The organism is Nocardia lijiangensis NBRC 108240 (genome assembly GCF_001613045.1).
Lineage (GTDB): Bacteria > Actinomycetota > Actinomycetes > Mycobacteriales > Mycobacteriaceae > Nocardia > Nocardia lijiangensis.
In genome coordinates this window covers 1-41,910 of the sequence record NZ_BDBP01000093.1, presented here as the reverse complement: position 1 = coordinate 41,910, position 41,910 = coordinate 1, and the positions used below count along the sequence as shown (strand labels likewise).

Sequence of the window (41,910 nt, the reverse complement as noted above, 5' to 3'; positions counted from 1 at the left end):
GGTCGGGTCGCCGAGCGCCTCCCTCGCATTGGCGGCGCGGGCCAACTCGCGACCGGACGCATCGAAGACCACCGCGCCGACGGGCACATCGCGCGGGTCGGCGGCCGCGGCCGCGTCGAGCGCGGCGCGCATCATCGCGACGTCGGATACGAGCGGATTCTCGGGCAGCACACTCATGCCCGCGCCTCGCTGGCGCTCGGCTCCGGCATGTGCGAGGCACGCTGGCACATGATTCGCTCGCAACGCTCGCTCATGCGCGTACCGCGATCACCGCGGCAGCTTGTCCAGTACCGCCGAGAGTTCGTTGGCGAAGCCAAGGCGCTGGGCGATCATGCCGAGCTGCTCGTCCGGGTACAGGTCGGTCTCGGCGAGAATCACGCTCAGTACCGGCTCGGGCAGGCCCAAGTCGGCGAGCACGGCGAGATCGCCCTCTTCCCACGGCTCGACGTCGTCCAGTTCGTCGGGATCGATATCGGGGATTTCGATATTCAAGGCCTCGAGCACATCGGCGGCGATGTCGTAGTCGATCGCGGCCGTGGCATCCGAGACCAGCATCTTGGTGCCGCTCGGCGCGGGCCGGAGCACGATGAAGAACTCGTCATCGATGTCCAGCAGCCCGAAGACCGCCCCTGAGCTGCGCAATGCCTTCAGCTCGCTTTCCGCGACGGACAGATCGGTGAGCGCCGCCTGGCTCAACGGACTACACCGCCATTTGCCTTCTTCGCGGACAACCGCCACTGCGAACCCTTCCACGTCGTCGTAATCTTCCGACGCCGCCCTGTTCGTGCCCGAGCGCTGTGCTGCCATGGCCGCAACGGTAGTCGGCTCGAGCTCAAATGTTGAAGTCGTATGCGAATCTGTTCCGGTGACTCGCGACCAGAAAGCACCGGTGTGTGTCCTCGGGACGGGCCTGATCGGCGGTTCCCTGCTGCGCGCCGCCGCGGCGGCGGGCTATGTGGCTTTCGGCTACAACAGATCGCAGTCCGGGGTAGCGGCCGCGCGGACCGCCGGTTTCGACGTCGACGACGACCTGCCCGGCGTGCTCGCACGCGCCGCGGCCGAGGACGCGCTGATCGTGATCGCGGTGCCGATGCCCGCGGTCGACCACATCCTGTCCTCGGTGGCCACCTTCGCGCCCGACTGCATGCTGACCGACGTGGTGAGCGTGAAGGCGCCGGTCGCCGCGGCGGTGCACAAGCACGGATTGGGCGCGCGCTACGTCGGCGGGCATCCGATGGCCGGTACCTCCGAATCCGGTTGGGCGGCCACCGATCCCGATTTGTTCCGCGGCGCGGTGTGGGCGGTCGGCGTCGATCCCGGCACGCACGCGGATCCGTGGCGGCGGGTGGCCGGGCTGGCGCTGGACTGCGGGTCGGTGGTGGTGCCGGTGGTCGCCGAGGAACACGACCGGGCGGTCGCGCGGATCTCGCATCTGCCGCATGTGCTCGCCGAGGCGCTGGCCGTCGCGGGCTCGGGCGGCGGCCCGCTCGCGCTGGGCCTGGCCGCGGGGTCCTTTCGCGACGGCACCCGGGTGGCCGCGACCGCGCCGGAGCTGGTCCGCGCGATCTGCGAACCGAACGCCGACGCCCTCCTCGCGGTGCTGGAGGAAGCGCTGACGGTGCTCGGCGCGGCCCGCGACACCCTGGCCGAGAACGGTTCGCTCGCCGACCTGACCCGCGCGGGCCACGACGCAAGGAACGCCTACGAGACCGCGCAACGCTGGGAGATCACCGACATCCGCCCGGGCGATCACGCCTGGCTGGAGCGACTGCACGAAGCCGGCCAGCGCGGCGGCGTGATCACAACCGTATGACCACCCCCACCGCGACCGGACATATTCCGGCCGAAGGTGACATTCAGTCCGTCTGACGGCGTGGGAGTCACCTTCAGTCGGAGACCACGGTGTTCAGATGCGTTCGGCGAGCCCCGGGTAGTCCAGCAGGAAACCTTCGTCGTCGACGGTGACCGTCGCGCTGGAGACCGGCGACAGCACGCTGATGCCGTCGGCGGCGCTGCTGTAGATCAGGCTGGCCTCCTGAACCAGCAGGTCGGGCAGGCGCACGTACACCACAGGCACTTGCACGTCCTCCACCGCGTGCTGGAGTCCGTAGCGCCGGATCGGCAGGGTGTTGAAGAACGGGCTGAGCACCACGTCCACGTCGAGCGCACCCGCGAAGGTGGAGCGGACGTGGCTGCCGCCCGCGTCGACCAGCCAGTAGTTCTCCTCGTCCCTGGCGATCGAGGCGTGCCGCTCGCCCGCCGCGGTGGTCGTGCGCAGCGACAGTCGTTTCGTGGCGCCGTTCTCGTCGGTGACCAGGTCGTAGGACGCGCTGAAGGCGGGGTGGTCCTCGCACGCGCCGCCGATCATGCGACCGGCGGCGCGGATGCGGTTGCCGTTCAGCGTCACGCGTACCGACTCCATCCGTGTCGCGTTGTGCGCGCGCCACGTCAGAATCGCCGGCCACCGAGGTGCCGCCGGTTTGCTGTCGGGGGCGGGGGCTGGATTGGTCACGTATCTACCGTAAGCGAAAAACCCCGGCACGCTGATTTTTTGCGGCGCTCGCGGGTCCCCGCGTGGTCACGCTGCGCTACCTCCTCCGGGCCCGTCGCGAACACCGCGGGCATCACACGAGTGACTCGCGCCATGCGGCGTGCAGTCCGGCGAACCGGCCGCTGCCCTCGATCAGCTCGGCGGGAGCACCGTCCTCGACGATCCGGCCCTGTTCGAGCACCAGCACGCGGTCCGCGATCGCCACGGTGGACAGCCGGTGCGCGATGATCACGGCCGTGCGGTCACGCAAGACCGTCTCCAGCGCCCGCTGAACCAGCCGTTCGCTGGGGATGTCGAGGCTGGAGGTGGCCTCGTCGAGCACGATGACCGCCGGATCCGCGAGGAACACCCTGGCGAACGCGACCAACTGCCGCTGCCCCGCCGAGAGCCTGCCGCCGCGCTTGCGCACGTCGGTGCCGAAACCCTCCGGCAGTTGCATGACGAAGTCGTACAGCCCGACCGCGCGAGCCGCCGCGTGCACCTCGGCATCGGTGGCGTCCGGCCTGCCGAGGCGGATGTTGTCGGCGACCGACCCGGAGAACAGGTAGGACTCCTGGGTGACCATGACGACGTTGCGCCGCAGGTCCGCGTCGGAGATCCGGCGCAGGTCGATCCCGTCCAGCGTGACCGTGCCCCCGGACGGGTCGTAGAACCTGGTCAGCAGTTTGGCCAGGGTCGACTTGCCCGCGCCGGTCGCGCCGACGAGGGCGATCACCTGCCCGGCCGGAAGCTCCAGCGAGAACTCGGGAAGCACCGGCCCGCGCCCCGCCGCGGTCGCCGCGTCGAGCGCCTCGGGACCGGGCGCGGAGTCGTAGCCGAACCACACCTCGTCCATGCGCACCGCACCGGCGGCCTTGCCCACCGGCACCGGATCCTTCGGTTCCGGCACCGAGGGCTCCTCCTCCAGCACGCCGGAGATCTTCTCCAGCGCCGCCGCGGCGGACTGGTAGGAGTTGAACACCTGGGCGAGTTCGTCGAGCGGGCCGTAGAACTCGTTGAGGTAGAGCAGGTAGGCCGCGAGCACGCCGACGGCGAGGTTGCCCTCGATGACCTGCCACGCGCCGACCACGATGACGATCACCGTGGTGAGGTTGCCGAGCAGCCGGGTGAGCCCGGCGTAATCGCCCATGCCGCGCATGGCGGCGGTGGTCGCCGTCCGGTACTCCGCGTCCTCGATCGCGAGCACCGCCTCGTTGCGCTGCTCGCGGCGGAACGCCTGCACCGCACGCATGCCGCCCATGGACTCGACGAACTGCACGACCACCTTGGCGATCGCGCCGCGGGTGCGCCGGTAGCCCGCCCGCTGCCTGCGCTGCGCCCATCTGGTCACCAGCGCCAGCGGCACGAAACCGACGAGCACGATCGCCGCGAGCGTCTGGTCCAGGTAGACGAGCAGCACCGCGATGGTGACCACCGAGAGGATCGCGCTGAGCGCCTGATTCAGCGCGCTCTCCAGCAGCTCCTGGAGGGTTTCGATGTCGCCGGTGAGCCGGGCCACCGCCTTGCCCGAAGTGTACTTCTCGTGGAAGCTCACGCTGAGCCGCTGCATGTGCCCGAACAGCCGCACGCGCAGGTCGAACAGCACACTCTGGCTGAGCCTGCCCGAGACCCGCAGGAAGCTGAAGGTGGTGACCACGCTGATGCCGACCGCACCGAGGTAGCCCGCAACGGTCAGCGCCAGCGGCGTCCAATTGCCTTTGGCGCCTTCGGAAATACCGGTGTCGAGCCCGTAGGCGACGAACAGCGGCGCCGACACGGTGGCGGCGTTGTCCACCACGATCAGCACCAGCGCCAGCACCGCGAGCCTGCGGTACGGGCGCGCCAGATCGAGCAGCAATCGCCTGGATCGTCCGGCCAGCACCAGGTTTCCGGTCTGGGTGACCTCTTTGTCCTCGCTGGCGATGCCGCGCCAATCGGCGACCTCGTCGCGCGCCGCCGAATCCGGCTCGCTCGCCGCGTCTTTCGGCACGGTCTCGGTCGCGTTCACGATTCCCCTCCCATCAGTTCGCGGTAGCGGGCGCTGGTGCGCAGCAGCTGGTCGTGGCTGCCCTCGGCGACGATGCGACCTTCGGCGAGCAACGCCACCCGATCGGCCAGCGCCGCGGTGGAGGGCCGGTGTGCGACGAGCAGCGTTGTCGCGCCTGCCAGCACGGTGCGCAACCGTTCCTGCACCCGTTCCTCGGTTTCCACGTCCAGCGCCGACAGCGGATCGTCGAGCACCATGATCCGGGTACGGTCACCGGCGCTCGCGCGGCCGAGTACCGCGCGGGCCAGGGCCAGTCGTTGCCGCTGGCCGCCGGACAGACTCAGGCCCTGCTCGCCGATCCTGGTGTCGAGACCCCACGGCAGCTTGTCCACGAAATCCGTGGCCTGGGCGATGTCCAGCGCGCGGCGCACGTCCTCGTCGGTGGCCTCCGGGTCGCCGAGGGCGACGTTCTCGCGCACGCTGGCCGAGAACAGCACCGGCTCCTCGAACGCGACCGTCACCAGCGAGCGCAGGTCCGACACCCGCATCGAGGCGATGTCGATGCCGTCGATGGTGATCACACCGCCGGTCACGTCGTAGAGCCGCGGAATCAGGTTGAGCAGGGCGGTCTTTCCGCTGCCCGTCGCGCCGACCAGGGCCACCGTCTCGCCGGGCCGGACCTTCAGCGAGACGTCGTGCAGCACTTCGCGTTCCGCGTCCGGCGTCGGGTCTTTGCTTTCGTCCTCGCCGCGCGGGAACGCGAAACGCACGCCGTCCAAGGTCAACTCGCCCACGATGTGCTCGGGCAGCCGCACCGGATCGGCGGGATCGGTGATATCCACCGGGGTGTCGATGATCTCCCAGTAGCGGTCGGCCGCGGTGCGCGCGTCGTTCAGCTCGGCGAGCAGGAAGCCGGTCCAGATGATCGGCCACTGCAGGAAGGTCGCCAGCGTGATGGACGCGACCAGGGTGCCGAGCGTCATCGTGCCGTGCGCCACCGCGTAGCCGCCGTAGCCGAGTGCGAAGGCGATGGCCAGCTGCGGCAGGCCCATCATCGCCGACCAGAGTTTGGCGTCGAGTCGCACCTTCAGCAGTTCGGTCTGCTGCAGCTCGCGCGACTGGGCGGTGAATCGCGAACCGAAGAACAGGCCGCGGCCGAACGCCTTGAGAACGCGCACGCCCTGCACGGATTCCTCCGCGGTGGTGGCCAGGTCACCGGACTGATCCTGGGAGCGCCGCGAGGCCACCGCGTAGCGCCGCTCGAAGCCGGTCGCGATGAACACCAGCGGGATCGAGATCAGGCCGAAGATCAGGCCGACGCGCCAGCTCAGCGCGCACAGCACGAGCAGGCCGATCGGGATCACCACGATGTGGATCACCAGAAACGGTCCGGCGAACGCGACGAAGCGCCGCATGGTGGCCAGGTCGTCGACGGCGCGCGAGAGCAGCTGGCCCGACTCCCACGCGTCGTGACGCCCGATCGCCAGCGTCTGCAGCTTGCGGAAGATCTTGGCGCGCAACGTGATCTCGAAGGCGGTGGCGGGCTTGGAGACCAGCCAGCGCCTGCCCCAGATGCCGAACGCCTCCAGCATGCCGAGCAGCAGCACCAGCAGGACGGGCGCCACGATGCCGCCGAAATCGCGGTGCGCGATGGGGCCGTCGATGATGCGCGCGATCAGCAGCGGGATGACCACGGCGGTCAGGGTCGCCAGCACCGCCAAGGTGGTCGCCCCGATCAGGGCGGCCCGGTGCGGGCGTAGGTACGGCTCGAAGCGCCGCAGCGAATGCAGGCGGCCCGGCGGCGGCGCGGCGGGCCGCTCGGGTATGTCCGCGTCCGATTCGGCCGACGGCAGCTCCAACGTGGCTGACAATGCTCCCCCTCGTGGTTCGTGGATCGCGGTGTCCAGAGTCCGGCGCCCGGCGATGTTCGCGACGGGATCCGACATCCCAGGGTCGCACCGACACTCGCTTCGGCCAACCGATTTTTCGCCACACTGCATTCCCGCGGCGGGTCTAAGCTGCGGTAATGCTGATCGTCGCCGGATATCTACGGGTCACCGACCGCGACGACTACCTGGCGCGGTGCCGGGAGGTCGTCGAGCAGGCGCGAGCGGCCGAGGGCTGCCACGATTTCTGCCTCGGCGCGGATCTGGTGGAACCCGACCGCGTCAACGTGTACGAGCGGTGGTCGACCCGCGCCGACGCGGAACGCTTCCGCGGGGAAGGTCCCTCGGGCGGTCTGGAGACCCGCATCGTCGGCGCGGACGTGCGCGAGTTCGAGTACACGGTCGAGACCCCGCTGTAGGACTCGGTCCGCAGCGGACGCCCGGCGGATCAGCCGATGCTCGCGCCCTCCGGTTCGCATTCCAGCGCGTCCGGGAAGGACTGCTGCCGATACCCACCGCGCAGCGTGCCTTCCAGATACGCGGTACGGCAGGCGCGCCGGGCGATCTTGCCGCTGGAGGTGCGTGGAATCGAGCCAGCGGGCACCAGCAGCAGGTCGCGGACCGGCACGCCGTGGCGCTGTGCGATGGCGCCGCGCACCGCGTCGGTGATCGGCGCGGAATCCGCTTTGGCCGCACCGGTGCCGCGCTCGGCCACGATGACCAACTGTTCGGAGGTATCCTCGGCATCGAATCGCGTTCCCGCGCTGCCCTGTTCGAAGATCTCGGCCGGTAACTGGTTGGCGGGCACCGAGAACGCGGCGACGAAACCGGGGCGCAGCGCCGTGCTGGCTTCCTGCGCCGAATATTCCAGGTCCTGCGGGTAGTGGTTGCGGCCGTCCACGATCACCAGGTCCTTCACCCGGCCGGTGATGTAGAGCTCGCCGTCGATGTAGGCGCCGAAATCGCCGGTGCGCATCCATTTCGCGTCCGCGGCGGCGCCCTCCGCGTGGCTGCCTTCCGACAGCCGGTCCAGCCGGTTGTGGAAGGTCGCCGCGGATTCCTCCGGCCTGCCCCAGTAGCCGATGCCCATGTTGTCGCCATGCAGCCAGATCTCGCCGACCTCGCCGTCCGGCCGCTCGACGCCGCTCTCGGGATCGACGATCGCGGCCCACTGCGACTTCGCCACGTAACCGCAGGAAACCTGCGCGATGGCATTGTCGGTGCCCGGCTCGACCCGGACCATCCGGCCCGCGTTGAGCTCGCCGCGATCCACGTACACCACCTTGGCCTCGTCCTCGGCCTTGGTCGCCGAGACGAACACGGTCGCCTCTGCCATGCCGTAGCAGGGCTTGATGGCGGACTTGGGCAGGCCGTAGGGGGCGAACGCGTCGTTGAACTTCTTCATCGAAGCCACCGAGACCGGCTCGCTGCCATTGATCAGACCGATGACGTTCGACAGGTCCAGCTTCTCGCCCGCCCGCGGCAGACCGCGCGCCGCGGCGTGCTCGAACGCGAAATTCGGTGCGGCGGCGAAGGTTCCGGCACCGTCGGAGACCGCGGCCAGTTCCTTGATCCAGCGGTACGGGCGGCGCACGAACGCGCTCGGCGACATGATCGTGATGAATCCGCCGCCGACGGTCGGCAGGATCACCGTCAGCAGGCCCATGTCGTGGAACAGCGGCAGCCAGGTGACGCCGCGCGAATTCTCGGTGACTCCGATGGCATCGATCATCTGCAGCAGATTGGTGCCGACCGCGCGGTGGGTGATCTCCACGCCCGCGGGCGTCCTGGTGGAACCGGAGGTGTACTGCAGATAGGCGATGCTGTCGATGTCGATGTCCGGGCGTACCCAGCTCGACCCGACGCCGTCCGGGACCGCGTCCACGGCGACGAGGCGCGGCCGCTGCGCCGCGGGCAGATGCCGGAAGAGGTTCCGCACGCCCGCCGCTGCCGTCGAGACCGTGAGGATCACCGACGGGGTGCAATCGGCGAGCACCGCGTGCAGCCGGTCGGTGTGCCCCTGCTCCTCGGGATCGAACAGCGGCACCGCGATGGTGCCCGCGTAGACCGCGGCGAAGATCGAGATCACGTAGTCCAAGCCCTGCGGGGCGAGAATCGCGACCCGCTCGCGCGGCTGCGCGACCTGCTGCAGCCGGGCCGCCACCGCGCGCAGCCGCACGCTGAACTGGCTCCAGGTCAGGTCCTGGTATTCGCCCTCGCGCTCACGCGAGTAGTCGATGAAGCGGTACGCGAGACCGTCCGGGCTCGCCGCAGTGTGCTGGTCGACGAAGTCGATCAGGGTCTTGTCACCCGGGATGGTGATGTTGCCCTGCTCGTCCAGGTAGTCGTCGAAGGTCTCGCGGATCATCGCCATCCTTTTCCAACGCACGCACGAAAACCGTGCAGTGACACCGAACACAGATCGACACCGCAGCGCCGGGAGGGCTAGCAGGTAGACAGCCCGGAGTTATACCTCACAGGCATCACCCGCCACCTTCCCGGCGACTCAATACTTTCCGAACGCGATCGCCACGTTGTGCCCGCCGAAACCGAAGGAGTTGTTGACCGCGTAGTCGATGCGGCCCGCCCGCGCCCCGCCCTTGACGACGTCCAGGTCGATGTCGGGATCCTGGTTCTCCAGGTTCAGCGTCGGCGGCACGATGTCGTCACGCACGCTCAGCACGGTGATCACCGACTCCAGCGCGCCGACGGCGCCGATCGAATGGCCGAGCGCCGATTTCGGGGCGTAGACCGACGCGTGCGAACCGACCGCCTTGCCGATCGCCAGCGCCTCGGCGGTGTCGCCGATCGGGGTCGCGGTGGCGTGCGCATTGATATGCGTGACATCGCTTTTCGTCAGCCCGGCCAGCTCCAGGGCCCGGGTCATGGCGCGCGCGGCGCCGGTGCCCTCCGGGTCGGGGGCGACCAGGTGGAAGCCGTCGGAGGTGATCCCCGCGCCGAGCAGGCGGGCGTGGATGGTCGCGCCGCGTGCCTTGGCGTGCTCCTCGGTCTCGAGCACCATCATCGCGCCCGCCTCACCGAAGACGAATCCGTCGCGGTCCACGTCGAACGGCCGGGAGGCCCCCTTCGGGTCGTCGTTGCGGGTGCTCATCGCGCGCATCATCGTGAACGCGGCGATCGGCAACGCCTGGATGGAGCCCTCGACGCCGCCGGTCACGACCATGTCGGCGTCGCCCATCACGATCATCCGCCAAGCGTTGGCGATCGCCTCCGAACCGGACGAGCACGCGGAGACCGGGGTGCAGACACCGGCGCGCGCACCGACCTCCACGCCGACGCACGCCGCCGGCCCGTTCGGCATGATCCACTGCACCGCCAGCGGCGAAACCTTGCGATAGCCGCCGTTGTGCATCTTGTCGCGCTGGTCGATCACGGCCTCCGCGCCGCCGAGCCCGGTGCCGAGCGAGACGGCGAGCCGGTCCCGGTCCACCTCGGGGCTGCCCGCGTTACGCCAGGCCTCGCGGGCGAGCACGGTGGCCATCTGCTCGACGTAGGCCAGCCTGCGGACCTCGTCGGAACTCAGACAGGAACGCGGGGTGACCTTCAGGTGCCCGCCGATGCGCACCGGCAACTCGAACTGCTCGATGAATGGATCGTCCAGGGCATCGATGCCGCTCTCGCCGTTCAGTAAGCCCTTCCAGGTGGAGTCGACATCACCCGCGATCGAGGTGGTCGCCGCGAGGCTGGTCACCACGACATCGGGGAAGTTGCCACGCTTGGTGGACGAAAGCTGCATCGAAACTCACTTTCCTGGCGATCGCATGGGGTGTTCCGGGAACTGCGCGCCGACGCCGAGGCGTCGAAAGGCCAAGCGGGAGAAGCAGCCGTGGTCGTTATCCGGCCGATTCGCATTATCGAGGAGCCCGAGCTAATCCGCAGCAAGACACGCAAATCCGTAGCGTGGCCCGGACGGCGGTCACGGGGAGCCCGGTGCGCTGACGGTGGTCCTCCCGGTGGTCCGCGCCGTAGGGCTCGAGTAACGTGCTTGTGCGGGGCACGGTGCGCGGACGCGTTTGGCGCCCGTCGTGGAATCGCGAGAAGGGACGACTGTGACGGGCGGGCGGATGGTCGGGCTGTTCGCCGGGATCGGCGGACTCGAGCTCGGCCTCGCCGAGCACGGCTGGCGTTCCGAGCTGCTCTGCGAGATCGATGCGGGCGCACAAGCGGTGCTCGCGGCCCATTTCACCGACGTTCCGCTGCAGTCCGATATCACCAGGCTGCGCGGCATCCCGGCGGGCACCGAACTCGTCGCGGCGGGGTTTCCCTGCCAGGACCTCTCCCAAGCCGGGCGCACCGCGGGCATCACCGGACAGCGCTCGGGACTGGTCGACGAGGTGTTCCGCCTGGTGCGCCGCAAGCGCGGGCCGCGCTGGCTGCTGATCGAAAACGTCCCTTTCATGCTGCAATTGGGCCGCGGCGCGGCCATGCGGCACATCACCGAGGCGTTGGACGAACTCGGCTACACCTGGGCATACCGCGTCGTCGACGCGCGCGCGTTCGGCCTGCCGCAGCGCCGCCAGCGCGTGCTGATGCTGGCCTCGCGCACCGAGGATCCGCGCCGCGTGCTGTTCGGCGACGACGCGGGCCCGCTCGAGCTCGGCGATGCCGGGGCCGACCCCTGCGGGTTCTACTGGACCGAGGGCGTGCGCGGACTCGGGTGGGCGGTGAACGCGGTGCCGACCCTGAAAGGCGGGTCCGCGCTTGGCATCGCCAGCCCGCCCGCCGTGCGCCTGCCGTCGGGCGAGGTCGTGACGCCGGGCCTGGTCGACGGGGAACGGCTACAGGGCTTCGCCCCGGACTGGACCGCACCCGCCACCACGGTGCGCGGCATCCGGCACGGCCACCGCTGGAAGCTGATCGGCAACGCGGTGAGCGTGCGGATGGCGGCCTGGGTCGGCGCCCGACTGGCCGCGCCGCTGGATCCGATACCGCACGATCGCATCCTGCTGACCGGTCAGCCGTGGCCGATGGCGGCGTGGGGCCGCGCCGGGACCGCCTATCGGGTTCCGGTGTCCACCTGGCCGGTGCACGAACCCTACGAGGATCTGAAGAACTTCCTCACCGACTCGCGGCTGCTCTCCGCGCGCGCCACCGCCGGGTTCCTGCGGCGAGCGGGGATGGGCACGCTGCGCTTCCCCGACGGGTTCCTCACCGACATGGAGAACCATCTGGACCGCATGGGCGGCTGGGCGGCGTGAGCCGATGACCGAGCGCCCACGCACCGATGCCGCGACCAGCGCGCGGCTGGCCAAGCAGCGGCGCAGCGGGACCGCGCCGGAACTGGCCCTGCGCCGCGAACTGCACCGGCGCGGCCTGCGCTACTTCGTGGATCGCGCTCCGCTTCGCGGCCAGCGCCGCCGCGCCGACGTGGTCTTTCCGCGGCGCAAGGTCGCGGTGTACGTCGACGGGTGCTTCTGGCACAGCTGCCCCGACCACGCCACCTCCCCGAAGAACAACGCCGAATGGTGGGCCGCCAAGCTCGCGGGAAACGTGGCGCGCGACCGCGCCACCGACGCGACGCTGGACGCCGCAGGGTGGCAGGTGGTGCGGATCTGGGAACACGAGGACCCGGCCGCCGCGGCCGATCGGGTGCAAGCCGCGCTGGGCCGGGATCCCGGCTGACTTCGGGCGAGCCGCTAACGGTGGCGCACGCGCACCAGGGTGCGTGGTGCGTGCGCGGCGAGATAACCCGACACCGCCATGGCCGCCATCACCGCCAAACCGGCGGCGGCTGTCGCATATCCGCTCATGGAAACCTCCTCACTCGCTTCCACTCCAGACTTGCCGGACATGCTGACAGTAGCCTGTGCACCACGTGTCGATGCCGTACGAACCGCTGGCAACACGCTTGTTCCGCCTCGAACCACGGACAATGGGCAGGGTGACCGACGACGGGAGCAAGATCGCCGAACGACGCGCGCCGATCGCGTCCTGGTTGATCGCCGCGGCGATAGCGATCGCCGGGCTCTGCTACTCGTCGTGGGTGCTGGAGTTCGTGCTGCCCATCGATTCCGACCCGGTGAACTCGTTTCTCAGCGAGCTCGACGCGGAAGGCAAGCCCTACCGTGAGGTGTTCGGGACGGGCGACAAGATCACCGGGGCGCTGCTCATCCCAGCCGCGCTCGGCGGGCTGCTGATCTTCCCGCGGCGCAGGCTCACCACCGTCGGCTGGGTGGCGCTGGCCTGCTTCGGCGCCGCGACCATCGCCGACGCGCTGCTCCCGCTGCGCGATTGCACCCCGGGCGAGCCGGGCTGCGGCGGTCCGAGCAAGTTGTTCCCGCAGCTGCATCAGCCGCACGCGCTGACGAGCACACTCGCGGTCACCTCGATCGCGGTCGCGGTCTTCGCGTTCAGCCTGGCGGCGTTCCGCTACCACCGCTGGCGGATTCTGCGCGAGTTCGGTGTGGTCGTGCTGGTGGCCGGGTCGGCCGCGACGGTGTGGATGCTGGTGGCCGACAACCTGCCCGGCGACTACGCGCTCGGCATCGCCCAGCGCATCCAGGTCGGGTCCATGTCGTTGTGGCTGCTCACGCTGGCCGTGGCGGTCGTGGTGGAGGGCAGGGAATGGACCGAACCGGTCGCACCCGATGCATGACGGTGGCGGGTAGCACCGCGCGCACCCTCCCGCTCGAACCGGCCGATCGCGGGTCGAATCCCGGTGCCGGCGTGATCTTTTCGTTCTGGGCAGTTGATCATTGGCCGCGGTGGACACCGGCGGCGCATGCTGTCGCCATGACCGAGCGCGTGAACATCTCCTCCGAATCCGAGTTCGAAGACGTCGTCGGCTACTCGCGCGCCGTGCGCGTCGGCAACCTCGTCGCGGTCAGCGGGACCACCGCGGCGGCGGCAGGCGGCACGGCCGTCGGCGGCGACGATATCGGCGAGCAGGCCAGGGAGGCACTGCGCCGCATCGCCGCCGCGCTCGACGAAGCGGGCGCGCGCATGGCCGATGTCGTCCGCACCCGGATCTTCGTCACCGACATCGGCCGGTGGCCCGAGGTCGCCGCCGCGCACGCCGAAGTGTTCGGGGATATCCGTCCGGCCGCATCGATGTACGAAGTGCGGGCGCTCATCACGCCCGCACTGCTGGTGGAGATCGAGGCCGACGCGGTCGTCGCCGATGAGCGCCTCGATCGGCTCGTCGCCGGGTAGGCGTACCTCCGCCTGCGCTCCGGCCGTGCGCGGGGCTATGGACGGACTACGTCCGGCAGCGCCACCCTTGCGTACCTCCGCGCCGTGCGCGCTGTCGACGGCCTGCGCCCGGCTACATCCATTAGGGTCGAGACCGTGACCAGCGACGCGCAGGATCCCACTCCGCACGAACTGCTCGACCAGGTCGCCGACGCGACCGCCCGGTTGCTCGAGACCGTGAGCGGTCTGCGCGACGGCGACGTCATCGAACCCTCGCTGCTGCCCGCGTGGAGCCGCGGGCACGTGCTCGCCCACCTCGCCCGCAACGCCGACAGCCTGGTCAACCTGCTGATCTGGGCCCGGACCGGCGTCGAGACCCCGCAGTACGCGAGCTCCTTCGTGCGCGAGTTCGACATCGACGCGGGCGCGCCGCGGCCGGTCGCCGAACAACTCCGCGACAACGAGGCCGCCGCCAACCGCTGGTCCGCGCTCGCGAGCACCGCGCCGCGGGAAACCTGGACCGCCACCGTCCGCACCCGCGCGGGCCGCACCATCCCCGCCGCCGAGGTCCCCTGGATGCGCCTGCTCGAAGTCGAAATCCACCACGTCGACCTCGCGGCCTCCTACACCCCCGGCGACTGGCCCGCCTCGTTCGTCACCCGCGCCCTCCCCCGCGTCGCCGCCGACCTCGCCAAATCCCTCGCCCCCGACACCCCGCCCTTCGACATCCGAGCCACCGACCTCGACTTCACCGCCCCCCTCACCCCCGGCACCCCCACCCACACCGTCACGGGCCCCGCCCCCTCCCTCCTCGCCTGGCTCATCGGCCGCTCCCCGGGCGACGACCTCACCTCCCCCCTCCCCACCCTCCCCGCCTGGCGTTGAACAGTCGCCCGGAGCTGCAAAAGCTAAAGTAACGGGTCACATACTTTAGTTTCTCCGCTTAACCTATAATAAGCGGAAGCATAGTTGCGTTTTCTTCCCAAGGGGGTCCCAGTGGAGTGGCCGCGACACCGTAGAGAACCGCGAGAATGGATCCCGCGACAGCGTCAGGGTTCCCGCGCCGATCGGACGCTGGACGGAATCGAGGTCTCGATTCCACCGCGAATATCGGATCTCGACTACGTCCTCGCTGGGCCGGTCGCGCGGGCCCACGAAGACGCCGTGATCGCCGTCGCGCGACTGGAGGCAGGGTGCGGGCAGCATCTCGCCCCGCTCGCCGACTTCCTGCTGCGCAGCGAGTCCGTGGCTTCCTCCAAGATCGAGCACATAGATGCCGGCTGGCGGGCGTTCGGCAAGGCGTTCGCCGGCGGGAAGGCCGGCAACGAAGCGCAATCACAATTGGCGGCGGTGCGAACATTGGCGGCGCTGGTCGCCGTAGCCACAGAGGGCCCCGTGACGCTCGAATCCGTGCTGAACTCACACCGCCTGCTGATGGCCCCCGACTACTACACCGCCCGCGACTCCGGCGCGCTGCGTGAAGTTCAGAACTGGATCGGCGGCAGCGACTACACGCCGATCGAAGCCCTCTATGTCCCGCCCCCTCCGGATCTTGTCCCGGAGTTGATGGATGATCTGCTCACATTCGCGGCACGCACCGATCTGCCGATCCTCGCCCAAGCAGCTATCGCGCACGCCCAGTTCGAGTCCATCCACCCATTCACCGACGGCAACGGCCGCATCGGGCGCGCGCTGATCAGCGCCATACTGCGCCGCCGTGGACTCACCCAACGAGTCACCGTCCCGCTCGCATCGGCGATGCTTGCCGACACCGGCCGCTACTTTGCCCAACTCGACCACTACCGAGAAGGGCACGCCGACAAGTTCGTCGAGTATGTCGCCGTCGCGACCACACAAGCCAGCGACGCCGCTCAGGACTCGGCCCGGAACCTCGCCGAGTTGCCCGAACACTGGCACGCCCTCGCCAAACCCCGGGCCAATTCCACGGAAGCGACTGTGATCGCGGCACTGCTCGACAACCCGATCTTCAACGCGGAGACAGCGCAAAAGATCACCGGCACAACGGAAGCCAGCGTGTACCGGGCACTTGCCAAACTCACCGACTGCGGCATTCTCGAGGTCCTCTCGGAGAGCAAACGCAACCGCATCTGGGCCGCGACAGACGTCCTCGCGGAACTCGACGCCCTCTCCGCCGCGATCGGCCGCCGCACCACCGCACGCCTGTGACGAAGGTCGCCCGCAAAGGCGAAAGGCCCCTCCCACAATGGGAGGGGCCTTTCGAAATGTGCGCCCGGAGAGACTCGAACTCCCAACCTTCTGATCCGTAGTCAGATGCTCTATCCGTTGAGCTACGGGCGCAGTACCTGTTCAGTTGTTACCCGGCGAACCGGGTGTGGCGGAGGCGAGAGGATTTGAACCTCCGGTCCCCGTGAAGGGACAACTCATTAGCAGTGAGTCCCATTCGGCCGCTCTGGCACGCCTCCTGGAGCCTTCTCTTCGAGGGCACCGGTCCTTTCGAACCGCCGAGCATGAAGGTTACATGACCCAACGTCCGGATAACAAAACGCCTGGTTATCAGCGTAAGTTGCTGTCGAACCAGTCGAAGATCCGGGTTTGCGAGTCGATGGTGGAGTTGTCGTCCTCCTCCTCGGTGCTCGGGGTGTCGGCGCGGTGGTGCAGACCGGGGTAGGTGACCACGAGGCTGGCGACGGAGGCGCGGGCGACGGCGTCGCGCAGGCGGTCGACGTCGTCGGGCGGGGTGGCCGGATCGTCGGAGCCGAAGAGGCCGAGCCACGGGGCCTGGAGGTCGGGCGCGACCCGCACGAGGGCCTCGGCGTCGTCGGCGAGCGGTTCGGTGATGCCGGCGGCGGCGATGCTGACCGCGGCGCCGATGGGCCGGTTGGTGGCGACGAGGAAGGCGGCGGTGCCCGCGTGGTCGAAGCCGAGCACGCCGACGCAGTCGGGGAAGACGCCCCGCCGGGTCAGCCAGTCGAAGCAGGCGTCGAAATCGTCGAACAGCTCGTCGCCGAAGACCTCGTGCTCGGGGTCGCCGTTCGCCCGATGGAACAGGTTGGGCGCGACGACCGTCCATCCCTCGGTGGCCAGCGCGTTCATGAACTCCAGCAGCACGCCGGTGAACTCCCGAGATTCGTGCAGCACCACGATTCCGCCGCGGGCATTTCCGTCCGGTTCGATCACGGTGATGGGCACCCGGCTGCCTTCGGTGGGGCGCTGCTCGAGGTCTTCGACACCGCGTAGCGGGGCGATATCGTCATAAATGCCCGACATGAAACCAGCGTAGGGCGAGCCGCTGTACTTCGCGAGAAATTGCACCTGAGCGGCCATTACCCGCAACATTTCCGGTATGGAAGCCGCGATTCCGGCACCGCCGGACGACGCTCGTCGCCGGACCGCGGCGGAGGCGTCGGTACGCCTGGGTGCCGCTCGGGGCGGGCCCTTTAGGGTAGAGGGGTGACTGCGCGCATCCGGCCCGACCTCTCCGCCATCCCGGCCTATACGCCAGGGCGCAGCCATCCGGGGGCGGTCAAGCTGGCCAGCAACGAGACCACCCTGCCGCCGCTGCCCGCCGCCGCGAAGGCGATCGCCGAGGCGGCCGAGCTCGCGCACCGGTACCCGGACAACCAGGCGGGCGAGCTGCGCATCGCGCTGGCCGAGTTCCTCGGGGTCACGCCCGCACACGTCGCGGTGGGCTGCGGCAGTGTCGCGCTGTGCCAGGAGCTGGTCCAGATCACCTGCGCCGCACCGACCGACGAGGTGCTGTTCGCGTGGCGCTCGTTCGAGGCGTACCCGATCGTCACCCAGGTGGGGAACGCGACGGCCGTGCAGGTCCCGTTGACGCCGGAGCTGACGCACGACCTGGACGCGATGGCGGCCGCGGTGACCGAGAACACCCGGCTGATCTTCGTCTGCAACCCGAACAACCCGACCGGCACCGCACACGGCCGCGAGGCGCTGATCCGCTTCCTGGACGCGGTCCCCTCGCACGTGCTCGTCGTGCTGGACGAGGCGTACTACGAGTACCTGCGGCTCACACCGCAGGACCGCCCGGACGGCGTCGAATTGGGCCGTAATCGGCCGAATGTGGTTGTGCTCCGCACTTTCTCGAAGGCCTACGGCCTGGCGGGGCTGCGCGTCGGCTACGCGGTCGGCGATCCGGAGGTGATCGCGGCGCTGATGAAGGTGCACATCCCGTTCAGCGTCAACCGGGTGGCCCAGGCCGCGGCGATCGCTTCGCTGGATGCGCGCCACGAGCTGCTGGAGCGCACCGACGCGGTGATCCTGGAACGCGCTCGGATGAGCGCGGCGCTGGTCGCGGCCGGTTACGCGGTGCCGCCGAGCGAGACCAATTTCGTCTGGCTGCCGCTGGGCGCCCGCAGTGCGGAGTTCGGCGAGGCGAGCGCGGAAGCCGGTGTGCTGGTGCGGCCGTACGGGACCGACGGCGTGCGGGTCACCGTCGGCGACCCGCACGAGAACGACCTGTTCCTCGGCTTCGCCACCGACCCCGGCGTGCTGGCGCGCTTCGCCTGAGATCCGGCGCGGCCGCCGGAAGCCGGTCCGGCCCTACGCGGCTGCCGGGACCGGCGGGTGAGACCGCCTGCGGTCAGCGCAGCGCGGGGTATACCGTCGGCCACGACGCGGCGAGTTCGTCGCCCCAGTACGGCCACGAATGCGTCCCCGTGGCACGGAAATTCACGGTGACCGGCATGCCGAGCGAGGTGAAGCGGTCGACCAGCCTGCGGGTGCACGCGTTGGTCGCGGCCTCCAGCGGTCCGCCGAATCCGATGGTGCTGACCAGGTCCGGCTTGCCCGGCACGTCGTACTTGCCGGGCAGACCGCTGCCGGCGGACAGATAGATCGCCTTGCCGCGCAGCGCGGCCGCGTTCAGCATCACGTCGTGGGCGAGCCAGTCGGGATGACTCTCGTCGCCGAACATGTTGTCCGGCTCGCCCTGATAGGTGGCCACCACGGCGCGGGCGTGCGCCTGACCCATATCGGAGCCCGTGGAGAAGCAGCCGCTGTGCGCGGCCACCGCGCGGTAGAGGTCAGGCCTGCGGAACGCGAGCATCATGGCGGCCTCCGCGCCCATCGAGACGCCCATGATCGCGTTGCGCCCGTTGCCGTGGAATTCCGCGTCGATGAGCGGCGGGAGTTCCTTGGTCAGGAAGGTCTCCCACAGGTTGGTGCCGAGCACCGGATCGGGGCGCTGCCAGTCGGTGTAGAAGCTGGCCGGACCGCCGACGGTGAACACCACGTTCACGTCTTTGTCTTCGTAGAAACGGTCGGCATGGCCGAGCTCGATCCAGTTGTTGCTGTCGGCTTCGGCGCTGCGCCCGTCGAGCATGTAGACGGTGGGCCTGCTGCGGCTCTGGTCGCGAGGCAGCAGCACCTGCACTTGCACGGTGCGGCTCATCGCGGGTGATTTCACGAACACGCGCAGCCTGCGGTCGGTGATCGGTTCGATGCGCTCGATCGAGGGCGCGTCGGCCGGCGCGGTGGTCGGCTCGGCGGGGGCGGGTCCGTCGGAGGACCCGGTGTTCGGTTTGTCGGGCGCGGCCATCGAGAGGGGTGCGCCGACCCCTGCCGCACTGGTGAGTAATGCGGCGCTCATGGCGACGACTGCGAGCCGTCGCCGCGCCCAACGCCGAGACAGCATGCCCGCCATGGTGCCAGACGGCAAGCACGAGTGCCACTTTCGATGTTTCGGCTCCCGCGCGGCGAAGTGCGAATCTTCCGAATTCGGGCACACCGCCAGCACACTCGCCATACGCTGCGTCTCGGACGTTTCTCGGGACGTCGATGGGGACCGCCATGACCGCAGACAGCCACGACCCTGCCAGAGGGCGGCATTCGGCGCGCCCGCGTCCGTACCGGCCGACCGGTTCGATGGCAACGCGAGGGCTAATTCACCGAATCCTGCTAACACCTGCCCGCGCACCACCGAACAGATCGGTGCGCCGGCCGTGCCGCGCGCACGGATTCTCTGCTCGATCGATGTCTGTTTGCCGTGGTACCTGATGCCCGACCGGAGAAAGACCGTGAACCACGTGTTGCCTGTTCCACCGATCGAAACCACCGCCGACACCGAGCCTTTCGACTCGGGGCTGGCCCGTCGCCTGCGCGAGTGCGACGACTTCTTCCGACAACCCGAACTCGCCCACCTCGACGCCCAGCGCCGCCGCTCGGCGCTGCAGCAGCTGCGCCGGACCGGCACCTACCTGCAGACCGCCGAGGAGATCCTGATCGGCGCCCGGCTGGCTTGGCGCAACCATTCCCGGTGCGTCGGCCGAAAGCATTGGCGCTCACTGAAACTGCTCGACGCCCGGCGCGTGCGCTCGGCGCGCGACCTGGCCGAGGTGTGCTGGCAGCACCTGCACATGGCGACCAACGGCGGCGCCGTGCAGTCCATGATCACCGTCGGGCCGCCGCGCCAGGCCGACGGGCGCGAATCCCGCGTCGTCAGCCCGCAGTTGCTGCGCTACGCGGGTTACCGCAACGGCGACGGGACGGTCACCGGCGACGCGGCCCATGTCGCGATCACCGAGTTCGCCAGGAAACTCGGCTGGCGCGGCGCGGGCACGCCGTTCGATCTCCTCCCGGTACTGATCAGCACGCCCGACGAGCCGATCAGGTGGTTCGAGGTGCCGCGGGAGCTGGCGCGCGAGGTGGAGATCGAGCACCCCGATTTCGACTGGTTCGCCGGGCTCGGCCTGAAATGGCATGCGGTGCCCGCGGTTTCCAATTTGAACTTGGAGATCGGCGGCGTCACCTATCCATTCGCGCCGTTCAACGGCTGGTACGTGGGCACCGAGATCGGCGCGCGCAACCTCAGCGACACGAACCGCTACAACATGCTCCCGCTGATCGCCGACATGATGGGCCTGGACACCTCGCACCCCCGCACCCTCTGGCGCGACCAGGCGTCGATCGAGCTGAATCGCGCGGTGCTGCACAGCTATCGCAAGGCGGGCGTGCACATCGTCGACCACCACACCGTGGCGAAGCAGTTCTGCGAGCACGCCGAGAAGGAGAAGGCCGCGGGCCGCGCCTGCCCTACCGACTGGAGCTGGATCAACCCACCGATCTCCTCGGGCCTGACCCCCACCTTCCACCGCTACTTCGACCCGCCGGACGACGGTCTCCGCCCCGGCTTCGTCCGCCGCGACACCACCTGAGCCCGCGCACTTCCCCTACCCTCCAGACACTTCCATTCGCCAGCCGTGCAGGCCCGCGCTGTCTCGCGGGTCACACACGAGCTTTCCGGCGAGCAGATGCTGTTACGGTAAACGGAGCATGTACCTCCGGTTAAACGATTCGGCGAATCTGTTCAATGGCGAAGGAGGCCACGGGCGATGGTGGCTGTCGGATTCCCCGGTCCGCATCTGGAGCTCGGCACCGCGGGCGCCGAAATGCTCGAACGGCTACGGTCGGCGGTCCACGGCCGCGGCGGTGAGGCGATTCGGCAGCTGGCCCTGATCACCGTGCTGTATCTCGGCTATCGCGTCGGCCGGATGATCACCGCCGACGACACCGCGCGCGCCTTCGGCAACGCGCACGCACTCCTCGACGTCGAAGACCGGCTGGGCATCCTCGCGGAGACCACGGTGCAGGCGCCGTTCCTGCGGTGGGATCTTCTCGCCATACCCGCCAACTTCTATTACGCGACAGCCCATTTCACCGTCGCCGTCGCGGTGATCGTGTGGCTCTGGGTCTTCCGCCCCCGGCACTACCGCATGACACGCAACCTCATGGTCGGCCTGACCGGCACCGGGTTGCTGCTGCACGTGCTGCTGCCACTCGCGCCGCCGCGCATGCTGCCGGAACGCGGTTTCGTCGATCTGGCCGCGCTCCACGGCCAGTCCGTCTACGGCCCTCGGGATTCCGAAGGCATGTCGAACCAATTCGCCGCCATGCCCTCACTACACGTCGGCTGGGCACTGCTACTGGGCGTCGCGGTAGTGGCCGCAACACGCACCCGCTGGCGCTGGCTCGCCCTCGCCCACCCCACCCTCACCACGGTCATCGTGATCGGCACCGGCAACCACTACTGGCTCGACGCCATCATCGCCGTCCTCCTGCTCGCCGCAACGGCGGTGGTGCACCGGATGATCGTCCCCGCCGCGGCAACGTTGTGGGACGCGAGTGAAACTGCCGCACAGCCCCGATCGCCTTCCCGGGTCCCGCTGCCCTGAGCGCCCCGTACCCGACGGTCCTTCGTCCGAGCGGAGCCAACGGGAAGGCTGCCGCACAACCCCGATCACCCGGCCAGGTCTCGCTGCCCTGAATGCCCCGTACCCGACGGTCCTTCGTCCGAGCGGACCCAACGAGAAGGTAAGCGAAGCTGCCGCACAGCCCGCCCGCCCAGGTCTCGATGGCTCGAATTCCACGTATCCGAGGGGCTTTCATCCGAGCAGACATAACGGGAAGGCATTCGAACGAAGGCGTCCGAGGCATGACCAACCCGACCACAGGCGGGGGTCCGGGGGCGAAGCCCGCCGGGCGGGGTGTGGGGGTTGCACCCCCACAAAACATTGCGAAGCGAACCCGGCCCATGCTCTCCATGAGCATGGGCCACCCATGAGCGGAGCGGAGACGGAGGGATTTGAACCCCCGGTCGCTCTCGCGACGCTCGCTTTCAAGGCGAGTGCATTCGGCCGCTCTGCCACGTCTCCAGGCCCATGATCCTAACGGACGGCTCAATCGGCTCGCTCGCCGATTATCTTGTCGACGCGGGCGAACACTTCGCCGATCACGGTGAGGTGTTCGGGGACGAGCAGGTCGATGAAGTCGCTGCGGACGGCTTCGACGTGGCCGGGAGCGGCGGCTTCGAGGCGGCGCATGCCCTCGTCGGTGAGCTCGGCGACGACACCGCGGCCGTCCTCTTCGCAGGTATTGCGACGCACCATGTCCTGCGCTTCCATGCGCCGGATCTGATGGGTCAGCCTGCTGCGGGAGGAGAGCACGCCGTCGGCGAGTTCACTCATGCGCAGTGCGCGACCCGGCGCCTCGGACAGCAGCACCAGGATTCGGTACTCGGCGAGGCTGAGGTCGCTGTCGCGCTGCAACTGCTTGTTCAGCGACGTCATCAGCCGCTGGTGGCCGTCCATGTAGGCGCGCCACGCGCGCTGTTGGGTCGGGCTCAGCCAGCGGGGTTCGGACATGCGACCGGTCGGTTCGGGATCCACCGCCCTATTCTAAACGGCCCTGAACTGGGCAAACCCCGATTCTGTTCACCGGGCGACGGAGATCATGGAGCGGTTCAGGTCGGCGACACCGGCGCATCCGGACAGCCCGAGCGCCGAGTCCAGGTCGGCGAGCAGCAGCCGCAACGCGTGCCGGACACCGTCGCGGCCGGCGATGCCGAGGCCGTAGGCGTACGGCCGCCCGTACAGCACCGCCTTGGCGCCGAGCGCCAGCGCGATCAGCACGTCGGAGCCGCTGCGCACGCCGGAGTCGAACAGCACGTCGGCCCGGTCGCCGATGGACGCGACGACCGCGGGCAGCGCGTCGAGCGCCGCGATCGCACCGTCCACCTGGCGGCCGCCGTGGTTGCTGACGACCACCGCGTCGGCGCCCGCGTCCACCACGAGGCGGGCGTCGTCGGGGTGCAGGACGCCCTTCACGGCGATCGGCAGGTCGGTCCATTCGCGGAGGTGGGCGAGGTCGGCGGGGCGCAGGTTGTGGTTGCCGAACAGCCCGACCCAGGTGAGGATCGCGACCCGCATGGCGTCCTCGCTCTCCTCGGGCGGCGTCGGCAGCTTCGCGCGGAACACCGGGTCGGACAGATAGTTGGCGATGCCCTTGCCGTGCAGGAACGGCAGGTGCGCCAGCTGGAGATCCTGCGGCCGCCAGCCGAGGGTGGGGGTGTCGACCGTGACCACGATGGCCTTGGCGCCCGCGCGCTCGGCCCGCTGCACGAACGAGCGCGCCAGTTCCGGATCGTTGGGCCAGTAGAGCTGATACCACCAGTCGCCTGCCGCCGCACCGACCTCCTCGATGGTGGACGAGGCCGCGGTGGACAGCACCGACCCGATCCCGAGTTCCTTGGTGACCTCGCCGACGATCACCTCGCCGCGGGCGTGCATCAGTTCGAGCACCCCGATCGGCGCGGTCAGCACCGGCGCCGCGAGCCGGGTGCCGAGCACCTCCACCGAGAGGTCGCGCATGCCGGGCCCGGTGGTGCCGCGCAGCATGCGGGGGACGATCCGGTATCTGTCGAAGGCAGCACGGTTGGCCGCCGCGGTGCGCTCCGCCGATGCGCTGCCCGCGACGTAGGCGTACTCGGCCTGCCCGAGGACCTCCTTGGCGCGCTGTTCCAATCCCGCGGCCGTCATGGGCAGTTCGGGCACGAGGCCGCCCAATCCGCCCAGGTAGATCTCGTTTTGGAAGTCGATGAAGCTGCTCACGCGGGGAACGCTAGTCCTATGTTTCCGCTCTCGCAGCGTGCTGGGCGAATCCACGGCGATCCGCCCGTCGAGCCGAATACGCGGCCGGGTCGCGCGGGTGGCGCGGCGATCGGCGGGCACTATGGGGTGATGCGTGCGATCGAGCTGAACGAATTCGGCGGACCCGAGGTGCTCACGTGGGGCAAGGCGGCCGATCCGGTGCCGGGCCGCGGCGAAGTGTCGATCGATGTGGTTGCCGCCGGGGTGAACCGCGCGGACCTGCTGCAACGCCAAGGTTTCTACGCACCGCCCGCGGGCGCCAGCGAGATCATCGGCCTGGAGTGCTCGGGCGTCGTCGCCGAAGTCGGCGAGGGCGTGCGGGACTGGCGGGCAGGCGACCGGGTGTGCGCGCTGCTGTCCGGCGGCGGCTATGCCGAGCGGGTGGTTGTTCCCGCGGGCCAGGTGCTTCCGGTGCCCGACGGCCTGGACCTCGCCGCGGCGGCCGCGCTGCCCGAGGTGGCGGCCACGGTGTGGTCGAACCTGGTGATGACGGCCGGTCTGCACGCGGGTCAGCTGGTGCTGATCCACGGCGGGGGCAGCGGAATCGGCACGCACGCCATCCAACTCGCGGTGCACAAGGGCGCTCGGGTGGCGGTCACCGCGGGCTCGGCCGAGAAGCTGGCGCGCTGCGCCGAGCTGGGCGCGAGCGTGCTGATCAACTATCGCGAGGACGATTTCGTCGCCGCGGTCCGCGCCGAGGAGTCCGGCGCGGGCGGCCCCGGCGCCGACATCATCCTCGACAACATGGGCGCGGCCTACTTGTCCCGCAATGTCGAGGCGCTGGCCGAGCACGGCCATCTGGTGGTGATCGGCATGCAGGGTGGGGTGAAGAGCGAGCTGAACCTCGGTGCGCTGCTGTCGAAATGGGGTTCGGTGCACGCGACCAATGTGCGCAACCGCCCCGCGACCGGCTCGGGAAGCAAGGCCGAGATCATCGCCGAGGTGCGCGGGCACGTCTGGCCGCTGATCGCCGACGGCACCATCGTGCCGGTGGTCCACGCCGAATTGCCGATCACCGAGGCCGCCGAGGCGCACCGGATGCTGGACGCGGCGGACACATTCGGCAAGGTCGTGCTGCGCGTGCGCGAAGACGCGAGTTCGGCTCACTCCAGCGCGGCGAGCGCGCGGCCGAGCTGATCGATCTCGAATTTGGTTGTGTAGGGCGCGAGTCCGACGGTCACGGCGCCGCCCTCGTCGTTGACGCCGAGCGCGTCGAGCAGCCTGCTCCCGCCGTGCACGCCGCTGAGCGTGCCGATCCTGGCGTCGGCCAGCTTGGCGGCGATCTTCTCCGCCTGCATCCCGGCCATGGTGAAACTGACGGTCGGGATCCGGGTGGAGGCGCGGCCGATCACGGTCAGGCCGGGGATCTTGTCCAACGTGTCCATCAGGTGCTCGAAGAGCTGGTCGTGGTAGTCCTGCAGCGAGGTGATGGAGATTTCCAGCCGCTCGCGGCGGGTGCCCGAGGCCCGCTCGTCGAGGCCGGCGAGGAAGTCGATGGAGGTGGTGAGCCCGGCGAGCAACGCGTATTGATGCCCGCCGACCTCGAGCCGCTCGGCGCCTTTCGCGTACGGATTCAACGACATCGAGGGAATCCGGTCCAGGAACGCGGGATCGCGGAACACCAGCGCGCCGATCTGCGGCCCACCCCACGCGGGTGCGCTCAGCGCGACCACGTCGGCGTTGAGTTCGTCGATATCGATGAGCGCGTAGGGCGCCGCGCCGAACGCGTCGGCGACCAGCAGACCGCCCACCTCGTGCACCCGGTCGGCGGCCACCCGCACGGCAGGCGCGGAGCCGACGATGGGTGAGGCCGCGGTCAATGCCACCAGTCGGGCCGTCGGCCCGATCAGCTCCTCGAACTGCCAGGACGGCATCTCACAGGTCTCGATCTCGACCTCGGCCCAGCGCACGTGCGCGCCATAGCGGTTGGCGATCCGCAGCCACGGCGCGACATTGGCCTCGTCGTCCAGGCGGGACAGCACGATCCCGGTGCCGAGGCCGAGCCGGGAACTCAGCGATTCCGCGAGCCAGGCCAGCAACACCGCCCGGTCCGGGCCGAGCACGACGCCCGCCGGATCGCCGCCGACCAGATCGGCGACGGCCTCGCGGGCGGCGTCCAGAATGGCCGCGCTGCGCACCGCGGCGCCGTTGCGGCCGATGTGCGAGAACGAGGAGGTACGGAAACCCGTTGACACGGCGCGGGATACCGAATCCGGGACAAGCATGCCCGCCTGCGGATCGAGATGGATCCAGCCGTCGCCCAGGGACGGTATCAGGCCCCGAACCCTCGCGACGTCGTAAGTCATGCTGGCCACTCTAAGGGCAGCGGGCAAGCCTGCGTAACCGCCTTCCCCTTCTCTCCTGCTCGCGAAGCCGACGGCAGCGCACTCGCCGCGGGCCGGACGACGGACGCCCGCGGCGGGCCCGGCACCACCCGGGAACTGGAGATTCGCTCCGGGGTCGGCCGGAACGGGCGGGGCGGCGCGAGGCGGGACCGATGGGGGCGGGACCGCTCCGTGCTCAGTCGCTCGGAACTGGGCCGTTCAGGACTGGGCGCCGATGCGCAACGACGCAGCGACCCGGGAATCAGCATGGCAACCGACTTTCAGCAAAATCCGAACCACACGACGCAAACAGAATAGTCGGCGCCGCCCGGCCGCGGCACCGACCTGCCGCCTCCACCCGGACAAGCCTGTTTAGCGCGTCCGGCGACAACGCGACATGATAGGGAACATGACGCACTCGGATGAGGCACCCGATTCCATCGTCGTGGTCGGACCCGACGGGCGGCCGCTGGTCATCCCGGCGGACGCGGGCACCCCGCTGACCGGACAGGTGGTCACCGACGGCGACAAGAACACCGACGACCCGGACGACCGCGACGACGCGGGCGAATCGCTTGCCGACATGGTCGAGCAGCCCGCCAAGGTCATGCGCATCGGCACCATGATCAAGCAGCTGCTCGAGGAGGTGCGCGCGGCTCCGCTCGACGACGCGAGCCGCACCCGGCTCAGGGAGATCCACAAGTCCTCGGTGCGCGAGCTCGAGCAGGGCCTCGCGCCGGAGCTTCGCGACGAACTCGAGCGGCTGACCTTGCCGTTCACCGACGACGCCGTACCCTCCGACGCCGAGCTGCGCATCGCCCAAGCCCAGCTGGTCGGCTGGCTGGAGGGCCTGTTCCACGGCATCCAGACCGCGCTGTTCGCCCAGCAGATGGCGGCCCGCGCGCAGCTCGAGCAGATGCGCCAGGGTGCGCTGCCGCCGGGCATCCACGCGATGGACCCACGCGGCGGGCGCGGTGACCAGGCAACGGGCGGTTCGGGCCAGTATCTGTAACCCCGTTCGGCGGGCGACGAGTTTCTCCGCCCCGGCGTGTGCCAGCGGACCCGATGCGAGGATGCAAGGGTAGGGTCGAGCACCGTGCCCGCCGCTGCCGCTCGCCCCGACTCCGATGAGAGTTCGGCGCGTCCTGAAGAGAGCCCAGTGCGTTCAGATGACAGCTTGCGTTCAGACAGTTCCACGACCACCGAGGAAAGTCCGGTGAGTGCCGAGAGCACTGCGCCGGTCGAGCCGAGCGGAGCCGAGGCGATGCCGCCGCTGGTCTCCGATTCGCAGACTTTCCGGCGGGCGGTCAAGGACATGCGCGACGGCTTCAGCCAGCGCGAACTATGGCTGTCGCTCGGCTGGCAGGACATCAAACAGCGCTACCGGCGCTCCGTGCTCGGCCCGTTCTGGATCACCATCGCGACCGGCGTGCAAGCCGCGGCGATGGGCATCCTCTACGCGACGCTGCTCGATCAGCCGCTGCGCGAATACCTGCCCTACGTGACCGTCGGATTGATCGTCTGGAATGTGATCCAGGCGAGCATTCTCGACGGCTCGGAGGTGTTCATCGCCAACGAGGGCCTGATCAAACAGCTTCCTTCCGCGCTGAGCGTGCACGTGTACCGGCTGGTGTGGCGGCAATTGTTGTTCTTCGCCCACAACATGGTCATCTACGTGGTGCTGCTCGCGGCGTTCGGAATATGGGAGAACCTGCGCTGGTCGAGCCTGCTGGCGATACCCGCGATCGGTTTGATCTTCCTCAATTCCATGTGGGTGTCCATCGTGTTCGGCATCTTCAGCACCCGCTACCGCGATATCGCGCCGATTCTCAGCAGCACCACGCTGATGCTCTTCGTGCTGACGCCGGTCATGTGGACGACGAAGACCCTGGAAGAGCAGATCGGCGGCGCGAGCGAACGGGCCAGGCTGGTGGAGATCATTCCGACCTTCCACTACCTGGAAATCGTGCGCGCTCCGCTGCTCGGCGAGCCGCAGGAACTGCGGCACTGGGTGATCGTCGGGACGATCACCGTGGTGGGCTGGATCGTCGCTGCCTTCGCCATGAAGCAGTACCGTTCGCGCGTACCGTACTGGGTATAGGAGCCGCTGCGATGAGCCGTGTGAGTATCGAAACCCGTCAGGCGTGGGTCGAGTTCCCGATCTTCGACGCCAAATCGCGGTCTCTGAAAAAGGCGTTCCTCGGCAAGGCCGGCGGCGCGATCGGGCGCAACCAGTCCGACGTGGTGGTCGTCGAAGCGCTGCGCGACATCACGCTGTCGCTGAAGGAGGGTGACCGGGTCGGCCTGGTCGGCCACAACGGCGCCGGGAAATCCACGCTGCTGCGCCTGCTTTCGGGCATCTACGAACCGTCCCGCGGCAGCGCGCGCATTCGCGGGCGGGTGGCGCCGGTGTTCGACCTCGGCGTCGGCATGGACCCGGAGATCTCCGGTTACGAGAACATCATCATTCGCGGGCTCTTCCTCGGCCAGACCCGCAAGCAGATGCTCGCCAAGATCGACGAGATCGCCGAGTTCACCGAGCTCGGCGAATACCTGCAGATGCCGTTGCGCACCTATTCGACCGGTATGCGGGTGCGGTTGGCGATGGGCGTCGTCACCTCCATCGACCCGGAAATCCTGCTGCTGGACGAGGGTATCGGCGCGGTCGACGCGGAATTCATGAAGAAGGCACGGCTTCGGTTGCAGGAACTCGTCGCGCGTTCTGGCATTCTGGTGTTCGCCAGCCATTCCAATGAATTCCTCGCGCAGCTCTGCGATTCCGCGCTGTGGATCGACCACGGACAGATCCGCTTGCGCGGCGGCATCGAAGAGGTGGTGCGCGCGTACGAGGGCCCGGACGCCGGAAACCACGTCGCGACCGTGCTGAAGGAAATGGCAGCGGAGCGGGCGGCGACCGAAAAGCCCGAGGACAGCGCACGAGAACTGGAGCGGAACAACGCATGAACGAGCCGACCGGGCAAGACGCCCCGATCACCGCTGGGGCCGACGCCCCGGTCGACTCGACCGCACCGGAGGTGGCGTACACGCCCACCGACACCGGTCCGGACGCGCGCATCGTCGCGGTCGTGGTCACCCACAAGCGCCGTGAGCTGCTCGCCGAATCGCTGAAGGTCGTCACCTCGCAGTCGCGGCCGATCGATCACCTCATCGTGGTGGACAACGGCAACGAGCCCGAGGTCGCCGAACTGGTGGAGCAGCAGCCGATCGAGACCACCTACCTCGGTTCGGCGCACAACCTCGGCGGCGCGGGCGGCTTCGCGCTCGGCATCCTGCACGCGCTGACCCAGGGCGCGGACTGGGTGTGGCTGGCCGACGACGACGGACGGCCCGAGGGCGGCGAGGTGCTGACCACCCTGCTCGACTGCGCGAAGCGGTACGGGCTCGCCGAGGTCTCCCCGGTGGTCTGCGATATCGACGACCCGGACCGGCTGGCCTTCCCGCTGCGCCGCGGCGTGGTGTGGCGGCGGCTGCGTTCCGAACTCGGCGACGAGGATTTCCTGCCGGGCATCGCGTCGCTGTTCAACGGCGCGCTCATCTCCACGTCGGCGGTCGACCTCATCGGCGTGCCCGACCTACGCCTGTTCGTGCGCGGCGACGAGGTCGAAGTGCACCGCAGGCTGGTCCGCTCGGGCCTACCCTTCGGCACCTGCCTGCAGACGGCCTACCTGCATCCCAACGGCGCCGCCGAATTCAAGCCGATCCTGGGCGGCCGGATGCACACCCAGTACCCCGACGATCCGGTGAAGCGCTACTTCACCTACCGCAACCGCGGCTATCTGATGGCTCAGCCCGGTATGCGGAAGCTGTTGCCGCAGGAGTGGATTCGGTTCTCCTGGTTCTTCCTCGTCACCCGCCGCGATCCCGCCGGGTTGAAGGAGTGGTTCCATTTGCGCTCGCTCGGGCGCAACGAGCAGTTCGGGAAGCCGGAGAAGTAGGGGTTCGATCCCGGGGGCGGGGGTCGGTCGATAAATCGGTTGCGGGGGCGCCGCGGCGTCTGGCATTCTTCGGGGACATTGCCGGTTCGAGACGGAAGTGAGGAGGTGGAGATCGTGACGACGAATGTTCGGGTTGTCGTGCCCGTGTGCGCCGCGCTGACGCGCGTTGCCGCACCGCACTCCACCTCTCCCTCCCCTCGCTGAACCCCGGTCGGGTTCGGCGCCCGACGAATGGATTCTTCCCATCATGGTCGACTACGACCTGCTCGTCCCTTACGGCTGGACGGAAGCCGTAGCCAATGAATACGCCGCGCTCATCGAAGACGGGTGCGTGCCGGCGCGAGTGATCCGGATGGATCGCAGCGAATGCGATGTGGCGACGCCGGACGGCTCGACGCGAGCCCGGTGTCCGCGTTCGGATTCCGAGCTCAGCGGATTGTGCACCGGCGACTGGGTGAGCATCGACGCGCAACGGAATGTGCGCACGTTGCTGCCGCGCCGTTCCGCCATCGTGCGTTCCACGGTCTCGCGCCGTTCCGAGGGCCAAGTGCTCGCCGCCAATGTCGACACCGTGCTGGTCTGCACCGCCGCCGACGGCGACGTGGACCTCGGCCGGATCGAACGGATGCTCGCCCTGGCCTGGGAGAGCAACGCGCAACCGGTCGTCGTGCTCACCAAAGCCGATGCGGCGGAGGAGCTTCCGGTCGAGGCGGTGCAGGCCGTCGCGCCGGGTGCGATGGTGCTCGCGGTCAGCGCGGCGAGCGGGTACGGGATCGATGTGCTCACCGCCGTGCTCGACGGGACGGTCGCGTTGATCGGACCTTCGGGCGCGGGAAAGTCGACGCTGGCCAACGCGCTGCTCGGCGCGGAAGTGTTCGCCACCAACGCCGTTCGCGCGGTGGACAAGAAGGGCAGACACACCACCGTGCACCGGGAGCTGCGCCCGCTGCCCAACGGCGGCACACTCATCGACACCCCGGGCCTGCGCGGCATCGGTCTGTGGGATGCCGCCGAAGGCATCGAGAAGACCTTCAGCGACATCGAAACCTTCGCCGCGGACTGCCGTTTCGGCGACTGCTCGCACGAGGGTGAACCCGGCTGCGCGGTGCGCGAGGCCATCGACACCGGGGCGCTCACCCAGCGCCGGTTCGACAGCTATCGCAAGCTCGCCAAGGAGAACGCCTGGATGGAGTCCAGGGCCGACAAGCGGTTGCAGGCCGAACGCGATCGCGCCTGGCGCGGCATCAGGAAACAGCAACGCCAGATGTACCGGGAGCGGGGGTCCCGGCGCTGAGCCCCTGAGCTGAGCCCCTCAGGCCCCTATGCAACTGGTTGCATAGGGGCCTGAGTTACGCTTAGCGTGCAAGGCGTGGCGTCGCGGGCGCATCTCGTCCGCGGCACGAACGACAGGAGCAGGTCATGACGGAACCGGGTTCGAAGCCGCTGGCGGGCAAGACGATGATCATGTCGGGCGGCAGCCGCGGCATCGGTCTGGAGATCGCCAAGCGCGCCGCGGCCGACGGCGCCAACATCACGCTGATCGCCAAGACCGATCAGCCGCATCCCAAGCTCCCCGGCACCATCCACACCGCGGCCGCGGAACTCGAGGAGGCGGGCGGGCAGGTGCTGCCGTTCGTCGGCGACGTGCGTATCGACGACTCGGTGGCCGAGGCGGTGCGCCTGACCGTGGAACGCTTCGGCGGCATCGACCTCGTCGTGAACAACGCCTCGGCGATCGACCTGTCCGGCACCGACGCCCTGTCGATGAAGAAGTACGACCTGATGCAGGACATCAACTGCCGAGGCAGCTTCCTGCTGTCCAAGCTGAGCCTGCCGCACCTGCGCGAGTCGGCGAAGGCCGGGCGCAACCCGCACATCCTCACCCTCTCCCCGCCGCTGAACCTGGACCCGAAGTGGGCGGGCGGCTCACTCGGCTACACCATCGCCAAGTACGGCATGTCGCTCACCACGCTCGGACTCGCCGAGGAGCTGAAGGGCGACGGCATCGGCGTGAACTCGCTGTGGCCGCGCACCACCATCGCCACCGCCGCGGTGCGCAACCTGCTCGGCGGCGAGCAGATGGTCGCGACCTCGCGCACCCCCGACATCTACGCCGACGCCGCCTACCTGGTGCTCACCGCGCCCGCCGAGAAGACCACCGGCAATTTCTTCATCGATGACGACGTGCTCGCCGCGCACGGCATCACCGATCTCGAGAAGTACCGGGTCGTGCCCGGCGACGCCGAACTCACCACCGATCTGTTCCTCTGATCTGTCCGCTCGCGCCCGGGTCGCCCGCGGCCCGGGCTATTGCCTCGGCGACCCGGGCGGAGCAATGTGAGAAGCACCGGTGGCGCCACCGGGGCGCTGCCCCTAGCACAGAGGGGGTGGACCGTGTTCGCACGTTCTACCACTATTCATGCGCGACCCTCCTCGATAGACGCCGGGATTGCGCACGTGCGCGACGAAACCATGCCCGCGCTGGAGGGCATCCCAGGCTGTATCGGACTGTCGTTGCTCGTCGACCGGCGGTCCGGGAAATGCATCGCGACGACGGCGTGGGAAACCGAGCAGGCGATGCGTGACAGCGCGGTCCGGGTCCGGCCGATCCGGGAGCGTGTGGCCGAAACCTTCGGTGGCAACGCGGAAGTCGAGGAGTGGGAGATCGCCGTGCTGCACCGCGATCATCGCTCGCGAGAAGGCGCCTGCGTGCGCGCGATCTGGGTGGAAGGCGACCCGAATCGCGCGGATCTGGCGATCGATACCTACAAGTCCCGCGCGCTGCCAGGGATGGAAACCCTGGAGGGTTTCTGCAGCGCGAGCCTGATGGTCGACCGGGCGTCCGGGCGCGGCGTCTCGTGCGTCACCTTCGACAGCGCGGACGCGATGGACCGCAACCGCGAGCAGGCCGCCGCGATGCGCGAGACCAACACCCGCCACGCGGGCATCCGAGTGACCGAGGTCCGTGAATTCGAGCTGGCACTCGCGCACCTGCGCGTACCCGAATTGGTGTGACCACTCCGCGGCGCCGTCACGACGACGGCGCCGCGGACGGGCTCAGTCGTTGATGCCGTAGAGCCGCTCCCAGTTGGCGCGGCTGGTGAGTTCCGGCATGGCGGCGCGGTACTGCTCCTGCAGGGTGGGCAGTTCCTTGCGCAGGCGACGCAACACGTTGAACGTGCGCCGCAGCAGCGCGCGAGCGCGGGCCTTGTCGCGCTGCCGGACCCGGACGCCGGACTGCGAGGCGTCGGTGACCACGACGTGGTCGAACAGCGAGACGTGCCACCAGTACGCGTCCTCACGGGTGACCCCGATCAGGCCGTGCTGAGTGCGGCCGAACCACTGGTTGATCGCACGCTTGACCAGCACCAGCATGGTCCGGCTCGGCTCACCGCTCGCCCGGCGCAACTGGATGTCGGCCGCGCGCACCGGCGGCGTCGCGGCCGGGTGCTTGATGGTCTCACCGTACTCGGCGCGGCTGGTGCGGGCGGCGGCCAGCGCGGCGATGCCGCCGTCGCGCAGCACCTTCGGACCTTCCAGGAAGTCCTCGATGCCCTGCAACGTCGTGTGCACCAGCCCGTACTGCATGGCGACCAGGTGCTCGGCGATATTACGGAACAGCTGCTTGGTGATCTTCTTGCCGTCCAGCTCGGCGTGCATGGCTCCGACGATGAGCGAGTTGCGCGTGCTGAAGTAGCGCGCCCAGTCGTCGTAGTCCTTCCAATAGAAGTCCGCGTGCCAGACCGCCGCGTTGGGCAGCGTGACGGTGACGAAGCCGTGCTCGCGCGCACGCACGCCGTACTCCACGTCGTCCCACTGGAAGAAGATGGGAACCGGCAGGCCGATCTTCGCGACCACCTCGGCCGGGATCAGGCAGGTCCACCAGGCGTTGTAGCCTGCGTCGACGCGGCGCTCCTGGTTCTTCTTGAGCATGCTGGTGTTGCGCAGCGCCTTGGGCACCTTCTGGCCGTGCCGCAGCTCGTGCAGGTGCACTTCTTCGGCGCCGACGTTGAGGTAGTCCGGGTTGAGCAGGAACAGCATCTGCGCGCCGACCAGCATGGGTTCGACCGTCATGTTGGCGAAGGCGTTGAGCCGCAGCACCGTTTCCGGTTCGCAGAGGATGTCGTCGTCCATCAGGATGACGTCGGCGTGCTCGTTCACCGCGGAGACCTCGTAGAGCCCGCGCGTGAACCCGCCCGCGCCGCCGAGGTTCGGCTGACGGATGTAGCGCAGCTTGTCACCGAAGGCGGGCTGCACCTCCTGGTAGCGCGGCCGGTCCTGCACCAGGTCGGTGCCCTGATCCACCACGTAGACCGCGTCGATGGCGGCGAGCACGGTGGCGTCGGAGGCCAGTGCGGCCACCGTCTCGGCGCAGTCCGCGGCGCGGTTGAAGGTGCAGATGGCGATGGCCACCGGGCGCACCCGCTCGGGCGCGGCGGAGGACCAGGTGAGTTCGGAGATGCCGAGCTCACCGCCGTCGGCGTCGAACTCCAGCCAGATCGCGCCACCGTCGACGTACTGGTCCAGCGGTGCGGTCAGGGTGAGCGGGCCGCTCGCGTCGACCTTGGCGGTCTCGATGATCCTGCGGTGACCCGCGATGTCCGAGGCGACCAGCCGGACACTGGCCTTCTTCGTCACGTCGAGCACCATCGTGGCGCGCACCTCGGTGACGGTGGTCCAGCGCTGCCAGTAGCTGGCCGCGAACCGGCCGAAGTAGGTGTTGGTGTGGGCGGTGGCGCCCTTTTCCAAGTGCATCGCCAGCCGGTCGCGCGCCGCGCGGCCCTTGACCACCGCGTAGAGCTCGTCGCTCACCTTGGCCGAAGGACCGGTGAAGATGCCGCGCTGCAGGACCAGCCGGTCCGGCGCCCGATGGTCGGCACGCAGCGAGGCGGGCGCGGCGGCGGGCGTAGCGTGCTCGTTCGGTTCGGTAACGGCCTTGGTAGCCGACTGCTCCATGAAGTCCTCGAAATCCTCATTTATTGCGGCGGGACAGACACGCCCCTGGATGCCGTGCGCGGCGGGAGCGAGGATATCAACCGACGTCGGAGCCCGCCCGTCCAGCAACCAGGGGTATCACACCCGCTATTGTTGCTGTTTGTTTGCTACTTCGCCGGTAAAGACGAATTTGTCGTAGGCCCAATACCGGAAGACCACCGCAACGATCTGACCGACCAGCGTTCCCGAGATGTTGTCCGAGAGCGGGCTCGACAGGTCGAGAACGTAGCGGGAGAAGCCGAGGCAGCCCAGTTGCAGGCCGATGGCGACGACGTTGAACACCGCGTACAGCAGGTACTCCCGCGCCGGGTTGCCGGTCTGCTTGTGGCCGAAGGTCCACCACTTGTTGCCGAAGTAGGTCACCACCGTCGCCACCGCGATCGCGATGATCTTGGCGGGCAGCGGCGCGTGGTACAGCACGCCTTCGCCACCCCAGAACACCAGCACGTTGTAGGTGCCTGCGTCGACGAGGAAACCGATCGCGCCGACCACGAGGAACGCCGCGCCCTTGCGCAGCGCCGCGATCACCTTCGCGGTCAGCGGCTCGGCGGCGACGGACGGCACGGGCTGCTCAGGGGTCGCCTGCGCGGGTCGATCCTGCGTGGATCGGATGGAGCGCTCGGGTATCGACACGGGCTGCTCGGGGGAAGACACCGAGCGACGGTACCCCAGCAGGCGAATGCCTCGGGTGCGCGCCGGAGGTCTCGAGCCATGTACCCTCCCCGTGTTCCCCATTCACGCCGACATCGAGGAATGACCCGGGTGGACTCCACCGAGCTTCGTATTGCCGCCGTGGTCCCGTGCCACAACGAGGAGGCCTCGGTCGCCAAGGTCGTCGCCGACCTCCAGGCCGCCGTGCCGGGAATCGTCGTCTACGTCTACGACAACCTGAGCACCGACCGGACCTCCGAACTCGCCCGCCAGGCAGGCGCGATCGTCCGTCAGGAACACACCAAGGGCAAGGGCAACGTGGTGCGGCGTGCCTTCGCCGACATCGAGGCCGACGTCTATCTGATGATCGACGGCGACGACACCTACGAGGCCGCCGACGCCCCGCTGATGATCAAGACGCTGCTCGACGGCCCCTACGATCACGTGCTCGGCGTGCGCAGGCAGGACGCCTCCGGCACCGCGTACCGCGCGGGCCACGAGACCGGCAACCGGGTGCTCAACGGCGTGGTCGGAAAGGTGTTCGGCGAGAACGTCGAAGACATGCTCAGCGGCTTCCGTGTCTTCTCGCGCCGCTTCGTCAAGAGCTTCCCCGCGGTCTCCCGCGAGTTCGAGATCGAGACCGAGCTGACCGTGCACTCGCTGCACCTGCGGGTGCCGCAGACCGCCGTCCCGGTCGGCTTCCGTGATCGCCCGGCGGGCAGCGAATCCAAGCTGCGCACCTACCACGACGGCTTCAAGATCCTCGCGCTGATCATCGGCTTGGCCAGGCACGAGCGCCCCGTCGCGTTCTACGGGCTGTTCGGCACCCTGAGCTGGCTGGTCTCGATCGTGCTGACGATCCCGATCGTCATCGAATTCACCAGGACGCACGAGGTCCCGCGCTTCCCCACCCTGTTCCTCGCCTTCACCCTGCTGCTGCTCGGCAGCCTGGCGTGGACGGCCGGGTTGATCCTCGACGGCATCCGCCGGTCCCGCCACGAAGCGTCGCGCCTGGTCTACCTGCGCTATTCGGCCGTCGTCGCGGAGGACGACCCGTTCCGAAACGGCGGTGACGCGCCGGCTCGTGGGGACGCTCGGTGACCACATCCGCCGATCGCGGCACCACCGAGGGGTCCGGCCCGCTATCCAACGGGCACGAGAACGAGCAGGGCAAGGCCGCAGCGGCGAACAGCACGAAAACTGCTGACGCGCCCGGCACGGAACAGTCCGCGACTGCACCCGAACAGGAATCGACACCTTCCGGCGCACTCGGCACGGCCGGAAAGGCCGGGCGCGCCATCGTGACTCGCTTCGGCGCGGCGACCGTCGCGTTCGCGGTGATCACCGCACTCTTCGGCAGCCTGTTCGCCGTGCTCTCCCCACCGTTCTGGGGCCACGACGAGATCACCCAGTTCGGTCGCGCCTACCAGGTCGCCTACGGCGGCTTCCTGCCGCAGCAGATCCAGGACGACCGCGGCCTCGCCTACGGCGGCGATGTGCCCGTCAACGTCGACGCGCTGATGGGCTACTCGTTCCGCGACTACCAGGACAACCCGGAAGAGCCGGGCGCGATGGTGGCCGACCCCGGCGTGTACGACCGGCTGGAGAGCGCTCCGGTCGACTCGCCCATGACGGCCGTCTGGTTCACCAACACCGCCGCCTACTCCCCCGTGCCGTATGTGCCCGCCGCCCTCGGCATTCGGGCCGCGGGACTGTTCGACCTCGACGTGGGCGGGATGGTGACCCTGACCCGGCTCGCCGGTCTGCTCGGCTACCTGATCGTGGTCGGTTTCGGCCTGTACGCGCTGCGGGAGCGTCGGGTGCAGTGGCTCGCGTTCACCGTCGCGGTGCTGCCGATCGCGGTGTTCCAGGCGGGCACGGTCACCGCGGACACGCTCACCAACGCGTTGGCCATCATGGTGTCCGCGCTGCTGATCAAGGCGCTGTTCCTCGGCGACGGGCTGACCCGCACCGAGACCGTCGCCCTGCTCGGCGCAACACTGCTGCTGCCGGTCAGCAAGCCGACTTACGTGCTGCTCGCCATGCTGGTGGTGCTGGTTCCGGTGGACCGCTTCGGATTCTTCGGCGGCGCTGTTGTTTCCGGATTCCATTGGCGTCGCCTCGTGCCGTGGGCCTTCGCCGCCGCGGGCGGGCTGGCCTTCGCGGTCTGGATGAAGATCGCCGCACCCACCGGCGACGGCATGAGCCTGATGCGGCCGCGCCACCAGTGGTACACCGTCAAGCCGGGTGAGCAGCTCGGCGAGATCCTCGGTGATCCACTGCATTTCCTGAGCGTCTTCCGCGACAGCATCTTCTACCGCGACCAGCGCTGGTTCACCCAGTTCTTCGGTGAGCTCGGCTTCGCCTACATCGACGTGCCCGCCGTTGCGGTGCTGGCCTGCCTGCTCGCCTTCGCGGTGAGCATCGGCATCGCGGACCGGATGAACCCGCGCACCGCCACCTTCGTGCGGACGCTGGTCGTGGCACTCACGGTGGCGGCCAGCGTCGCGATGATCTACGTGACGCTGTACATGTCGTTCACGCCGGTCGGCTACTACATCATCGACGGCGTGCAGGGCCGCTACTTCGTGCCGCTGGCACTGGTGGCTTTCGCGGCGCTGCTGCGCTGGATGCCATTGCGGCTCACCGACGCTCGCGGAAAGACGCCGATGTGGGGACCGGCGGTCACGATCGTCGTCGCGAGTTCGGTCGCGCTGATCGCCTCGGTCGCGAAGTACAGCACCATCGTCTGGGGCTGACCCAGCCGAGCCGAACGGCGCACCGCGCCGATCGCCCACCGACCGGCGCAGAACTCGAACAGCAGCATTTCCGTGATGCTGGTATCACAGGCAGGGTGATCGCCGGATCGGGGACTACCGTTGGAGCATGCGAGCTTGGCCTGTGACGATCACGGCACTTGTCGGTGCCTTCGCGGCCGCGATGCTGGTCTACCCGCTCACCGTCTACTACCTTCTCCGCCCCGAGCCGATGCTGATCGTTCTCGGTACGGGCGCACTACTGGCCGGCGTCCAGCTCGGGGCCGGCTTCGGCGCGGCGGTGGCGTGCGCAGTCGCCGCTGATCGTCGTAATGGCGGCTACCGCTGTCGTAGCGAGAAGATCTAGCTGCCGACGAACTACGCGAGGCCCAGGGTCTGCTCGCCTGCGGCCGCGTAGGCGCGTTCGGTCACGGCTTTCTCGGGGCGCCACCAGGATTCGTTGTCGCGGTACCACTGGATGGTGGCCGCCAGACCCGCGCGGAAGTCGGCGTAGCGCGGTGTCCAGCCGAGTTCGGTGCGCAGCAGCGTGGCGTCGATCGCGTAGCGCTGGTCGTGGCCGGGGCGGTCGGTGACGTGGTCGAAATCGTCGGGATCGCGGTCGAACGCCTCGAGCAGCATCCGCACCACGGTCTTGTTGTCGAGTTCGCCGTTCGCGCCGATCAGATAGGTCTGGCCGACGCGGCCGTGGTCGAGGATGTCCCAGACCGCCCGGTTGTGGTCGTCGACGTGGATCCAGTCGCGGATCTGATGACCCGCGCCGTAGAGCCGGGGACGCACGCCGTCGATCAGATTGGTGATCTGGCGCGGGATGAACTTCTCCACGTGCTGGTAGGGCCCGTAGTTGTTACTGCAGTTGGACAGCGTCGCGCGCACGCCGAAGGAGCGAGCCCAGGCCCGGACCAGCAGATCACTCGAGGCTTTGGTCGCGGAGTACGGGCTGGACGGGTTGTAGGGGGTGGACTCGGTGAAGGCGGGCTCGTCGGGGGTGAGATCGCCGTACACCTCGTCGGTGGAGACGTGGTGATAGCGCACGTCGTGGCGGCGCACGGCCTGCAGCAGCGCGTAGGTGCCGACGATATTGGTCTGCACGAACGGCCACGGCTCGGTCAGCGAGTTGTCGTTGTGCGATTCGGCGGCGAAGTGGACCACCGCGTCGACACCGCTGACCAGTTCGTCGACCAGGTCGAGATCGGCGATATCGCCGTGTACGAAATCGATCCGGTCGGCCACCGGATCCAGCGAGGCCTTGTTACCCGCGTAGGTCAGGGCGTCGAGCACGGTCACCCTCGCGTCGGGCCGCTCGGCCACGGTCTGCTGGACGAAATTCGCACCGATGAATCCGGCGCCGCCGGTTACGAGCAATCGCACCCCACGACCTTACGTCGACCGGACCGCGACCTCCATGGCGGAGTGCTATGAAAGGGGTGCGGACAGCTCCGCACAGCATACCTGTGACCTTCGTCTCACTACGTTTGAGTAGAAAGGGGCGACCAGTTCGATTCGCCGCCGAAATCCCTGTTCCGCGTGTACGTTTCCGGAAACGCACCAAGCTGTGAGACACGATGGTGAACAAAATTTGAATTAACGGTCACAAACGGTTCACCACGCGTTAGCTGGTCTAGATTTCGATCATCTAGTCCCCTCCGAACGCTTCACATCGAGGTTCCAAACAAAATGCTGATGAGGAAATTCGCCGCCACCTCGGCGCTGCTGATCGCCGCGCTTGGCGTCACCGCAGGCACCGTCAACGCGGCCCCCGAAGCTCCGGCTGCCGATGCGCCGATCAACTTCACCGCCAAGTCCACCGACACGCAGTCCATCATCACCATCGACTCGGGCTCGCTCGTCGTCGAAGAGGACGCACTGAAGATCAAGGCCGCCGACGGCACCGTCGTCGCCGGCACCCCGCTGACGTTCCGCCTCGACGACTTCGAGTTCCCGATCGCCGCGGACATCTCGGACCGCACCGCGACCCTGAGCCCGCAGCTCGAGCTCGACAAGGCCGTGTACAAGCCGGTCGCCCTGCCCTACGAGGACAAGGCGCCGTGGAAGAACGAGTACGACCGTGAGCTCGCCGCGTTCAACCGCCTGAAGGACACCATCGGCATGGGCGCCACCATCGGCACCCTGGTCGGTGGCCTCGGCGGCGCCGCCGTGGGCTGCGTGCTCGGCGGCATCGTCGGCGCGACCGTCGCGTCGGCCACCATCGTCGGCCTGTTCGGTCCGTTCCTGCCCGCCGCCGCGATCGGCTGCATCGGCGGCATCCTGGCCGTGGGCGCCCTCGGCACCCTGGCGGGTCAGATCTTCATCACCGCCCCGGTGGCCATCGGTGCTGCGATCCAGTACTTCACCACCCTCAACCAGCCGTTCGTCCCCCCGGCCAAGTAATCCCGAACGGCTTGCCGCACAACTGAAGACGTAAGTCAGGAAGCCCCACCCGGGCCGGCCGGGTGGGGCTTTCGCATGTCCGCAGGCGCGGGCCTCGCACACTCCCTGCAACCGCGCACTTGGCCGCCGTGGCCCGGGTCACCGCGGACTTGACCTCAACAAAAGTTCAGGTCCTACCGTCGATGCCGAGCCGGAACCACAACGGCTCCGAACACCGGGAATACGATTCGGACGAATAGTTATCTGAACAGAGTCTTAACATTGCGGACTCATTCGGTTACCAGTTGTTTTCTACTGTCCGCGCGGAATTCCCGGCACACCGCGAAAAAGGAATACGGACAAATGTTGATGAGGAAATTTGCCGCAACCGCGTGGCTGCTGGTCGCCGTCGTGGCGAGCACCGCGGGCACCGCCGCCGCGAACGGGAATCCCGACGCGGGCCGGGTGGGCTTCACGGCAGGCACGACCGCCGGCTCCGCCGTGCTCGGCATCGACGCCGGGAGGTTCGCGATCGCCGACGACGTCCTGCAGATCAGGACCGACGACGGCACCGTCCTCGCGGGCACACCGCTGAAGTTCCGCGTCGACGACTTCGAGTTCCCCATCGCCGCGGAGATCTCCGGCCGCACCGCCACCCTCACGCCGCAGCTCTCCCTCGACAAGGCCCGTTACCAGCCCGTCGCGCTGCCCTTCGAGGACAAGGCGCCGTGGAAGACCGAGTACGAACGCGAGCAGGCCGCCTGGTCGCGGATGACGAGCACGATCGGGCTCGGCGTGAGCACGGGCGCGCTGCTCGGCGGCCTCGGCGGCGCGGCGGTCGGCTGCGTGCTCGGCGGCGTC

Annotated in this window: 38 protein-coding genes, 3 tRNA genes and 1 pseudogene; 24 read left to right on the top strand and 18 right to left on the bottom strand. The window is 68.8% G+C overall.

Annotated elements, in window-relative coordinates; translation table 11 throughout:
• Both NL1_RS39735 and NL1_RS29155 read right to left on the bottom strand, forming a co-directional pair.
• Positions 1–177, bottom strand: a pseudogene (locus NL1_RS39735) (nucleoside deaminase); the annotation flags it as partial.
• 90 nt (positions 178–267) lie between these two features.
• Positions 268–807 (bottom strand): tRNA adenosine deaminase-associated protein, encoded by a 540-nt coding sequence (locus tag NL1_RS29155; protein WP_067845857.1) that lies wholly within the window; start codon positions 805–807, stop codon positions 268–270.
• 58 nt (positions 808–865) lie between these two features.
• On the opposite strand from NL1_RS29155, the gene NL1_RS29150 reads away from it, so the two are divergent.
• Positions 866–1,813: a prephenate dehydrogenase gene (locus tag NL1_RS29150; protein WP_245673629.1), complete on the top strand. Its 948-nt coding sequence runs from the start codon at positions 866–868 to the stop codon at positions 1,811–1,813.
• A 93-nt stretch (positions 1,814–1,906) separates the two neighbouring features.
• Here NL1_RS29150 and NL1_RS29145 read toward each other — a convergent pair whose 3' ends face one another.
• The 3 genes from NL1_RS29145 to NL1_RS29135 form a co-directional block, all read right to left on the bottom strand.
• Positions 1,907–2,512, bottom strand: coding sequence for a putative glycolipid-binding domain-containing protein (locus NL1_RS29145; RefSeq protein ID WP_084511087.1), 606 nt, complete (start codon positions 2,510–2,512; stop codon positions 1,907–1,909).
• A gap of 112 nt (positions 2,513–2,624) precedes the next feature.
• The gene (locus NL1_RS29140; protein ID WP_245673628.1) at positions 2,625–4,538 is read right to left on the bottom strand and encodes an ABC transporter ATP-binding protein; all 1,914 of its coding nucleotides are present in this window, start codon (positions 4,536–4,538) and stop codon (positions 2,625–2,627) included.
• A complete protein-coding gene (locus NL1_RS29135) occupies positions 4,535–6,388 on the bottom strand; it encodes an ABC transporter ATP-binding protein (RefSeq protein WP_067845900.1) in 1,854 nt (617 codons plus the stop codon). Before NL1_RS29135 ends, NL1_RS29140 begins: the two co-directional genes overlap by 4 nt.
• Before the next feature lie 155 nt (positions 6,389–6,543).
• Here NL1_RS29135 and NL1_RS29130 point away from each other — a divergent pair, with 155 nt between their 5' ends.
• Positions 6,544–6,822, top strand: a complete 279-nt coding sequence (locus tag NL1_RS29130; RefSeq protein ID WP_067845848.1) for a putative quinol monooxygenase — start codon at positions 6,544–6,546, stop codon at positions 6,820–6,822.
• A 29-nt stretch (positions 6,823–6,851) separates the two neighbouring features.
• Here the strand turns inward: NL1_RS29130 and fadD32 are convergent, their stop codons facing one another.
• Both fadD32 and NL1_RS29120 read right to left on the bottom strand, forming a co-directional pair.
• Positions 6,852–8,771, bottom strand: coding sequence for a long-chain-fatty-acid--AMP ligase FadD32 (fadD32, locus tag NL1_RS29125; protein WP_067845895.1), 1,920 nt, complete (start codon positions 8,769–8,771; stop codon positions 6,852–6,854).
• Between the two features lie 138 nt (positions 8,772–8,909).
• On the bottom strand, positions 8,910–10,160 hold the full coding sequence (locus NL1_RS29120) for a KasA/KasB family beta-ketoacyl-ACP synthase (RefSeq protein WP_067845845.1): 1,251 nt from the start codon (positions 10,158–10,160) through the stop codon (positions 8,910–8,912).
• Between the two features lie 328 nt (positions 10,161–10,488).
• On the opposite strand from NL1_RS29120, the gene NL1_RS29115 reads away from it, so the two are divergent.
• The 6 genes from NL1_RS29115 to NL1_RS29090 all read left to right on the top strand — a co-directional run bounded on the left by NL1_RS29115 (position 10,489) and on the right by NL1_RS29090 (position 15,742).
• Positions 10,489–11,622 carry a DNA cytosine methyltransferase gene (locus tag NL1_RS29115; protein WP_174553482.1) on the top strand — a complete coding sequence of 378 codons (1,134 nt, stop codon included), beginning with the start codon at positions 10,489–10,491 and terminating at the stop codon, positions 11,620–11,622.
• A 4-nt stretch (positions 11,623–11,626) separates the two neighbouring features.
• Positions 11,627–12,046: a very short patch repair endonuclease gene (locus NL1_RS29110; RefSeq protein WP_067845839.1), complete on the top strand. Its 420-nt coding sequence runs from the start codon at positions 11,627–11,629 to the stop codon at positions 12,044–12,046.
• Positions 12,047–12,305: 259 nt separating this feature from the next.
• A complete protein-coding gene (locus tag NL1_RS29105; RefSeq protein WP_245673626.1) occupies positions 12,306–13,019 on the top strand; it encodes a DUF998 domain-containing protein in 714 nt (237 codons plus the stop codon).
• 137 nt (positions 13,020–13,156) lie between these two features.
• On the top strand, positions 13,157–13,576 hold the full coding sequence (locus tag NL1_RS29100; RefSeq protein ID WP_067845889.1) for a Rid family hydrolase: 420 nt from the start codon (positions 13,157–13,159) through the stop codon (positions 13,574–13,576).
• Between the two features lie 135 nt (positions 13,577–13,711).
• On the top strand, positions 13,712–14,440 hold the full coding sequence (locus NL1_RS29095) for a maleylpyruvate isomerase family mycothiol-dependent enzyme (RefSeq protein WP_067845836.1): 729 nt from the start codon (positions 13,712–13,714) through the stop codon (positions 14,438–14,440).
• A gap of 111 nt (positions 14,441–14,551) precedes the next feature.
• Complete coding sequence (locus NL1_RS29090; RefSeq protein WP_067845833.1) at positions 14,552–15,742, top strand: Fic family protein; 1,191 nt, start codon at positions 14,552–14,554, stop codon at positions 15,740–15,742.
• Positions 15,743–15,801: 59 nt separating this feature from the next.
• Here the strand turns inward: NL1_RS29090 and NL1_RS29085 are convergent.
• The 3 genes from NL1_RS29085 to NL1_RS29075 all read right to left on the bottom strand — a co-directional run bounded on the left by NL1_RS29085 (position 15,802) and on the right by NL1_RS29075 (position 16,804).
• Positions 15,802–15,874: transfer RNA gene (locus tag NL1_RS29085), tRNA-Arg, on the bottom strand.
• Positions 15,875–15,909: 35 nt separating this feature from the next.
• Positions 15,910–15,999, bottom strand: a tRNA-Ser gene (locus NL1_RS29080).
• Positions 16,000–16,090: 91 nt separating this feature from the next.
• Entirely contained in the window at positions 16,091–16,804 is a 714-nt protein-coding gene (locus NL1_RS29075; RefSeq protein ID WP_067845886.1) for a dienelactone hydrolase family protein, read from the bottom strand.
• Positions 16,805–16,987: 183 nt separating this feature from the next.
• Here NL1_RS29075 and hisC point away from each other — a divergent pair, with 183 nt between their 5' ends.
• On the top strand, positions 16,988–18,064 hold the full coding sequence (gene hisC, locus NL1_RS29070; RefSeq protein WP_067845829.1) for a histidinol-phosphate transaminase: 1,077 nt from the start codon (positions 16,988–16,990) through the stop codon (positions 18,062–18,064).
• Between the two features lie 73 nt (positions 18,065–18,137).
• Here the strand turns inward: hisC and NL1_RS29065 are convergent, their stop codons facing one another.
• Positions 18,138–19,190: an alpha/beta hydrolase-fold protein gene (locus NL1_RS29065; protein WP_067845883.1), complete on the bottom strand. Its 1,053-nt coding sequence runs from the start codon at positions 19,188–19,190 to the stop codon at positions 18,138–18,140.
• 391 nt (positions 19,191–19,581) lie between these two features.
• On the opposite strand from NL1_RS29065, the gene NL1_RS29060 reads away from it, so the two are divergent.
• On the top strand, positions 19,582–20,709 hold the full coding sequence (locus NL1_RS29060; RefSeq protein WP_245673630.1) for a nitric oxide synthase oxygenase: 1,128 nt from the start codon (positions 19,582–19,584) through the stop codon (positions 20,707–20,709).
• Between the two features lie 177 nt (positions 20,710–20,886).
• Complete coding sequence (locus NL1_RS29055) at positions 20,887–21,726, top strand: phosphatase PAP2 family protein (protein ID WP_245673624.1); 840 nt, start codon at positions 20,887–20,889, stop codon at positions 21,724–21,726.
• A gap of 395 nt (positions 21,727–22,121) precedes the next feature.
• Here NL1_RS29055 and NL1_RS29050 read toward each other — a convergent pair.
• The 3 genes from NL1_RS29050 to NL1_RS29040 form a co-directional block, all read right to left on the bottom strand.
• Positions 22,122–22,206: transfer RNA gene (locus tag NL1_RS29050), tRNA-Ser, on the bottom strand.
• Between the two features lie 24 nt (positions 22,207–22,230).
• Positions 22,231–22,695: a MarR family winged helix-turn-helix transcriptional regulator gene (locus tag NL1_RS29045; protein WP_067845875.1), complete on the bottom strand. Its 465-nt coding sequence runs from the start codon at positions 22,693–22,695 to the stop codon at positions 22,231–22,233.
• A gap of 69 nt (positions 22,696–22,764) precedes the next feature.
• Positions 22,765–23,940 (bottom strand): alpha-hydroxy-acid oxidizing protein, encoded by a 1,176-nt coding sequence (locus NL1_RS29040; RefSeq protein WP_156095107.1) that lies wholly within the window; start codon positions 23,938–23,940, stop codon positions 22,765–22,767.
• 129 nt (positions 23,941–24,069) lie between these two features.
• Here NL1_RS29040 and NL1_RS29035 point away from each other — a divergent pair, with 129 nt between their 5' ends.
• Complete coding sequence (locus NL1_RS29035; protein ID WP_067845826.1) at positions 24,070–25,116, top strand: NAD(P)H-quinone oxidoreductase; 1,047 nt, start codon at positions 24,070–24,072, stop codon at positions 25,114–25,116.
• Here NL1_RS29035 and NL1_RS29030 read toward each other — a convergent pair.
• Complete coding sequence (locus tag NL1_RS29030; RefSeq protein ID WP_067845824.1) at positions 25,083–26,285, bottom strand: cysteine desulfurase-like protein; 1,203 nt, start codon at positions 26,283–26,285, stop codon at positions 25,083–25,085. The two genes, NL1_RS29035 and NL1_RS29030, sit on opposite strands and share 34 nt — an antisense overlap.
• Positions 26,286–26,712: 427 nt before the next feature.
• Here NL1_RS29030 and NL1_RS29025 point away from each other — a divergent pair, with 427 nt between their 5' ends.
• The 7 genes from NL1_RS29025 to NL1_RS28995 all read left to right on the top strand — a co-directional run bounded on the left by NL1_RS29025 (position 26,713) and on the right by NL1_RS28995 (position 33,274).
• Positions 26,713–27,315, top strand: a complete 603-nt coding sequence (locus NL1_RS29025; RefSeq protein WP_067845822.1) for a bacterial proteasome activator family protein — start codon at positions 26,713–26,715, stop codon at positions 27,313–27,315.
• Positions 27,316–27,567: 252 nt separating this feature from the next.
• Entirely contained in the window at positions 27,568–28,404 is an 837-nt protein-coding gene (gene wzm, locus NL1_RS29020) for a galactan export ABC transporter permease subunit Wzm/RfbD (RefSeq protein ID WP_067845869.1), read from the top strand.
• Positions 28,405–28,415: 11 nt separating this feature from the next.
• A complete protein-coding gene (gene wzt, locus NL1_RS29015) occupies positions 28,416–29,267 on the top strand; it encodes a galactan export ABC transporter ATP-binding subunit Wzt/RfbE (protein WP_067845819.1) in 852 nt (283 codons plus the stop codon).
• Complete coding sequence (gene glfT1, locus NL1_RS29010) at positions 29,264–30,259, top strand: galactofuranosyltransferase GlfT1 (RefSeq protein ID WP_245673622.1); 996 nt, start codon at positions 29,264–29,266, stop codon at positions 30,257–30,259. The genes wzt and glfT1 overlap by 4 nt, the downstream gene beginning before the upstream one ends.
• A gap of 247 nt (positions 30,260–30,506) precedes the next feature.
• A complete protein-coding gene (gene rsgA / locus NL1_RS29005; RefSeq protein ID WP_067845816.1) occupies positions 30,507–31,553 on the top strand; it encodes a ribosome small subunit-dependent GTPase A in 1,047 nt (348 codons plus the stop codon).
• 125 nt (positions 31,554–31,678) lie between these two features.
• Positions 31,679–32,530 carry an SDR family oxidoreductase gene (locus NL1_RS29000; RefSeq protein WP_067845813.1) on the top strand — a complete coding sequence of 284 codons (852 nt, stop codon included), beginning with the start codon at positions 31,679–31,681 and terminating at the stop codon, positions 32,528–32,530.
• A 123-nt stretch (positions 32,531–32,653) separates the two neighbouring features.
• Entirely contained in the window at positions 32,654–33,274 is a 621-nt protein-coding gene (locus NL1_RS28995; RefSeq protein ID WP_067845810.1) for an antibiotic biosynthesis monooxygenase, read from the top strand.
• A 42-nt stretch (positions 33,275–33,316) separates the two neighbouring features.
• On the opposite strand, the gene NL1_RS28990 is transcribed toward NL1_RS28995, so the two are convergent.
• Both NL1_RS28990 and NL1_RS28985 read right to left on the bottom strand, forming a co-directional pair.
• Positions 33,317–35,215 carry a glycosyltransferase gene (locus tag NL1_RS28990; RefSeq protein WP_067845807.1) on the bottom strand — a complete coding sequence of 633 codons (1,899 nt, stop codon included), beginning with the start codon at positions 35,213–35,215 and terminating at the stop codon, positions 33,317–33,319.
• Between the two features lie 126 nt (positions 35,216–35,341).
• Positions 35,342–35,908, bottom strand: a complete 567-nt coding sequence (locus NL1_RS28985) for a GtrA family protein (RefSeq protein ID WP_245673620.1) — start codon at positions 35,906–35,908, stop codon at positions 35,342–35,344.
• A gap of 99 nt (positions 35,909–36,007) precedes the next feature.
• Between NL1_RS28985 and NL1_RS28980 the strand changes: the two genes are divergently transcribed.
• The 3 genes from NL1_RS28980 to NL1_RS28970 all read left to right on the top strand — a co-directional run bounded on the left by NL1_RS28980 (position 36,008) and on the right by NL1_RS28970 (position 39,028).
• Entirely contained in the window at positions 36,008–37,006 is a 999-nt protein-coding gene (locus NL1_RS28980; protein ID WP_245673618.1) for a glycosyltransferase, read from the top strand.
• Positions 37,003–38,664 carry a DUF2142 domain-containing protein gene (locus NL1_RS28975; protein ID WP_084511080.1) on the top strand — a complete coding sequence of 554 codons (1,662 nt, stop codon included), beginning with the start codon at positions 37,003–37,005 and terminating at the stop codon, positions 38,662–38,664. Before NL1_RS28980 ends, NL1_RS28975 begins: the two co-directional genes overlap by 4 nt.
• A 127-nt stretch (positions 38,665–38,791) precedes the next feature.
• The gene (locus tag NL1_RS28970) at positions 38,792–39,028 is read left to right on the top strand and encodes a hypothetical protein (protein ID WP_156095105.1); all 237 of its coding nucleotides are present in this window, start codon (positions 38,792–38,794) and stop codon (positions 39,026–39,028) included.
• An 11-nt stretch (positions 39,029–39,039) separates the two neighbouring features.
• On the opposite strand, the gene rfbB is transcribed toward NL1_RS28970, so the two are convergent.
• Positions 39,040–40,050 (bottom strand): dTDP-glucose 4,6-dehydratase, encoded by a 1,011-nt coding sequence (gene rfbB, locus NL1_RS28965; protein ID WP_067845802.1) that lies wholly within the window; start codon positions 40,048–40,050, stop codon positions 39,040–39,042.
• A gap of 306 nt (positions 40,051–40,356) precedes the next feature.
• Here rfbB and NL1_RS28960 point away from each other — a divergent pair, with 306 nt between their 5' ends.
• Both NL1_RS28960 and NL1_RS28955 read left to right on the top strand, forming a co-directional pair.
• Positions 40,357–41,070 carry a DUF8020 domain-containing protein gene (locus NL1_RS28960; protein WP_067845799.1) on the top strand — a complete coding sequence of 238 codons (714 nt, stop codon included), beginning with the start codon at positions 40,357–40,359 and terminating at the stop codon, positions 41,068–41,070.
• A 342-nt stretch (positions 41,071–41,412) separates the two neighbouring features.
• Positions 41,413–41,910: DUF8020 domain-containing protein (locus tag NL1_RS28955; protein ID WP_067845796.1), on the top strand; the 498-nt coding region annotated here is incomplete at its 3' end.

Bases quoted from the DNA above. Each gene is read 5' to 3' on its own strand.
- glfT1 (WP_245673622.1), top strand. From the start codon at position 29,264: ATGAACGAGCCGACCGGGCAAGACGCCCCGATCACCGCTGGGGCCGAC.
- NL1_RS29115 (WP_174553482.1), top strand. From the start codon at position 10,489: ATGGTCGGGCTGTTCGCCGGGATCGGCGGACTCGAGCTCGGCCTCGCC.
- NL1_RS29065 (WP_067845883.1), bottom strand. From the start codon at position 19,190: ATGCTGTCTCGGCGTTGGGCGCGGCGACGGCTCGCAGTCGTCGCCATG.
- fadD32 (WP_067845895.1), bottom strand. From the start codon at position 8,771: ATGATCCGCGAGACCTTCGACGACTACCTGGACGAGCAGGGCAACATC.
- NL1_RS29035 (WP_067845826.1), top strand. From the start codon at position 24,070: ATGCGTGCGATCGAGCTGAACGAATTCGGCGGACCCGAGGTGCTCACG.
- NL1_RS29120 (WP_067845845.1), bottom strand. From the start codon at position 10,160: ATGCAGCTTTCGTCCACCAAGCGTGGCAACTTCCCCGATGTCGTGGTG.
- NL1_RS29100 (WP_067845889.1), top strand. From the start codon at position 13,157: ATGACCGAGCGCGTGAACATCTCCTCCGAATCCGAGTTCGAAGACGTC.
- NL1_RS29055 (WP_245673624.1), top strand. From the start codon at position 20,887: ATGGTGGCTGTCGGATTCCCCGGTCCGCATCTGGAGCTCGGCACCGCG.
- rsgA (WP_067845816.1), top strand. From the start codon at position 30,507: ATGGTCGACTACGACCTGCTCGTCCCTTACGGCTGGACGGAAGCCGTA.
- wzt (WP_067845819.1), top strand. From the start codon at position 28,416: ATGAGCCGTGTGAGTATCGAAACCCGTCAGGCGTGGGTCGAGTTCCCG.
- NL1_RS28990 (WP_067845807.1), bottom strand. From the start codon at position 35,215: ATGGAGCAGTCGGCTACCAAGGCCGTTACCGAACCGAACGAGCACGCT.
- NL1_RS29000 (WP_067845813.1), top strand. From the start codon at position 31,679: ATGACGGAACCGGGTTCGAAGCCGCTGGCGGGCAAGACGATGATCATG.
- NL1_RS29045 (WP_067845875.1), bottom strand. From the start codon at position 22,695: ATGTCCGAACCCCGCTGGCTGAGCCCGACCCAACAGCGCGCGTGGCGC.
- NL1_RS28970 (WP_156095105.1), top strand. From the start codon at position 38,792: ATGCGAGCTTGGCCTGTGACGATCACGGCACTTGTCGGTGCCTTCGCG.
- NL1_RS29025 (WP_067845822.1), top strand. From the start codon at position 26,713: ATGACGCACTCGGATGAGGCACCCGATTCCATCGTCGTGGTCGGACCC.
- NL1_RS28980 (WP_245673618.1), top strand. From the start codon at position 36,008: ATGACCCGGGTGGACTCCACCGAGCTTCGTATTGCCGCCGTGGTCCCG.
- wzm (WP_067845869.1), top strand. From the start codon at position 27,568: ATGCCGCCGCTGGTCTCCGATTCGCAGACTTTCCGGCGGGCGGTCAAG.
- NL1_RS29155 (WP_067845857.1), bottom strand. From the start codon at position 807: ATGGCAGCACAGCGCTCGGGCACGAACAGGGCGGCGTCGGAAGATTAC.
- NL1_RS29110 (WP_067845839.1), top strand. From the start codon at position 11,627: ATGACCGAGCGCCCACGCACCGATGCCGCGACCAGCGCGCGGCTGGCC.
- NL1_RS29075 (WP_067845886.1), bottom strand. From the start codon at position 16,804: ATGTCGGGCATTTATGACGATATCGCCCCGCTACGCGGTGTCGAAGAC.
- NL1_RS29030 (WP_067845824.1), bottom strand. From the start codon at position 26,285: ATGACTTACGACGTCGCGAGGGTTCGGGGCCTGATACCGTCCCTGGGC.
- NL1_RS28960 (WP_067845799.1), top strand. From the start codon at position 40,357: ATGCTGATGAGGAAATTCGCCGCCACCTCGGCGCTGCTGATCGCCGCG.
- NL1_RS29130 (WP_067845848.1), top strand. From the start codon at position 6,544: ATGCTGATCGTCGCCGGATATCTACGGGTCACCGACCGCGACGACTAC.